We start from the raw sequence: 57671 nt of genomic DNA, 5'->3' as shown, positions 1-57671 counted from the left end.
TGGAATACACAAGCGCTGTCACCTCTCTTAAGCATATCGAAGGTGGCTTTATCGAGCTCATCAATTTTATTGATATCGAAATCTGGATTTTTCTTATGAATAAGATCTACTGTATGCTTAATTAAAGTAAGAGTCTTTAGCCCTAAGAAGTCCATCTTTACAAGACCACACTCTTCAATTTGGTCCATAGTATATTGAGTTGCTACTGAGTGTGACTTTGGATCATAGCTAAGCGGTACATAGTCTATTAATGGAGTTTTACCAATAACTACACCTGCAGCATGGAGAGAGGTATGTCTATTTCCACCCTCTAATACCTCAGCAACGTTAAATAGCTCCTCATATACACCGCCTCTTTCCTTAATCGCTTGTAGTTTTGGCTCTGCATCGAGTGCTTTTTTAATTGTCATCTTAGGCTCATCTGGGATGAGCTTACAAATCTGGTTACTCTCATCATATGGAATATCTAGAGCTCTAGCACAGTCCTTTACTACAGCCTTAGCCTTAAGAGTTCCGAATGTACATATTTGGCCTACACGATCCTTACCATAGTGCTCTGTTACATATTGAATTACTTCACCTCTTCTTTCGAAGCAGAAGTCGATATCAAAGTCAGGCATTGATACTCTTTCTGGGTTTAAGAATCTTTCAAAGAGTAGGTTATATTTTATAGGGTCTACATCTGTAATTGTAATAGAGTAGGCAACAAGTGAGCCTGCTCCTGAGCCACGACCTGGACCAACTGGGATATCATGCATCTTAGCCCAGTGGATGTAATCGCGAACAATTAGGAAGTATCCCTGGAAGTCCATTGTAAGAATAATATTTAATTCGTAATCGAGTCTTTCCTTTAAGGCTGGAGTAACTTCACCATATCTTTTCTTACATCCATCATAGCTTAACCATACTAAATACTCCTTAGTATCCTTAAAGCCCTCTGGAATTTCATACTCAGGGAGTAGTGGACCAGGGAATTTAATGTTGATATCAACTCTATCAGCTAGCTTACGTGTGTTTTCAAGAGCCTCAGGACACCAGCTAAAGAGCTCTGCCATCTCTTCTTCACTCTTAAAGTAGAATTGGTCATTAGGGAACCTCATTCTCTTCTCATCCTGGACCTTTGAGCCTGTACCAATACAAAGTAATACATCCTGTGCGATTGCATCACTTTTATTTATATAGTGAATATCATTAGTACAAACTACAGGTATATCTAGCTCCTTTGATAGCTTATAGAGCATTGGGTTAGTCTTCTTTTGCTCAGGAAGACCATGGTCCTGCATTTCAAGATAAAATCTATCTCCAAATAAATCCTTAAACCAAAGAGCACGCTCCTTAGCTAAATCATATTGGTCCTTTAATAGAAGCTGTAGAATTTCACCAGCAAGACATGCTGAAAGACAAATTAAATCCTCGCTATGGCTCTTAAGTACCTCATCGTCGATTCTTGGCTTATAGTAGTAGCCCTCTGTGAATGCAATAGTATTAAGCTCCATCAAATGGTGGTAGCCTCTATCATTCATTGCTAGTAAAACTAGGTGATAATATCTATTACCCTCGCTACTTGGACGTTGGTCTCTTCTATCCTTTGGATTAACGTAAAATTCGCAGCCAATTATTGGCTTTATTCCTGCAGCCTTACAGGCCTTGTAAAATCTAAGTGCACCATACATATTTCCGTGATCGGTAATTGCAAGTGCATCCATACCCTCTGCTTGGGCCTTAGCGACATATTTTGCGATAGGAGCTGCACCATCTAATAGTGAATAGTCTGTATGATTATGTAGGTGTACAAAAGATGATTTCTTAACCTGTTCTACGTTGTTTATTGCTTCTTCCATATTATAAAGATAATAACATATTAAAATATCCCTTGTCACAGGTCACTTAAGTAAAATGAGTTTAATGCAAAATACCCTAAAAAGAAGCATTTTGAATAACTTAAAAAATGAAAAGTAGAATTAAAAAAAACACTTAAAATAGGGATAAAATTAACAAATAATGGATGTTTTTTGGATTTATCCTACGTTTTTTTGTTATTAAAGCTTAGATATTCGCAAAAAATGCAAATAAATTAATTTTTTTACACAAAATGAGAGTAGCGGGTATTTTGTATACAATTATACTGAAAACATAAAAACATTAACTGATTTGGAGGTTTTAAATTATGAAAAAACTAGGTTTATTCCTTATCGTTTTAGCAATTATTGCACTTCCAGTATTTGCTAACGGACAAAGCGAACAGAAAGCTACAGGTCCTAGAACCTTAAGCGTATTGCTTTCTGAAGAGCCATCTTCAGGTGATGCTCTTTCTCTCATTCTCGATAAATGGGCAGCAGAGACTGGCAATAAAGTAGAACGCCTTGTTATTCCTTATGATGATCAGATTACAAAGTTCCCTCTTATGGCTAAGAACAAGGACCTTCCTGATCTCGTAGCTACAACACGTCTTACAAGACTTTATCCAGATGAATTCCTCGATCTCTCAACTGTTATCAACATGGCAATCTTCGAGCCACAGGCAGTTGCAATCATCGGTCAGGATTACACATCTAACAAGAACCTCTGTCTCCCACAGCAGTTCACAATCACAAACGTATACTACAATGCTGATGCTTTCAAGAAAGCTGGTATTGAAGTTCCTACAGTAGATGATCCATGGACTCTTGATGAGCTCTATGCTAACGCAAAGCTTCTCCAGGAGAAGGGTGGTGTTAAGTATGGTATGGCAATGGATGCTTCACGTGCTCGTTATGATAACATGATCTACATGAACGGTGGTTCTATCACAGTTAAGAATGGTAATTCTTTCGCAGTTAACGTAAATAGCAAGGCTAACGTTGAAGCTCTTGAGAAGTTCATTGAATGGAACAACACAGTAATGCCAAAGGCAATCTGGGCAGGTGGTACAAACGATAACCCAGCTGACTACTTCAAGAATGGTGATGTAGGTATCTACTTCTCTGGTTCATGGCAGTACAATGGTTTCTACCAGGATATCAAGGCTTTCAATTGGGGTGTTATGCCATCACCAGTAGGAGCTAAGGGCCCAAGTGCAATCATGGGTGGTTCTGGTCTCGCAGTACCAGCTAATGCAGATGGTAAGGATCTCGCTATTGAATTCCTCAAGTGGTTCTATGAAGATTCTGCTAACTTCCAGGAATACCTCAACAACGATAAGGGTCTTTCATCTCTCAAGGATGTAACATACTCACCAGCTGATCCAAAGGTAGTTGCTGACTATAAGGTACTCCAGTCTGAAGTTGCTAAGGTTTCTGATGCATTCAATGTTGATGAACAGTCTAACTGGAGAAACTACTACGACAACGAATATAGAGATGCTCTTAGACAGGCAGTTTACGGTTCTGTAAGCGCTAAGGATTCTCTCGATGACTTCGCTAATAAGCTTTCTAAGAAGTCTGGCTGGCCTCTTGCAAAATAAGAGATAAATTCTTAACTCAAAAACACTCAGCCATCCGAAAAAACGGATGGCTGATTTAAAGGAGGATAATAAATGGCAGCAATTAGACGCAAGAGTAATGGTATGAAACATACATTAGCCTTTTGGATGTTCGTGCTCCCAAGCCTTGCACTATTTACAGTATTCTTTTTAATACCGCTAGTATTAAGTATTGCATATTCATTTACTGATTATGATGGTTGGAAGACTATGAATTTCGTTGGATTAACGAACTTCATCGAACTTTTCCAAGATAAGAGTTTCTATTCTTCTCTTGGTAGAACTTTCGTTTATACACTCTTCTCGCTACCATTTAAGGTTATTATTCCACTACTTATAGCAGCACTTGTTTGTTCTGATAGAGTAGCCTTCAAGAGCTTCTCAAGAACACTCATCTATATTCCAGTACTCCTTTCTGCATTGGTTGTAGGTATCACAATCAACTGGATGTTCAGTACTGAATATGGTTTAGTAAACTATATTATTACATGTTTTAATGGAAAGCCTCTTGATTGGGCTCTTAACCAGTACCTTGCAACATTCGTAATTAGCTTTGCTTCTAACTGGGCATCAACTGGTTTCTATATGATCATCTTTATTGGTGGTATTAAGGGAATTAGTAATGACCTTTATGAGGCAGCAGCAATCGATGGATGTAATACAACACAGACCTTCTTTAAGATAACTGTACCAATGCTTGCTCCAACAACATTCTTAGCAGTATTACTAAGTACAGTAAACCTCTTAAAGGAATATGCACTCGTTCAAGGTATTACACAGGGTGGTCCTGGTGATAAGACTACATTTATCATCCAGTACATCTTTGGTCAGGGCTTCAACCAGATGAGATATGGTTATGCAAGTGCTATCTCATTTATTGTAATGATCATCTTTGCATTAATTGCATTTGTTCAGTTCAAGATGAGTAATGAAGGAGGAGAAAACTGATGAAAGTCGAAAAGAAAACATCTAAATTGCTCACAGCTCTCTCAATTGTATTGGCTATTGCTATGATTTTCCCAATCTTTTGGTTAATCTGCTCATCTTTCAAGCAGCCAAACGAGCTCTTTAAGTATCCTTTGAAGCTATTCTCAAGTGATCCAACCTTCCAATACTATAAGAGTGTTCTTTCCGGTGGTTTTATGAACTACGTAAAGAACAGCTTATTCTTAGCAGTTGTTGGTACACTTATCACTCTTGCAATCAGTGCAATGTGTGGTTATGCACTAGCTATCTACCGCTTTGAGATTAAGTATACAAACCTTGTATTCGCAGTATTCCTTCTTGGAACACTTATTCCTGGTGAAACACTTACTGTACCTCAGGTATCGGTAATTAGTGCACTCGGTCTTTACAACAATATTTGGGGTGTAATCCTTCCTGTTGTAACAACAACTACAGGTATTTTTATGTTCCGTCAGGCATATATGGCTATTCCACTTTCCTTCGTTGAGGCAGCTCGTATCGATGGATGTCCAGAATGGAAGATCTTTACACATGTTATGATGCCATTAGGCTCATCATCATTTGTAACTCTTGCTATCTTCTCATTCATGTGGAGATGGAACGACTACATCCTTCCAATGCTTATTCTTTCTAACCAGAAGAATTTCACAATTCAGCTCGCTATTAAGAACTTCATTGGTAACACAGGTGTTGACTGGTCAAGTATCTTGTCTGCTTCTGTAATGTCAGTAATTCCTGTTATTGTTGTATTCGTTATCCTACAGAAGTACATCATTGGTGGTGTTTCTGCAGGTGGTGTAAAGGGTTAATAGATGGATATAATCGATCAAAAGCTAGATTTATTAATTAAAGGTTTTTTACCTGTCCTTTGCAGTGACCCAGATTTTGATAATGGAGTTCTTGCATCAGGAATAGCAAACAGAGAAAGGTATAAGTACTGGGAGTGGACACAGGGTGTTGGACTCTTCGGTCTTTGGAAGCTCTATGAAAAAACTGGTAATAAGGAGTATTTAGATATCTTAACTAATTACTACGACCAGAGAATTAAAGAGGGCCTTCCAGGAAAGAACGTTAACACAATGGCTCCTATCTTAGCACTCTCCTTCCTCGCAGAGCATCTTCATCGCCAAGATTATATGGATGTTTGTATTGAATGGACTGAGTGGCTCTTCAATGGTGGGCTTGAGAAGACAAAAGAGGGTGGATATCAGCACAGAACTACAGATGATTTTAACGACCAGGAGCTTTGGGATGATACTCTCATGATGAGTGTACTTCCATTAGCTAACATGGGAAGAATCTTAGGTAGAAAGGATTATATGGATGAGGCTGAGTACCAGCTATTATTACATATTGAACACCTTGCTGATCCTATCACAGGCCTTTGGTACCATGGATATACCTTTAAGGGTAACCACCACTTTGCAGCAGCATTCTGGGGTAGAGGAAATTCTTGGGCAACTATTGCTCTTCCTCTCTTTGTTGAGACTATCCCACTTTCAAATGCTGTTAAGAGATATGTATCAACTGTAATCACAAGACAGGTTGAAGCAATTGCTAAGCTTCAGGATCCAAGTGGTTACTGGCATACTCTACTTGATAAAGAGGATTCATACCTTGAATCAAGCTGTACCTGTGGATTTGGCTATGGTATTTTAAAGTCAATTAAGCTTGGACTTCTTGACGAAAAGTATAGAAGTGTAGCAGAGAAAGCACTTCCTGCTGCTCTTAAGGCTATCGATGAGAATGGTGTTGTTCAAATGTGTTCTGGTGGTACCCCAATGGGTAGAGAAAGCCAAGATTTCTACAGAAACATCCCTGTTCATCCAATGCCATATGGTCAGGCTATGGCAATGCTTTTCCTTATTGAGGAAAAATAATAATTATAAAGGGGACCAAATAGGTTCCCTTTTTTAGGGCGGTCAAAATGATTAGCGATCACGAGTTTAAGAAGATAACAGATAAGATGCTTCAAATGGAAGCAACATATACAGATTTAATCTTTAAAGAGGTTGAGAGTTTAGATTGTTCTTTATTTGAAACAACTGATAACCTTTATAGTGCTATCCCGGAATGTTCTACGAGGATTAAAAAGGGTGATAGCTGGGGTGGAAATAAGGTAACTGGATGGTTTAAGTGTAGCTATACAGTTACTCCTTCTACTCAAGGTCAAAAGCTATATCTTTGTGCAGATACAGGTGCTTTAGAGACACTTGTATTTGTAAATGGAAAGCCTCATGGAGTATTAGCTAATAAAGTTGTTATCAGGACAAGGGGAAACCACCATGCTTTAATTATTACAGATGGTGTCAAAGAGGGAACTACCTTTGATTTCGCTTTAGAGGCCTATTGCTGGCATAATGAAGTTGGAACACAGCCATTTAAGGATGAGCCAAATGGCCCATTTAATGCTAATCATCCAGTTGTCTTTAATAGTGTAACTATTGCTTTAAGAGATGAAGTAATTAAGGAGTTTGCTTTTTCCTTAAGAGCGGTTAATGAAATAGCACAATTTACTCGTGATGACTATAAAAGAGCAGAAGCCCAAAACTGTTTATATGATATATATAAAACAGTTTCTCAAGTTCCTTTGGAGTCAGGTGTAGATTATCCTGCTCTAAAGAGAGCTTTAGAGAGAATGAATTTAATTCTAAAGAAAAAGAATTTAAGTGATAACTATCCAACAATGTATATCACAGGACATTCTCACTTAGATACAGCATGGCTATGGCCAATAAAAGAGACTATTAGAAAGGCTGCAAGAACCTATTCTAATGCTATTACTATGATGAAGGAGTATCCTGAGTATACCTTCCTCCAGAGCTCTGCATGCCATGCTGATATGATGAAAAAATATTATCCAACTATCTTTGAGGATATTAAGAGGATGGTTGCTGAAGGAAGATGGGAACCTAATGGTGGTGTTTGGATCGAGTGTGACTGTAATGTTACAGGTCCAGAGGCAATGGTTAGACAATTCTTATATGGCCAAAGATTTACAATGAAGGAATTTGGATATAAGAGTGATACCTTCTGGCTTCCTGATACCTTTGGATACTCACAGTCTCTTCCTCAGATAATGAAGCATAGTGGAGTAAAGAATTTCTGTACTACTAAGATGAGCTGGAATGATACTAATGTTTTCCCATGGGATACCTTTAATTGGCAGGGTATCGATGGAACAGCTGTTTTAGCAAACCTAATTGATATTCAAATGGGTCCAACTCCAAAGTGGGCATATACAGCACTATATGAAAAGAAGAGGGGTACTCGTATTTCTAATTTAAGATATAACTCCTACGGCTATGGTGATGGTGGTGCAGGCCCAAGCTATGATTTAATTGAGCTCGGTAGAATTACTGAGGATATAGAGGGAGTTCCAAGAGTAAAATACTCTTCCATCTCCTCATATATGGATAGGCTTAGAATGGAAGCTTATGAGATTCCTAACTATAGAGGGGAGATTTATCTTGAGCTTCATAGAGGTACCTTAACAAGCCAAAGTGAGATTAAAAAGGGTAATCGTAAGGCTGAGGAGGCTTTACATACTCTTGATGCTATTCTTGCAACAGATATGGTAAATTCTAAGTGCCATAAGGTTGATATGGAGACTCTTTGGAAGAGGTTGTTAATTAATCAATTCCATGATATCTTACCTGGTACTTGTATTAGTGATGTCAATCTTAAAGCAGTTAAAGATTTAAAAGAATTAAAGAGTGATGTTGAAAAAGAGATAGCTAAAGCATTAAACGGTAATGGCGAGCTGTGTGTTTATAATTCATCACCTTTTACAATGACAGATTGTATTTTAGATAGGGAAATAGAGGGCCTTGAGAGTATTACAACTTTGGAAGGTAAGAAGAGCTATATCCCTAATGCGAATATTAATTCTTACTCTTCAAAGGCTATTTCTGCCTTTGAAAGTGTTAACACTGAAATGATGCTTGTCGATGGACTAAGGGTTGAGACTCCAACTTTAATAATCCGCTTCTCACCTAATGGTTATATCGAGAGCTTATTTGATAAAGAGGAACAAAGAGAGGTTGCAAGGTCTTTAGGACTCGATCGAATCTTTTTAAATGAAGATGTTCCACAAGCTTGGGACAACTGGGATGTTGATAAGGATTTAATCGAGAACCTAAAACCATTTGCAGGAGAAGCTAAGATATCTCTCAAGGAGGTTACTAAATCAACTGTGACCTTCGAAACAGTGATGACTCTTTCAGAAAAAAGTACCTTAACAAAGCTAACTAGAATCTATAGTGGTAAGAAGCAAATTGACTTTGAGACCTCTATTGATTGGCATGAGAAGCATAAGCTATTAAAGGCGGGCTTTGATTTAGATATAAATGCAACAGGCTTAAGAAGTGAGATTCAATTTGGCTCTATTGTAAGACCTGTATGGAAGACAAACTCCTTTGAGGAGGCTAAATTTGAGGTCTCTAACCAGCGTTGGAGTGACTATAGTGAGCCTGGCTATGGCGCTGCAATTCTAAATGATTCAAAGTATGGAATTAATGCTTTAGGTAATTTAGTTACTCTTACATTACAAAAGAGTGGAACCCACCCAGATCCAAGGGCAGATGAGGGGGTACATAGCTTTAAGTATTCACTACTTTTACACTCTGCATTTAGTAGCGATAGCGTAATTAGTAAGGCTTATAGCTTCAACACAGAGCCAAGAGTTTATAGAGGAAAGCTAATTGAAGCACCTGTTAAGGTAAGCTCATCACATGTTGTTATTGAAAGCCTTAAGATTGCAGAGGATGATGACGGATTAATAATACGCTTATATGAGTGTGAAGGAACTGGCTGTCACTGCTCTCTAAAAGCCAGCTTTGATGCAAAAGCCGAGATCGTAAACTTCCTAGAAGAGCCTCAAGGAGGATGTGATCTTAACGACTTATACTTTAAAGCATTCGAGATTAAAACAATTAGATTATATCGTGTAGGGAAATAATATGAAGAATAAAAAGCTATATTTTACATGTGCACTCTTAATGATACTTCTTGGAACAAGTGATGCACTTAGAGGTATATTCTCACCTCTATTTTTAAAGGAATTTGGACTATCAATGTCACAAATTAGTATCATAGTTTCAGCAAGCTATCTTGGTAACCTTGTATGTCTTTTATTTGGTGGTGTTATCTTAGATAAGGTTGGTAGTAAAAAGGCTATGGTAGGATTTATTATCCTACTAATATGCTCTGAGCTCTTACTACTTCTTGGAGCAAAATATGCATTCTTACTTCTTGGCTTTTTCTTCTCTCTTGGGCTTTCAACACTGCTTAATACTACAATGATTTTCCTTTCAAGAGAGTTTTCTGCAAAGAATCCACTATTCTACTTAAATGTGCTTTTCTTCCTGCAGGGAATTGGTACCTCATTAAGCCAGCTAGTTTTAACTAGATTCTCATCCTCCTTAGCTGTCTGGAATGGTGTAATTGTAGCCCTTGCTGTATTACTAATTCCTGTAGGCTTTATCCTACTAACCTCTAAGTTTTCAAGTGAAAAGCAGGAGGAAAATAAGAGTAATGAGGGCTCTAAAGCTAAGGTAAATAAAGGTGCTATTGCGCTTTTAGCACTTTCTCTTGCGTTCTATTTGATAGCAGAGCATGGAGTAACAAACTACATCGTACTTTATGGAACTGAGTTCTTAAGAATGGATGCGGGTAAGGTTGGACTAATGCTATCACTATTCTCATTTGGAATTTTAAGTGGAAGATTAATCCTCGCAACAGTTAGTGATAAGCTTGGTGGCGCTAAAATGGTATTTATCTGTCTGTTAAGTGCTTTAATTTGTTACTCAATAGTATTTGCATTTAATGCTTTACCACTACTTTTTCTATGTGGCTTTGCTGTATCAATTGTATATCCTACCTTAACAGATCTATCAAAGAGCTATGTACCAAGCTCTATGAGTGCAAGAGCAACCACAATAGTAGTCTCTCTTGCATCAATTTTAGATATTGGCTTTAACTTTGTATTTGGCTCGGTAATTGAGAGCATTGGATATGCAAAGTCTATGGCAATACTCCCAATATCACTTTTATTATCAACAATTATTATGTTGTCTCTTCTACTTGTTGGCCGCAAAAAGTCTTCCTAATAAAGGCTAAATCCTCTTTTAGGGAATCAACAGGGAGTTCTTCTCGGATCAAAGGAATGTCTACAGTCAATACTCTTGCAATATGAGGGTATATTTTAGCCATTACACCAGTTCCAAGAGGAACTCTTTCGCCTTCTATAATATCCTTTACATGCATTGCTACAAACTTATTTTCATATTTACTTATATATTCCTCAAAGAAGCTGAAGGTATTATTTGCTAAATCATCTCTTAATAGATTTACAGGGTCAAAGAGAAGCTTTAGATACTCATCATTATTTAATCTCTCAAGTAAGCGTGAAACCATATCTGGAGTATTAATTGTATGTCTAATTACTGGCTCGATCGCGATTGGAACATCATATTTCTTTGCAATTGGTAGTAGGTGCTCAAGAGCTGCAACAACTCTTTCAAATTGAACCTCTCTGTCTTCATCTGTACAGTCACTAGTTTCAGTAGCTACACACTTAGCACCAAGCTCCTTAGCTATTCTTAGGGCTGCCTCGAATTGAGTTAATTGGTTATTCCATTTGCTATCATTTTGAGCTGCAATATCGATATAGCATCCTAAAACAGAGATATCAAAGTTTTGATTCTTAATATCCTCAATATCCTCATATGTAACCTCTAAATAGGATCTCATATATGGAAAGCTCTTATGTAATGCTAGCTGAATAGTCTCTGCATTATATTCTTTTAGCTTTGCTTTTAAATTCATTGGGATCGTTGAGCCAAAGTCATGAGCTCTAACACCTACTTTCATATTTCCTCCTTGATATGTCTTTTTGATACCCTTAATACTTAATCTTGGAGGGAATGCTGCTGGAGCAACCTCCTCCTTTTCAGGGTCCATAACACCTATTAATACATTCTTTTTAACTGTATGACTCTTTCTATAGTCACTTGGACTAATGCCACAGAATTTATGAAATACTCTATTAAATTGGCTTGTGCTAGTAAAGCCACATTTTTCGATTATTTCAGAAACTGTATTATTTGAGTATGCTAGCATTTGAAGAGCATTTCTAATTCTAACAGTTTGTACATAGCTAACAAAGTTAATGCCTGCTATATCCTTAAAAATGTGTGAAAGATAAAATGGACTAATTGCGTGTTGGTCTGCAACATTCTCTAAGGAAACATTTTCGCTATAGTGGTGGTTGATATAGTCCATTACGTAATAAATCTTCTGAGCATTTGAATCGATAGCTCTATCTTGGTTGTAGCAATTTAAATTAATGTTTTTGTTAATTAGCCAAAGCAGCTCTATAAACTCTGCATAATATGCAATTTGCCATCTATCATGCTTTTGCTTTCCAATTTGAAAAATATCATTAATTTTTTGCACAATTTCAGTCATGATATTGGCTGGAAATCTGATGATAGGTAACTCTAAGGAAAAGATATCAAGTAGCTTTTTTAATTCATACTCTAAGCCAGGAATACCCTCTCCAAGATTAAAGTTTATTATAATACGCTTTTGAGGCATATTGACCTTAGGATATACACTTTTATGGAGTAGGCCAGGCTTTAATAGTACCATATCATAAGAATTTAGCTGATTATATTCTCCATCTATTAGGTGCCCTGTAGAGGTCTCTAAGGGAATAAATATCTCATAAAAATTATGGAAATGTTGGATATTCATATTCACAGGATATGAGCGAATATCGTAATCAAATAAAATAAATAGAGGGTCTGTATCTCTATTAAATTTGATTTTAAATCCTTGTTTAAAAAATAGAGAATTTTTCGAGTCGTTCATAATTAAAGTTATATGGTATTTCGCAAAAAATGCAATACAAAGAGCTATTGTTAGCAAGAATAAAGATGAATTTTTTTCTGACGGTTATATACTGAGGACGATTGGAGGTATTATGAATTATCAGGAATTCGCACTAGATCATGGTTATATAACAAGATGGCTTGTTTCTGAGGTTAGAAAACAGGAGGTACATGCAGCTCCTGTAACTATTGATCAGGAACAGAATGTATGGATTGGCTCTGTTGGCGCCGCTGACCATGTAAATCCTATAAGAAAAGCATTTTTAGATGATATTAAAAAGAATGGTTTAGAGGATCCTATTTTTGAGGATTTCCAACCAGGTGGAAGCGTAAAGTTTCTTGGTTCAGATTTAAAGTTATCATATAGAGTACCTTTCGGTGACCCTGTTATTGGTAATTCATTTTTCTATTCTACACCACTTTGGATTTCTCTTGCTGCTGGAACTATTATTTCTTCACCAGATGATAGATGTATTAAGGTTCTTTGCTCTGTAAAGGGTGGTATGTCAATTTATTTAGATGGAAAAGAGGAGATTTCATTCCGTCCTTATGAGAGAAATAACCAGGTTGATAAGATTTTCACTCTTAACCTTAAGAAGGGTAATAATGAGCTTCATGCAATAATCGATGAATTCGCTGAAAGAGATACTGAGTGTACAATTTCTTTAAGAATAGTAGAGGGTGCAGAGGGCTTAACTCAAATCCTTCCAATGGGCGATAGAGATACAGCTTTAATTGATAAGGTTGAGGAAGCTATTAGAACCTTAGCTTTTGATAGAAATAACTTTACTGAGGGTGTTGTAAAGATGGTTTGTGCTAATCCTTTTAAGGATAAGCCATTTAGTGTACACCTTAAGGGCGCAACAGAGGAAAATACCTTCCTACAGCTTTATCATGAGTGTGATGCTATTTTCGAGGGTGGTAAGAATGAAGCAATTCTTGGTCCTGTTGAATCATTCCCAGTTGGTTTCTTAAGATTTAATGTAACAGTAGAGGTTGAAAACCTTGTTATCCACACAATTAGAACCTTTGAAAACTTCCCATATTCCTTCTGTGATAAAGCCGCTAACAGCGTAAAGGAAAGAAAGACTCAGGCTTGGAAATATCTTGCTAAATATGGTGAGCAGAATGCTAATAGAGCTATGGCTCTCTTATTTACAGCAGGTGATAAGAAAGAAATTGATACTATCCTTCGCAGACAGATTGATTTTATCAATAAGAGAAGTGACTGTTCAGACTTCTACCTCTCATATTTCCCATTCATGATTAGAAACTTCTCTGATTCAGGATTAATCAGTGAGGAAGTTCTTCAGATGATGAAGGAATGTATCATTAACTTCCGCTATTGGCACGATGAACCAGGTGATGATGCAATGTGGTTCTACAGTGAAAACCATGCTCTTATGTTCCATGTTTGTCAGTTAATTGCTGGTGAGCTATATCCTGATATGATATTTACAAATAGTGGAATGACAGGTGTTCAGATGCAGGAAAAGGCTCTTGGAATGCTAAAGCCTTGGTTTGAGACCTTCTTTAAGTGCGGCTTCACAGAGTGGAACAGCCCTCCATATCTTCCTATCGATGCTCTTGGCTTTGCTTCCTTATACGCTCAAACACAAAATGCAGAGATGAAGGAAAATGCAAGAAAGGCTCTTGATTACATCTTTAAGCTTTTAGCTATTACCTCATTTGATGGTGTATTTAGCACAACTAGTGGAAGAACCTATCTTAAGGAGCTATTTGGTAACCACAGTAACTGTCCTTCATTCATTAACTGGATTGGTTATGGTATTGGTAACCAGAGCCATGCTGGTAAGGGTGTTGTACCATTTATGTTCAGTGATTATGAACCAGCTGAAGATAACCTTTCTCTTCATAAGGTAGAAGAGGGTAAGGCTCTTTCTTGGAAGAGTACTCATGGCTACAATGGATATGCAGATATAACTGTATATAAGACAGCTTCATATCTTCTTTCTGCAGCAAATGATTTCGAAGCTGGTAGAAGAGGCTTCCAAGAAGATGTTGTTCATGCAGTATTTAGTGCAGATGAGCATGTATTTATTAACCACCCTGGTGAGTTTGCGCTCTTTGGCCATGCTAGACCATCATACTGGGCTGGTAGTGGTACTCTTCCTAGAGTTAACCAATATAAGGGCTTTGCATCAACATTCTATAAGCTTGATGAGAACCACCCTGTAGACTTCACTCATGCTTACTTCCCAGTTAAGGAGTTTGAGAAGGTTTTAGCTAAGGGTAATTGGTACTTTGCTCAGTCAAAGAAGGGTGGTTTAATTGCTATCTATGCATCAAATGGTATAACCTTAACAACTGAAGGTCCTAATAGTGATAGAGAGCTTATTAGTAATGGTAGAACATGTCTATGGCTCATGAGATGCTCATCACTTTATAAGGAAGGCTCTTTAGAGGCATTTGCAGATAAGATTTGTAAGCTTGAAGTAGCTATTGATGGTGATGAATGGAAATTCAATGATCCTGAATATGGCGTACTTGCTGGAGGCTTTGGCCATACATTATCTGTTAATGGTGTTGATGAGGTCTATAAGGGCTTTGACCCTGTTGGTCAGTACACATTCATTGCTGAATGATTAATATAGATTAAAACAAGGCTGGTACCTAAATTTTGGGTATCAGCTTTTTTTTAATATAAAATAAGCCCCACAAATTAGTGAGGCTAAAGAAGGTAACTTCTAAATACTTTATATTATTTCTTAAGATTCTTTACAGCAGCAAGATACTCATCTACTGTAAGGTTTAAACTCATAGCGGCTTGCTCAACACTAAGTAAATGGATATTAACTAGGTGCTCTGATTGTTCTAACTTACCTATATTGATTCCTTTATCATATCCACTATTAAAGCTCTCTTCTTTCATTTGTTTTACAGCTGGCCACATCTTTATCTTGCCTCCTTCTCTTTTAAATTTAGTATCTAAAGACGATGTTTTATTAAGTATCTTGAAGGTTAAATCCTCAAGTGAGTTAAACATCTCTTCTTGTTCCATATACTCTTCAAGCCTTTTCTTATTGTTTGAATACTTTAGACAGTTTAATAATAATTCTAAATCAGTCTTCAGTAAACCTTTTGGAATTTCACTATCCTCTTTAACATCTAATAGTACATATGCCCGTATTTCAAAGTTTAACACTAGAATAATTTAAACCACTAAGAAATTATTTATTTACATATTTTTAATAACCTCTTTTGTTCTAAGGAATAAATTAGGTTATTTTTGTTTATTTGTTTATTTACAATATTATTTTAATATGTTATTATTTCTAGTGTTAAAGGTGCTATTGATTTAGGAGGCTTTTATGCGTTATTTTCTTAAGAAAACTAATATCAAAAAAGGAGAGTATTTACAGATTTATATCAGTGAATACAAGAGAGATGTTGGCTCAAGAAATAGATGTTTTAAATCCATTGGTTATATATCTGAAATTAAAGATAAAGGTATAAAAGATCCTGTTGCTTATTATCAAGCACAAGTAAAAAAGATGAATGAAGAGCTTGAGGAAAAAGAAAGTAGTGAAAAAGCAAAAAAGATAGGAAACCAATCACCTAAAAGATATGCAGGATACATTGTACTTAAAGGGATAGCTAATTCATTAACCTTTTTTGAAAAAGCTGTTAGAGCATTGAGTAATGAAAGGCAATTCCAATATGACGTATATAACCTAATGATGGCATTAGTATATGCGAGGGCAACATTTCCAGCCTCAAAGAAGAAGACGCATGAAGATATCATTCCTTTACTTTTTGAAAAAGTAGATGAATCATCATATAGCCAAATTTTATCATGCTGCGAGTATATAGGTTCTGAATACGATAAGTTTATTAGCTACCTTACTACCTCTATTAAGAAAACATATGGAATAAATAGTAGTGAAACATATTTTGACTGCACTAACTTTTATTTTGAAATTGATAAGGAAGATGAATTTAAAAAGAAAGGACCAAGTAAAGAAAACCGAAATGATCCTATTGTTGGAATGGGCTTATTATTAGATAAAAATCAAATACCTATTGGTATGAAACTATATCCTGGCAATGAATCTGAAAAGCCAAAGATAAGAGAAGTAATTTCAAGCTTAAAGAAAGAAAACAATATTACAGGCAGAACCATACAAGTTGCAGATAAAGGTTTAAACTGTGCAAGAAATATTTATGAAGCAATAAATAAAGGCGATGGCTATATTTTTTCTAAGTCCTTAAAGAAAATGTCTGATAGAGATATAGAATGGTTTAAAGGGTTAGATATAAGCAATTGGGATATTGTTTATGAAAAAGATAGCAATGGTAAGAATATAGAAAAGTATCGTTATTACACATTCACTAAAGGTTTTAATTATTCTTTTAAAAATGATTTAGGTTTAAATGTTACCTTTACAGCTAATGAAAAAAGAATTATTACTTACAATCCTAAGTTAAGGATGAAGAAGATTCTTGAGATTAACAAAATGGTTGATAAAGCAAGGAATCTTTGTCTTTACCAAGCTAAGAAAGATGAATTTGGTGAATCTTCTAAATTTGTTAATTTCGTTACAGATTCAGGTAAGAAAGCAAGAGTTGAAATTGATGAAGAGGCTATTGCTGAAGCAAGAATGTTTGCTGGATATAATATGCTTGTTACATCGGAAACTCAACTTTCTGATAGAACTGTTTATAATATATACCACAACCTTTGGAGAATTGAACAAACCTTTAAGATGATGAAGTCTTACCTAGATGCAAGACCTGTTTTTGTATCATCATTAAATACAATTAAAGGGCACTTCTTGATTTGCTATATTGGTGTTGTTTTAGAACGTTTACTTGAATTCAATGTTCTTGGTAGTAGTAGTTTTAGTTTTGAAAAAATTATGGATTTTATTCATGATTTTTCATTAGTTAGAATGGACTCAAAAAACTATATAAACCTACTTACTTCTAATGATGAAGTTGGCGAATTTCTAGAAAAACATTTATCTCCAGAAATCACTAATTACATCATTACTCCTGCTAATATTTCTAATTTCTTAAAGCTGAAATTGAATAAAAGACTTGATGGATTTGAGAGTGTTTAACACTAGATTTTCCTAGAAACTTTAAAAGTCAGGTTTAATAATAATTCTAAATCAGTCTTCAGTAAACCTTTTGGAATTTCACTATCCTCTTTAACATCTAATAGTACATATGAGACGTCATCAATAAGATAGCCAAACTTGTCTAAGTATTCTTTCTCAAACATTGACTTTAACGTTACTGGACTTTTCCATTTATCTCCAGTTAAGTTAAGCACTATAATAATAACAGGTTTAAGAGGTTTAACCTTTTCTCTTAATTGATAGGTATAAAGTAATGCTTTAGCTTTCATTGCTCTAACTACCATGGTTTCATCATGGTAGCCTTGAGACTCTAAGCCAATCATTACATAGATATTCCTATCATCTTCTTTTAATGATAATTCCTTTAGGTTATCAATTAAAACCTCATAGGAGTTATCAGGACCAAAGACCTCTGATCGTACGGGATCAAGCTCTTTGAAGTCACTTGGTTTTGTTACCTCTCTACCTTGGTAAAGAGTATAGTTGACTAAGTCACTAAATCTATCGGGTTGGTCAAAATACTCTTTACATATTCTATCTTCTTCTCGTGCCATTAGGCCTCCTTTAGAAGTTAGAAGTACCTTCTATTAATAATAGAGAAAAAAGTTAAAATTTTTACAAATTGGGGTTTATAGGTACAAAAAAGGGTGTAATTCACTGAATATTCTTACATTATCATGGTGCTAAAGTTGATAAAAGTGGTGCTGATGTGTGAGTATACTCAATTAATATTTGAGCACCACCCAATTCATGCTTCAGCACCTCAATCGATGATATGGTGTAAAAAGTAAGATGATCACGGAAAATCAAATATTTATCGTTGTTATGTGGATTAAAAAGTAAGATAATCACGAAAAATAAATTATTTTACGTTGTTATGTGGTTAAAAAATTGAGATAATCACGGAAAATAATCAATATTGACAAGTTTACTTGGCAATTATACTATTAATGCAAAGTTTACTTGGCAAAGTGAGGATTATATGACAAAAGAAGAAATATTAGAAATGAGTAGAAGAGAAAATAAGGGGAAAGATATTGCAGATATTGAAAGCTCAAAGCGTGGAGTTTGGGCTGGTTGGATAGTAGTAATATCCCTTTCAATATTATTATCTTTGTATGACTATTTTAGTGGAGCAAAAATTCCTTTTGAGATGTTAAGTGCTCTTTCTACTGGTTTAGCTGTTGTATTTTTTATAAAATTTTCAATGCTAAAGAAAATACATGAATTAATAGTTGCATTAATTTATAGCTCTTTAGCAGTACTATTATTCATTCTTTGGATTACCTTATGATCGATGAACTTATATTAAAAAATAGAATAAAGGAAGCTCGTGCTGAGAAGGGACTATCTCAAGCAGAGCTTGCTAAATTAGTTGGAGTTTCTAGAAATACAATATCCTCGATAGAGACAGGGCAATTCAATCCAACAGCAAAGCTAGCATTAGTATTAGCTATTGCGCTAAATAAGAAGTTTGAAGAGCTATTCTATTTTTAATTAAACAGAAAGGCTCTTCTGGTTTAGTTCATTTATCATTTCAGAGAGCATACCCTTTAGTCTTACTTCCTGAAGCTGATCTATTTCTCCTAGGTTCTCTCTAATATATGTAATTATATAGGAAAAGAAGGATGATAGGTGACCTTCATCACAAGGGAACTGTAGAGATGAGAAGATATTATCGATATCACGACTCTGACAGAAGCCCTTATTTGGGATTGTAATAATCATCTTTCCTGTTGAAATACTACTCTGTTCCATTTTAGCCACAGCAGCAAGACTTACAGATGTGTTAGCTTCTCTTAGAGGAGAGCCTGCAGCATTAAAGTATTGGTAATCAAATTGCTGAATTGGAATTCTAATTCTAGATAAAAGGGCATTTGGAAGAAGTGCTAGTCCTCCATTTTTATCGTAAATTCTTGAAATTCCAAGCCACTTAGAGTGCATTCTCTTCTTTAGATATCTTACTTCAACGTTGGCATCTAATAGCATTAAGGTTGAAGCTAATGGAGTTCTAAAGGATGGTGTACATAAACAGCCGCCAATAGTAATTCTATTTCTTATAGTTGTTGTTGCAGTCTTATCTATAGTTTTTATAAGTACCTTTGGAAGGAGGAGTGCACCTACAGATTGAATCTTGCTAAGAGAAACCATACTACCAAATTCAGCAAATCTATCATTTCTCTGAAAGTGCTTTAGCTCTTCAATATTTTGTAGGGAGATAATCTCAACATTAGCTGATTTAGAAGGATAGAAATCCTTCTGACTCATAATGTAGGTACCTCCAGCCCAAAGAGAAGTAGCATTATCCTTATAGCTAATTATAGTATTTGTAAATTCAGCTAAATTGTGTGGCTCATGGACATTTGGACTTCTAAGCTCTGCGTACATTTCTCTTCCTCCTAATGATGAGTGCTGCATTAACTACCTCAAGGAAGCTCGATGGATCAATACAATGACAATGAATTAATGTACTTTCCTGTAGTATTTCAGAATTATTAATTGGGAATTCATTATTCTCATATCGTCTTAGAATATCTTCAATTAAAAGAGTTTGTGAGGCATAGCAATTTTTACATGGTGTAATACCTGTATTTAAATAAGCTCTTTCGATATCTCTAAAGTCTCTAGATCGAGAGAAGGAATCGAAGGTAATAATATTACTATCCTTTATTAAAAATGCTGGAATTAAGCATGATAAAACAGCCTTTCCATTTAATAGCACCATGCATTTACCACAGTGGTTACCGCCACAGTGTGTCTTCAAAGAGTCGATATCGAGACTTTCCATCAGAATTAATGATAGCGGCTTTGTTGAGTCTACTGTTAATGAAAGTGCTTTTCCGTCAACATTACATTCTATTCTCATATCTACTTCCTTATTATTGCATTCTGAATCATTGATGCAGAGATAGGTAAGGTCACATTTTTCAGTCTTGGAACACATTGTATGACTGAAGAACCAAAAGCGGCTTTAACACATCCTGCTACAGCCGCAGGGATACTTGCAATATTATATGTGTTATCGCTTTCAAGACTAATATTAAATTTAAATGGTTTTACTGGGTCAATAGATAAGACAGCTCCTGAAGATTTTAATGCTTCAATAGCTGAATTAGCTATCCTCGATTTTACTTCCTTAGGGTCATATATGGTTCCAAGGCGTGCATTAATCCACACCTCTTGTACAATAGGGCAGAAGGTGATGTTATCAACCTTTGTCTCAATGATTACCCCAACAGTTCCACAGCTTTCAAACTCACAAGGGTTAAGCTTATCATCGATATCAACATTAACAGATACAGGTAACTGACCTCTCTTTGCCTTCATAGAGAGCTTTCTTAATGCAGGTATTAGCTGCTTAGTAAGCTGTCCTAAGGACCTAGATAATACATCAGGACCACTATCTATTGCAGAGGTTGAGTAGTCGAAGATTCTAACATCGCTTTCCTGGAAATATGGTTCGTCATTAATTAGCTTCTTAATTATTTCATTTACATTTCCCTTTATTGGAAGTGATGTATATAGCTCAACTCTATTATTTAAATTACAAACTAGCTGTGCCTTGTAATCTGTCTTCTTTGCAAAGGTTGTTGAAAATCCAGAAATTCCAAAGCCTGTAGCAATACCAATTCCTCTAGTAAATGGGATAAGAGACATTGAACCTCTTTGAGATTCATAAGAGGACCACTTCCTAGAGAAGTTACTATCATTAATTATCTTTTCTGCAAGCCTTATTTGCGGTGTTAAATCGAGAGATGGAAGATAATCTGTGAATTTTCTCTTAGAGCCTTCAAATCCCTTCTTCCAGGCTGTTGGTGTTATGCCAATTGTTGAACATATTTTTGTCATTTGAAGCTCTGTAGAGGCGAGTGCATCACAAAAGCCCATATTACCAAAGAATATGGCAGGTGGGTTGTTGCTATGAACAATCTTTACACTAGCTCTAAAATATCCAACTGGATATGATGGAATTAATCCAGTTAGTGCTTGACGTTTAAACTCACCAGCTTCAAAGAGGAATGCACCTTCATCGGCTATATATGATACCTCCTCTCCAACAGGCTTCCCTTCCTCTGTTAAGAAGGTTGTATGCTTAATAGTTACAGATGGTGTTGCGGCCCATATATTAGCTCTAATCTCTACATTTGCTTTTAGCTTAACAGCAGCATTAGCAACTATACATGAAAGTAAGATAGGGATGATTAAAAATTCATCCTCATCAGCTGCATATGGAATTGGATGTATTATTACATTATCGGCCTGGTTAGAAATTGATGAAATAACATTATCCTTTAGAACCTTAGTCCACTGAGTAGGTACACTAATATGAAGTGTTTCATTTTCAAACCAAGCAGAGACCTTAACAAGTGTATCATTGTTAGTGAGTGTATAATTACTTTGATATGTGGACTCAACCTGTGTTAAGGAGCTTAAATCAAGCTCCTCCTTATCACCCCAAAGAAGTGTTTCCTCTTCATCCTTGATGTTATCAAATAGTGTTGATTCACTTTTAAGCTCCTCATATTCGATAACAGTTTCTCTTGCAGCTAGGTTTACAGATTCGTAATCAGGTCCAAAAATAGCGAGTATTGGCTGACCCTTGTATAAGACCTCTCCCTTAGCTAATATCGGCATTGTATCGGAAAAGAGTGTAAAAACATTATCTCCAAATAAATCACCTGCACTAATAGTTGTGAATCTATTATCTAATTCAGGTAATTCGATACGACTAATTCTAGCCCTATCAACATTGCTTGTTATTAAAGTACCAAAGAATATACTACTGATGTTTTGTCTGTTCTTTACTCGCTCTGCCATAGAAATAGAATATCACAAAACACAAGCAATTCACACGTGCTTTGTTGTTGAGGCCTCTATTTTTTTGTAAGATTAAAATATGGAAATAAAAAAGAGAATTGAAGAACTAACAAATGATTTACTTCGCTATCAAGAGGCCTATTATGTACAAGGTAAGAGCTTAATTAGTGATAGCGAATATGATGGCTTATTTGATGAGCTAGCAAGACTTGAAAGGGAGCATCCTGAGTATGCCTCACCAAATAGTCCTACCGTGAGAGTTGGATCTGATTTAACCTCAGACTTTCCAGAGGTAAAGCATACAATACCTGTATTATCACTCGATAAAGCATATTCTGTTGAAGAGGTTCTATCCTTTATGACTAAGTGCGAGGAGAAGGGTAAGGAAAACCTTTCCTTCGTCGAGGAAGAGAAGATAGATGGTATTTCAATGGTACTTTATTATGAGGATGGGTTACTTGTTAGAGGTGTTACTCGTGGTAATGGCTCAGTTGGTAACGATGTAACTCCAAACATTAAAACTATTAGCCAAATTCCATTAAGGCTTAAAGAGAATATAGATTTAGTTGTTAGAGGTGAAGTTTATATTGCAAAGGAAGACTTTCTAAAGTTCAAGGACCTTGATGGTGCTGCAAATCCAAGGAATCTAGCCTCAGGAAGTGTTAGAAGACAAAAGAGTAGTGAAACAGCAGCTATTCCTTTGCAGATATTCGTATATGAGGGCTTTTGGGCAGATGAAACTATAGCTCCAAAGGATCATATTTCTATTTTAGCAAAGCTTAAGGAGCTTGGCTTTAGGATTAATCCTCATATAGCACTATTCTCATCCTCAAAGCAGAAGAGTCAGAATATGCTAGATAGTGCTAAGCTGGAGGGTAAGGCTTATGCCTTTGATGATCTTGAGAGCTATATAAAGGATGTGACTGCAAAAAGAGCTTCTCTAGAGTATGAAATAGATGGAATGGTCACAAAGATTAATGAGCTTAATGTTCGCGATGAGCTTGGTTATACAGAGCACCATCCTAGATGGGCTATTGCATATAAATTTGAATCACCTCAAGCTGAAACTGTAATTGAGGGAATTACTATGCAGGTTGGTAGAACTGGTAGAATTACTCCAGTTGCAGAGCTTACTCCTGTAGCCCTCGGTGGTTCTACAGTAAAAAGGGCAACTCTACATAACCAAGAGTATATTAATGACTTAGAGATTGCTATTGGAGATAGAGTATCTGTTGTAAAGAGGGGTGATGTCATACCTGCAGTAGAAGAGGTACTTGAGAAGAATGATGTAGGAAATACTACATTTAAAATTCCATTAACATGTCCTTGCTGTAATACTCCTTTAGTAGAAAGGGGTGCTCATCTATTTTGTCCAAATACAGATTGCCCTGACCAGGTGTTAGGTCGTATTACCTTTTTTACCTCTCGTGATTGCATGGATATGGAAAGCCTTGGTCCAAAGTCAGTTGAGATATTAATCAAGCATAACTTTATTAAGGATATTCCTGATTTATATACCTTTGATTTTAATAAGATCCTTGATGAGAATATTAGAGGGCTTGGCGAAAAGAGTGTAAATCAATTTAAGGCTGCTGTAGAGGAAAGTAAAAAGAGACCTTTTAGAACTGTATTAACCTCTCTTGGAATACCGGAGGTTGGTAAAAAGGGTGCAGAGGTTCTAATTAAGGGGGGCTTTGATAATATAGATAAACTAATTGAAGCAAGCCAAAAGAATGATGTAGATGCTTTTATTAAGATTCCTCAGGTTGGAATTCAGACTGCAAATACAATCATTAATGCATTTAATGACAAAGTTTTACTTGAGCGTATTGAAAAACTAAAGTCAGCTGGGCTACAATTCGAGGAAAATTATGAAGAGAACTCTCTTGATCAGATTTTCTCTGGACAGGTTTGGTGCATAACTGGTTCCTTTGTAAACTATAATCCTAGAGGATTAGCTCTTGCTGAGATAGAAAAAAGAGGTGGTCGAACTACTAGCTCTGTAACAAGCAAGACTACTCACCTGCTTCTTGGTAAAGGAGGAGGCAGTAAGAGGGCAAATGCTGAAAGCCTAGGGGTTAAGATAGTTACTGAAGAAGAGTTTATCAGCATGATTAACAAAGGGAAGGTAATTCCAAAGAGCGAACCAGAAAATGGTCAGCTTTCACTCTTTTAGTTGCCGGAGGGTTTTGTATGAATGAACTTGCAAAACAATTAAATGACACATTATCTTCATGTGTAGTTTCAGCATTTTTATCTGAAAAGGGAAAGAACCTATTCTTTCCAAAGGGTATCGTTGCTCAGTCTCAGGAGGCTGGCGAAAAAGCAAAGCAGTATAATGCAACTGTTGGTTTAGCTAAAAGTCATGGTATGCCAATGCATCTTAGCGATATCCAGAATTTATTCAAGGAAAATACCCTTAAACCTTCTGATATCTTTAGCTATGCTCCAGGTGGCGGTAATAAGGAGTTAAGAGCTATTTGGAAAAAGGAGATGGTAAAGAAGAATCCATCTCTTGAAGGAAAGCTTATCTCAGATCCTCTAGTAACAGCGGGCTTAACACATACAATTAGTATGGTTGCTACAATGTTCTTTGATAAGGGAGATGAACTAATCCTTCCTGATTTATATTGGGATAACTATGAGCTTATCTTTAAGGATTCTATTGGCTGTGAAATTAAAGAGTTTAAGTTCTTTAAAGATGGTGCAATGAATATTGATGGACTCAAGAAAGCACTCTTAGAGAGTAAGGGTGATACAGCACGCGTTTTGTTAAACTTCCCAAATAACCCAACTGGTTATACTCCTAGTGAGAGTGAGATGGAGAAGCTTGCCAATACCTTTAAGGAAGTTGCTTCTACAGGTAAGAAAATCCTTGTAATTTCAGATGATGCATACTTTGGACTTTTCTTTGAAGCTGATACTGCTAGAGAATCATTATTCTCTCGTCTTGTTGATTTAGATGATAACATCTTTGCTATCAAGGGTGATGCAGCTACTAAGGAAGAGATGGTATGGGGCTTTAGGATTGGCTTTATAACATATGGTGGTAAGAGCTTAAAGGCTGAACACTTAGATGCTTTAACAAAAAAGACTCTTGGTGCAATTAGATGCTCTGTTTCAAACTGCGATATGCCTGGACAGTCAATGCTTTTAAAGGCTATTAAGGAAGGTGAAAATTACGTAAAAGATAAAGAAAAAACCTTCTTTGTTATGAAAGAGCGCTATAATGTAATTAAAGATGTCCTTAAGAACTATGAAGGCTCAAGCCTATTAAAGCCATATCCTTTTAACTCAGGATATTTCATGGCCTTCGATACTCTTGGACATAGCGCTGAGGCTCTTAGAGTCTACCTTCTTGATAAATATCAAGTTGGAACAATTAATATTCAGGACAGGACTCTTAGAGTTGCTTATTGTTCTGTTGAAAAGGAACAGCTTGCAGATCTAGTGTCTATTGTCTATAAGGCAGCAGAGGAGATATGGAACTAAAAACAAAGATCTACTTACTAGATGATGAAGGTGAGAAGTTTATGGGCATAGGGGTTCTATGGCTATTAAATGAGGTTGCAAAGACTCAGTCATTACATAAAGCGGCTAGCAATTTAAGTATCTCTTATTCCAAGGCCTTTAACATGGTCAAAAACCTTGAAAAGACAATTGGTAAGGAAGTCCTAGCTAGAAAGAAGGGTGGTGCTTCAAGAGAGGGTGCAACACTGACAGAGTTTGGTAAGAGCTTTGTTACTCTTTATGATGAGTTTCAAAAGAAGGCTAAAGAGAGTACATTAATACCATATCAAGAATTTAAAGATAAACTATGTGTCCTAATGGAGGAAAAAGACCATGAGTAACAAAATGTTTGATTTTGATATTGAAACATTGGGAGAGGCTAAGATCAGTTCACCAATTAGAATGAGTAGAAATAATGGTGATGGTATGGCTGATTACGTATCTGATGAGGATAGAATCCTTTATAGTGTTCAAACCCATGAGGAAGATGGCGTAAGAAAGCCTCTATTAGATGATACTATGGAAGAAGCAGGTCCAAGAGAGAAGATTTACTTTAACCCATCTCATGTTCATGCAGCAATTTGTACCTGTGGTGGTATTTGTCCAGGTCTAAATAACGTAATTAGAGCAGTTGTTAGATGCTTTTGGTACCGCTATGGTGTAAGACGTATCTCAGGTATTCAATATGGTTACTTAGGATTACTTGAAAACTCTTCATGGCCACTAATTCCACTCGATCCAGATGTAGTTGATGATATCCAGGAAAAGGGTGGTACAATCCTTGGTTCTGCAAGAGGTGGTGGAAAGCAGGTAGAGGAAATTGTTGATTCTCTCGAAAGATTAAATATCAACATCTTAATTACTATTGGTGGTGATGGAACTCTTCGTGGTGCTTATGATATTGGTGAGGAAATTAAAAGAAGAGGCTTAAAGATTGCAGTTGTAGGGGTTCCTAAGACTATCGATAACGACTTAAGCTTTATCGACTCCTCATTTGGCTTCGATACAGCTGTTGCTTCAGCAGTACCATCTGTAAGAGGTGCACATGTTGAGGCTAAAAACTCAATCAATGGTATTGGTCTTGTTAAGGTTATGGGTAGAGAGTCTGGATATATCGCAGCTCATACATCTCTTGCTCAAAGTGATGTAAACTTCTGTCTTATTCCTGAATCTCCATTTGACCTTGATGGTCCAAATGGCTTACTTGAGCATGTTAAGAGAAGAATCCTTGAGAGAGGACATGCTGTAATCCTAGTTGCAGAGGGCGCAGGTCAGGAATTTGCTCCACCAACAGGTGAAACAGATGCATCTGGTAACATTAAGTACCATGATATCGGTATTTTCCTTAAGGAAAAGCTTAAGTCCTACTTTAAGGATGAGGGTATTCCAACCTCTATTAAATATATCGACCCATCATATATTATTCGTTCAGCTCCTGCTAATAGCTATGACTCAATTTATTGTGCTCGTCTTGGTGCTCACGCAGTTCATGCTGCTATGGCAGGAAAGACACAGTGCTTAGTAAGTAGAGTAAACAACCAATTCGTTTACCTTCCAATTAAACAGGCTGTTTCAAAGAGAAGTCATGTTGATATCGAAGGAACCCTTTGGAGAGACGTACTTGAAAATACACGTCAGCCATTCTCAATGAAAAACTGATAGCTATAAAGCCTTCTAATTGAAAATAATCAGTTAGAAGGTTTTTTTGTGATTATTCAAATCTTTCATACTATTTCTTAGTTAATGATGGAAAAAAGTATGATAGATGATAATTTAATTTTTAATACCTTAAGTAAAAACACCTGTAAAGTATATATAGTCAATGATAGACATAAGCCTAATTGGAATTGTGTTGTTGCTTCTCCCAAAAAGTTCTTACTATATAGCACAACATAACATTACAAATTTTGTAATGTTGCGTAATGTTAAAAAAATAATATGCTAAAAAATAGACGATATGGCTAAGAATAAAGAAAATTAATTAATCTATATTTGCATAGTGTTGGTAAGAATCATCGATTTAGTACTCTATTTGCAGACTTTTTCTATAATTAAGGTTTTTTCAATTTGTATATGCATAAGATAAAGGTGAACTTACGGAGCTTTTGCTACCTGTCATTTGATCGTAAGTAAATTTAGTGGTGCTTTTCTCAGAAATAAGTGTTATGAGCAGATTGAAAAGAATCTAGATATACTCCTATATCTCATATCAAAAGGTAGATATAAAGGGCCCTTGAAATAGCATTTTGCTGTGTTAGAATTAGTATTTAGAGGAGATGTTATGTTTACTACGATTTCTAATAAACCATCTAAAGTTCTTTCACCAATGCCTAATAAAATAGTAGATAAGAAAGGTGAGTTTACCTTTTCACAAGATACAATGATATATGTTGAGCCTCAATTTTCTCAGGAAGCTGAAACCTTTATAGATTTACTTTTAGAGGATCTTCCTTATAAAGAAAAGGGAAGTGGAGAAAATGAGCTTTATATTAAAAAATCTAAGGTTAAGGGAAAGTATCATCTAGAAATATTAGAGGATAAAATTACTATTTCTGCAGAGAATAATGAGTTAGTATTTATGGCGCTAGAGACTCTACGTTCTCTATTATTAACCTATGGTCATACAATTCCTTGCTGTAATATTACCGATTGGCCTAAGTGTGAATATAGAGGCTTTATGCTTGATACAGCAAGACACTTTGTAACAGCAAATGAGATCAAAAGATTACTTAAGGCTGCTTCCTCAATACATTTGAATTATTTTCATTGGCATTTAACAGATGATCAGGGCTGGCGTTTCCCACTTTCCTTTGATGAAAAGGTAAATAAGGAGTCTTCAATTCGTAAAGCAATTGATTACCAGGAAGAGCGCTTTGAGGGCGGGCTATATACAGAAGAAGAAATAAAGGATGTTATAAATTACGCTACAAAGCTACACATTACGATAATTCCTGAGATAGAAACTCCGGGACATGCTATGGCACTGCTTCATGCTCACCCAGAATTTGGATGTGTTGGAGGAGAATATGAAATTCCAACCACAGGAGGTATTTTTAAGGATGTACTTTGTGTTGGAAATGATGAAGTAATAGAATACTTTAAAAAGGTCTTTGCTGATGTTGCTCGTATTTTCCCTGGAAAATATATACATATTGGTGGAGATGAGTGCCCTCATGAAAGGTATGAGACATGTCCAAAGTGCCAAAAGAGAATGGAGGAAAATAATCTTAAAAGTGCAGCAGAGCTTCAAAGCTGGATGACTGTTCAAATAGCTAAGATAGTAACCTCTCTTGGTAAGATCCCTGTCGGTTGGGATGAGGTATTAGATAACACACAAACTCTTGGTCTTCCTAAGGAGGTTATAGTAATGAGCTGGAGAGGAAGCCAGGGAGGAATTGAGGCTGCAAAAAGAGGCCACAAGGTAATAATGTCTCCATCTATTGAGGGTGTTTACTATGACTATCGTTATGATAAGAGTAATGATGATGAGCATGGCCAATATTGGGGAGAATCAACGATAAAGATGAGCTATGATTTTGAACCAATAAAGAAAGAGATGGGAGATGATGCTCACCTTGTTTTAGGTGGTCAGGGTAATCTCTGGACAGAACGGGTTGATTTTGGTCGTGATACAGAAGCTCTTTACTTTCCTCGTCTTGTTGCCTTAGCAGAAAGCCTATGGACAGAAAAAAAGAATTGGGAGGCCTTTAAGGCTAAACGTGGTGCGATAGAAAAGAGGTTAGCTTCTCAGGATATTATGTTCTGGAGTGGAAACTGGAGTTAATAATTTTTAAAGGTACTAAAGCAAAACTTTGGTACCTTTTTTAGTCGAGATTTTTAACCAAATTTTACTAAATATGTTAAACGATTGTTATAAATTTTTCTTGTTTTGTAAACAAAATTTGGATTAATATGAAATTTATGTAAAATTTAAATTTGTATACAAATTTTATTGTCATAATAATTGCTTTAAATATAAGAAATTATAAAAATAAAAAATTAAATTAAAAATTTTTTTAAAAATTTGTATACATTTTTTTAAAAAGTATATTGACTGTTTTTAGATAAAGGAATATCTTTAAGCCATCAATAAGGGAAAAACAAAATCCCTTATAAAAAATTTACCTCCTTTTGTTCCCCTCAGAGCGGTTTACCTCCTTTTCTCCGCAGAGGGGTTTTTTATTACCTACCGATAAAGATCTTCAATTGTAAGCACTTTATAATTAGAATCATCAATGATTAATTCTTCCACCTTTGTGGTGACACCACTCTTAGAAAAAATAATAAAGCTTTTATTTTCTTTATTTATACAAAGTGCTGACTGCTCTAAATCTTTAAGCTGCTTAAGATCAAACTTTTCATTAGTGTATTTACATTCACAAATTATTGCATTCTCATCGTCTAATGCAAGAATATCGATTTCTTCCTGTTTCTTTAATATCGGGTTGTTACCCCACCAACGGCCAATTTCTTGTGGATAAAATGGCATTTTCCCAAGATAAAATTGTTGTTTTAGATACGCTTTACAAATGTCCTCAAAGCGCTTTCCTATGAATGCATTTAATTTCTCATTTGTTATTTCTTTTTCATAAAATATCTCTGGAGAAATAAAACCATTTAGAATATTGCGGTGCTTAAATATGAATGCAAAATAGAAAGCAAAATAATTATCCGATATTGAATACAATGTATTTCTAATTCTATCTTTTTCTCCACATGGAATTTCTTTTTTTATATAGCCCAAATTAATTAATACAGAAATATATTTTGATATTTTAGCAGAATCTTCTCCAACTTTATCTCTAATAGTATTTAGATTCGAAGCTCCTGAATTAATTGCTAACATTATATTTTTATAAAACGAAGTCTCTTTTAGTTCCATGCGTAATAAATTTTCTACTTCGTTAAAAAGATAACCTGTGGTAGATAGACAATTCTTAATTATATTTTCTCTTATTGATAAGCCATCATCAAATAGAGAAAGATATAAAGGAGTTCCTCCGAGAATTGAATATACTGTTAAAGCCTCCTCATTTGAGTATTTAGGGAAAAACTCTTTTGCTTCCAAGTATGAAAAAGGTTCTAATTTAAGTTCTGCTGTTTTTCTACCATATAAGGGTTTTGTAGAATCATCAATAATATCTTCAATAGTTGAAACCTCTGAACCGCAAAGTATTAGAAATATATTTTTTTGCTTCAATACTCTGTCAATTGCATTTTGGAGTATGGAATCGAAAGCAGGATTTGAGCTATGAAGATAAGTAAATTCATCAATTATTATAACTAACCTTTGTTTTAACTCTATATCCTTAAAAAAGGAAAAAACATCCTTCCAGGTTTCGAATGAATTAAGAAAAGTACCAAACTTTAATACATTATTAAGTTCTTCACAAAAGCTTTTTACATTTGATTTTTCAGCTGATTTATCAGCAGTAAAGAATACTGTATTATTTTGATACTTTTTTGAAAAATGATTGAGAAGGTATGATTTACCTACTTTTATTCTTCCACGAAGAATGAGCATTTCAAATTTCTGAGAATTGTATAATTCCTCTAGTAGCTTGAGCTCTTTTTTTCTACCTATGAAGATATTATTCTGCACTATTAACTCCTTGGTAAGTAACTTTCGAATAACTAACTTTGGAGTTAATAATGTAAAATTATCTTGTTAGTCAACAAAAGATATACTATTCATCCTTCTCTTCTTGTTTATTTGCTTTTGCTTTAAACTTTTGTGAGGCTTCCTGCATTTTCAACCTACCTTGTCGTTTCAGTTCTGCTTCTGTTATCGGTTGAATCTTGTCTATAGGACGACCTGAGGTAAATTGTCTTATCATGCAATCTGTTTCCTCTGCGCCTACTGCCTTTGGATAATTTATAAAGCCATGTACTGTACCTTTTATTTCAATGTAGTTAGCATTTGAGCCCGATACATTTAATGCATTAGCAAAAAGTCTTCCATCATCTTTAAGAGGATCAAATTCGGCACCAATTATTAAAGTATCTGGAAGTCTAGAAAGATCTTGAGCTAAAAGAGGTGAAAATAGTGGTGATAAAATATCCTTTGGCTCTCTTTGGTAGCAGCTAATATAAAACTTCATCATTTTATCTGTTAAGGTAGGGCTATCACCATATTTTTGAAAGCTCTCTGTGCGTAATCTTCCATCTGTAACTGGATATATTAAAATCTGTCCTATTGGTAGCTGAATCTTTCTATCTCTTGCAAGTAAGGATAGACCCGCTGCGATAGCACCACCTGCGCTATCACCCATAAAATAGATGCTATCAGGATCAACCTTCCAATATTTAATACCCTGTAAAGCCCATAGATATGCATCGTAGCAATCTTCAATAGCAGTTGGAAACTTATATTGTGGTGCTAAACGATAATCTAATAGTAGAACACTAGAGTTAGTTACAGCTGCAATATGAGCACAGTAAAGGCCATATAAATCCATGTTACCAAGGACCCAGCCACCTCCATGTATATATATTATTAAAGGCTTAAGGCTTGTTCGAGCTAAGTCATCTGAGCTTGAGAAGAAGTGGCCTGTAATAGCCCCTTCTGTAACAGGTATTACATATGTAGTTTGAGATATATGTGGAGCAGGCTTGTTAAATAGCTTTCTAACAAACCTAGAGCTTGGAATTGTTTTTTTATTTAGGTTTTCTATTACCTCAGGAGTGAGTTTATCTACATCTCTCTCTGTAAACATATTAGAGAGTGCGATGAGCTTCTTCATCTTCTTCGATAGAGGATATTTCTCGTCCATAGAGTCATTTTACGTTTACTTATTTAATTAATGCAAGTTCAAAGAAAGGTAATTATGAAAAATTAGAGCTCTAAAATAGAAGTTGAAATTTGATGATTTTCAAGATTGTTATAATAGAAATGAGGAAAACTGGCTATTTATTTATCATGTATTTGTAATAAGTTTGAATTATTATGCATTATATATTGGTGTAATTATGGGTATAATGGGTAATAAATAATAATTAATTGGTAACTTATGGTTATATTTATATAATATCACATGAAAAAAGTTATAATAAGTCAAATTTATGGATGAAGTATGTATAAGCTATGATTAAACAAAAATTTGGAGGCAGATTATATGAAGAAATTTTTAGTAGCTGTATTAATCGTTATCACAGCTCTTGGCTCAGTATTTGCACAAGGTGCTAGTGAAACAAAGGGTAATGTTGAGATTGAATTCCTTCAGTGGTGGGATCCTGAACTTCCAGAAGGTTTCCTTAGATCATTACTTGATGAGTTCGAAGCTCAGAATCCTGGAATTAAAGTTAAGCTCGTTTCTGTTCCAAGCGCAAGCTATTATGAGCAGATTGTATCAGGTGCTGCAACAGGTACATTAAGCGATGTTGTTGGTGTTGATGGTAAGTGGATTTATGATGTAAGTAAGATGGGCGCTCTTGGTAGCATTCAGAAATATCTAGATGCTTCTTCAGTAAAATCAGAGCTTACAAATATTTATTCTGTAGATAATGATGCTAAATCAGTACCAGTAGTATCATTTGTTTACCCATTATTTGTAAACATGGATCTCTTAAATGCAGCTGGTTACACAGAACCACCTAAGACAAGATCAGAATTTGCAGAAATGGCAAAAGCTTGTACAGATGCTTCAAAGAGCCAGTATGGATGGGTTCTTCCAATGCCTATTCAGAGTTCAACTGGTGTAAGAATTGAGACTATGACACTTTATTGGGGAAGTGGATACAAGATGATTGAGAATGGTCAGCCTAATCTCACAAATCCTAATTTTATTAAGACTCTAGAATTCGAAAAAGACTTACTTGATGCAGGTGCTATTTCTCCTGGAGCATTATCCAAGAAAGAACAGGATAAAGTTGAAGAATTTGCAAACAATAGAGCAGCATTTATGTTCAACTCTCTAGCATGTATCAATACTCTTACAAATAGAGCACCAAACCTAAACTATGTAATCACAGATGTTCCTGCCGAGGATGGGTATGAAGGAACTAGAGGTATCAGAAATGCTGACTGGGCTATCGGTATTAGCGCAAATACAAAGCACCCTGAAGAAGCATTCAAGCTCATCGAGTTCTTAGTAACAAAGGCAAATAACCAGAAGCTTTCTAGCACAGCTAATGGCTTCCCTGGTAATAAGAATGCAACTCCTGACTGGGTAAATAACTCTAACCCAAGATATGCTGAAGCATTCGAAATCTTCCAGAGAAGTGCTTTAACAAATGAATTTAATGCTATCCCTAACTCAGATAACATTGGTGAAAGAATTGCTACTCAGGTTCAGAAGATTTTCACAGGTGAATTAACTCCTCAGCAGGCTGCAGCCGAGGCTCAAAAGTCCGTAATGGAAGTTTGGCAGTAATTAGTAAAAATCACAAATCAGGGAGGGGATTTTCCCCTTCCTAGCTTTAATAAAAGATATTTGGAGGAATTATGTCTTTAGTAAGAATGGATTATGTTCTAAAAAAGGCTCAAAAGGGCGGTTATGCTGTTGGAGCTTTTAACTTTCCGGATTTATCAAGTATCCAGGGTATTATGCAAGGAGCTGCGGCTAAAAACAGTCCTGTAATTATTAGCCCTCCTGTATTTACAATGGATGAAATGGGTGAGGAGATGTGTATTAGATGTATCGAAACCTTAACTCATGAATATCCTGAGATTGATGTTGTTTGCCATCTTGATCACTGCAGTGATTTTGAAAGAATTAAGCGTTGTATCGATTATGGCTTTACCTCAGTAATGGTTGATGGCTCTGCATTACCTTATGACCAAAATGTTGAATTAACATGTAAGGTTGTAGATTATGCATCGAGATTTGGCGTATCTGTTGAAGCAGAGCTTGGTCATATCGGAGGCGTTGAAGAGGATATTGTTGTTGATGAGAGAAAGGCTCTATTTACTCAGCCAAAGCAGGCTCTCGAATTCGTTAAAGCAACAGGTATTGACGCTTTAGCAATTGCAGTAGGTACTGCACATGGATTCTATAAGCAAAAGCCTAAATTGGATTTTGAGAGAATTGCTGAAATTAGAGCTATTACAGATTGCTGCTTAGTATTACATGGTGGCTCTGGTGTACCTGATGAGGATTTCAAGAAGGCTATTTCTCTTGGTATCACAAAGATTAATGTTGGTACAGAGCTTAAGATCACAGGTAACTTTGATGTTCAGAAGGCACTCTTTGCAGAAGCAACACATGGTGATGTAAGAAAGATTCAGCACCAAGTAAGAATCAAGACACAAGAAATTGTTGAGCACAAGATTGATGTATTTGGTTCTGCTGGAAAAATGGCTCAGTGATGACTTTTGCTGGAATTGATATTGGTTCAACAAATACAAAGATATTAGCAATGAACGAACATGGTGACATCGTAATGATGTCATCATGTCCAACTCCAAAGCTCACAATAGATGGGCTTTTATATTTTGACCTTGAAAAATTAAATAATTTAATAGATGAGATGCTTACTTCGTCAAAAGCAAATGCAGTTGCATTTTCTTCTGTCGGAGAGAGCGTAGTTCCAATAAAAAATGGGAAAGCTATTTTAAATCCTATATTTTGGGACCAAAGGGGTGCCTCTGCAACATTAAAGGAGAGAGCAATACTTAATGAAAATACCTCATATTCTTCCTTAGGAATTATCCCTAATGGGCTTCTAGCTATTGAAAAAATTCTCTGGTACAACAGGCAATTACCAGAGAGGCCAGACTTCTATCTTCCCATTTGTCACTATCAAGTATTTAGAAAGACAGGAGCTGCCTTTTATGACCCTTCTCAGGCAAGTAGAAGTGGAGCCTATAATGTCTTTTCTAAATCCTGGATTGATAAATTATACGATAAATTATCAATACAACCCTTTGCTCCTATAAAGCCTATAGGCTCCTATTCTTCATATAATAATAAAGTAACCTATGCAGTCGGTGGTCATGACCATATTTTAGGCCTATATGGTGTTTCTAAGATATTTAATAATGACGAAATAATATATGACTCTATGGGTACTAGCAGTACAATATCTCTCTTAACTAAATTTAATTCCTCTTTAGAGGGGAACAACACATATGATAGCAGAGGGGGTGGTATTGTTAATGGCTTTGAAAATGAAGAGTTTATTGTATTTAGAGGTTTAAATAGATATGGCTCACTATTAACCTACTTTATGAAAACTATTGGTTGTGATGATATCTACCAAATTAATAGTAAAATAAAGAGCAAAAAGGAATTTAATCTTGCATTTGACTTGGAGGTTGGAGGAAATTTCACATCAGCAAATATTCCCTTTGGCCTATGTAATATAACAAACCTAAATATTATGGCTAACGAATGTGATTTAATAATGAGTATTTATCACTACCTAGCTAAGCAAAGTATGCTAGTTTATAAAAACCTACTTGGCTTTGCTCAAGCTAAGCCTTTGTATGTTGCTGGGGGACTAGCTATAAAAAATGATATATTGATGAATCTTAAGGCAAACTACCTTAAACATGAAATAGTTCCATTTAAAATTACAGAGGTGAGTGCCTTTGGAGCACTATGTGCAGCTATTAATGGAAGTGGAAATGAGAGTGTATTTAATGACTTAGCTAAGCTATTAGCCAACTAATTGTTTAAATTGTATTTCTTTTGATATTGTTTTGGGCTTAAGCCAACGTGCTTTTTAAAGGTCCTTGAAAAGTGTGAGTAGTTATTAAAGCCAACCTCTCCACAAACCTCTTCTGTAGTAATCTTTGTTTTTAATAAATCTTGAGCGATAGTTAGCCTGTAATTAATTAAAAATTGAATTGGAGAGCAGCCTAGATTCTCGGCAAAGAGACTACACAAATTATTTTTACTAATTCTAAACTTTATTGAAAGACTATCTAGAGTGATTTCATCCCAGTAGTCACTTCTGATGTAATCAATTATTTTTTGAAGAGTTTCTGAAAGTGTTAGATTTGATTTAGATAATATAGTAGAGGATTTATTAAATATTATATTTATTCGAAGTAAGCATTCTGTAAATAGAAGCTTTTTATAAAGAGAGGAGCCATATTCATCACTATCTGTTAAGCTTTCTAGCTTTGAAAACAAGGAGAGAAGGAGCAATGACTCCTCCTCACTTGGACAAATAAATATTTCATTTGCGTATTTCTTCTCTAAGAAGCACTTCATTAAATTAGTGTTATCGTCCGATGCTATCATAATGCTATCTACACTACATGAAAGCTCAAAGCGATCTAATTTTTCACTAAATTTCATTTGTAATGAATCATTTTGATCCATTAAAAGTATTGCATACTTTGGAAATTGAACCACCTTATGATTAAAAATAACACTAACTTCACCTCCTATATTAAATAGGATACGAAATCTTTTACCCTTTAGGTGTAGTGGCATCAGCTCCGATGTGGTTAGATGAGCAATTGAAAACATAGCACTATACCACAATTATCGATACATTCTTATCCTTCATTTTGTTACTAATATTCTCTGGTAAATTTTCATCTGTAATAAGATAGTCTATAGAATCATAGCTACAAAAGCTGAAGGCGGCTCTCTTTTCCCATTTACTATGGTCAGCTAATAGGAAAACCTTTTTTGCATGTACAGCAATATTTTTCTTTATCTCTGCCTCTAAATAAATATTAGTTGCAAGACCTTCCTCCATAATACTAGTAGTTCCCATAAATACTATATCAAAGGACATATCCTGCATAGCATCTATTACTGTATTTCCGATGAAGGATGTACTAGATTGTTGGTATATTCCTCCTATTCCAATTAAATTTAAGCTATCATATTTCGCTGCTTCTGCCATAATAGTGAGGCTATGGGTAATTATTGTAATATTCTTCTTTAAAGCTAAATAAGGAATCATCAAAGCTGTAGTAGAACCAGAGTCGACAAAGATAGTTGAGTTATCCTCTACAAAGGTAGAAGCATATTTAGCAATACGCTCCTTTTGTTCTAAATTTCTCATCCTTCTTTCTGAAACCGTTGTTAATGTGCTTTGTGGTGATTGCTCCTTAATAGCTGATACACCCCCATATACTTTCTTTAATTTACCATTTGATAGAAGCTCTGAAACATCTCTCCTAATAGTGTTTAGTGAGATACCAAACTCCTTTGAAAGATTATCTAGTGAAACAAATCCATTCTTGACTATATATTCCTCCATCTTATCAATTCGTTCACTTCTAATCATTATTCAACACTCCTTAAAACCTGAATTCAAAGTTACTAATATGATAATACATTTTTTTATTTTATTGATATTAAAAAACACAATTTTTTTTAAATATACTATAATATACTCATAATATAACAAAAAGTTACCAAATATACGGAGCGTAAAATGATAATTAAGCTAGATAACCCTAGAGCGTGGAGAACTTATTGTGGTGGAAAGAAACTTGATGAACTAGAGGGCAAAGAAAATCCTAAGATATCACATTTCCCAGAGGAATGGATAATATCTTGTGTAACTGCTAATAATGGCTCTCATTCATTAGGACCTGAGGAGGGTCTTTCTCATGCTTTAGAAAGTGGTATTACTTTAAAATCAATTATTGAAGAAGATCCAAGAAGAATGCTAGGAAGTACACATTATAAGAAATATGGTAGTACTCCTGGAGTTTTAATAAAGCTTATTGATTCAGCTGAGCGACTATCTGTTCAGGTTCATCCAAATAAGGAGAAGGCTAGAAGCCTATTTAATTCACAATTTGGTAAAACAGAGTGCTGGCATATCCTTGGTGGAGATGATCCAAATATCTACATTGGTTTTAAGGAAGGGGTAACTAGAGATGAGTGGAAAAACTACTTTGATGTTCAAGATATTTCAGGAATGCTTTCCTGCTTACACCATGTAAAGGCAAAGATAGGAGATACATTTTTAATAAGAGGAGGTGTTCCTCATGCTATTGGTAAGGATACCTTCCTAATGGAAATCCAGGAGCCAACTGATTACACAATAAGAGTTGAGAGAACAACTCCTAGTGGTCTTGTAATTGATGATATTCTCTGCCATCAGGGACTTGGCTTTTATAAGATGTTTGATTGCTTTGATTACAATGGTACATCGGAGGAGGAGCTATTTAAAACAGCTCTTTGTGTGAAAAATATTATATCTAGCAATATTGGATATGAGCTATCATCTCTTATCTCTTATGATATGACCGATTGCTTTTCAATGGAATCTTTAAAGCTAAAGAAGGGTTATCAATATAAGCTTTCTTCAGCTAAATCCTTTATAGGATTATATATAATGAATGGAAAGGGATTTATTGATGATGAGTCCTATAAGGGTGGAGAGCAACTATTTATTTCTGCTTCAAATGATGAAGCTCTAATAAGTGCTAAGGAAGATAGTTTAATTTATATATTTCACGGACCTAAGGTATGAAAAAGGAGAAACATATGGAATTAATTAGTCAGAAAATGAGAAAGCTTTCTCCTGAGCTTGATCCTTTGAGGATTGGCTCTGGGTGGAAAAAAGAGGACTTAAGTAAACCACAGATATTCATAGAGAGTACCTATGGTGATAGCCATCCTGGTAGTGCTCATTTAAATAGATTAGTTGAGCAGGTAAGGAAGGGAATAATGGATGAGGGTGGCTTTGGTGCTAGATACTTTTGTACAGATATGTGCGATGGAGAGAGCCAAGGTACAGATGGAATAAATTATTCACTCTCTTCCCGAGAGATGATCGCAAATATGATAGAAATTCAAGCTCAAGCAACTCCATTTGATGGCGGTGTTTTTATCTCATCATGTGATAAGGGGCTTCCTGGTAATTTGATGGGATTAGCTAGGGTTAATATTCCTTCAATAGTAGTTCCAGGTGGAACAATGAATGCTGGTCCTGATATGCTCACCCTTGAGCAATTAGGTATGTATAGTGCAATGTATTCAAGAGGTGAAATTGACTCCTCTAAGCTCGATTGGGCAAAGCACAATGCTTGTCCATCGTGTGGTGCTTGTTCCTTTATTGGTACAGCATCAACAATGCAAATAATGGCAGAGTCCTTAGGCTTAGCTCTACCTGGCTCAGCTTTAATGCCATCAATCTCAAGTAGCCTTGAGAAGGTTGCTTACAATGCTGGTAGACAGGTTGTAAGGAATACATTAAAGGGTGGCTTAAGACCTTCTGATATAGTAACTGCAAAGAGCTTTGAAAATGCAATTTTAGTTCATGCTGCTATATCTGGTAGTACAAACTGTTTACTTCATATCCCTGCAATAGCTCATGAGCTAGGAATAACAATAACTGGTGATGATTTCGATCGCCTTCATCGTAATGCGCGCTATCTATTAGATATTAGACCAGCGGGAAGATGGCCTGCAGAAACCTTCTACTATGCGGGTGGTGTTCCAAGAATCATGGAGGAAATAAAGAGTCATCTGAATCTTGATGTACTTACTGTAACTGGAAAGACTCTTGGTGAAAATCTAGAGGAGCTTGAGAAGTCACATTATTTTGAAGAATGTGAGGAACATCTACATGCTTTTAATCAAAGATATGGTGTGAATATTAAGAGAGAGGATATTATTAGACCATATGATAAGCCAATTGGAACAGGTGGTAGTATTGCTATATTAAGAGGTAATCTTGCACCTGAGGGTGCTGTAATTAAGCATACTGCATGTCCAAAGGAGATGTTTAAAGCAGTACTTAGAGCTCGCCCATTTGATAGTGAGGAGGAGTGCTTAGCTGCTGTATTAGAGCATAGAGTAGAAAAGGGTGATGCTGTATTTATTAGGTATGAGGGTCCTAAGGGAAGTGGAATGCCTGAGATGTTCTATACTAGTGAGGCTATTAGTAGTGATAAGGAGCTAGGAAGAAGCATTGCTCTTATTACAGATGGTCGCTTTTCTGGTGCATCTACAGGTCCTGTAATTGGGCACTGTAGTCCTGAAGCTATCGACGGCGGTCCTATAGCTCTAGTAGAAGAGGGAGACTTAATCGAAATTGATGTTGATGAAAGAAAGCTAAATATTGTAGGCATTAAGGGCGAAAGAAAATCTCTTGAGGAAATTGATAAAATTCTTGCAGAAAGAAAGGCAAAGTATATTCCTAAAAAGCCTAGATATGATAAAGGTGCTCTTGGTATTTTCTCTCGATTCGCAGCCAGCCCAATGAAGGGTGCATATATAGATTTATAAGATAATAAGGGGCAGAAATGCCCCTTATAAACTATTATTTAGTAAAATAAGCTTCCATATCTTTTTCAAACTTTTTAACAGTAATATTAAGCTTATTAGCAGCAGTTTCTTTTGTAATTATTCCATCACGAGTTAACTCATATAGTATTTTAACTTCGCCCTCAAGGATCCCCTCAAGCTTTCCATCATTTTTATATCTTCAATTGCCTTACACATGTTATAACCTCCATCATTTGGAATATCTACCTTCATTATTGTTTCTAATAATTCATATGATGTGACCGTAATCAAGTGGTAATTTAAATTATTTTCATCTCTTATATATTCCCTTGTATTAATACACATATCTAAGAAGCTAAGTCCATCTTGTTAGGCTATCCAGTTTTTCAGCTTTTGACCACTTTCATATTCATGGATTGGTTACCGTAGGCCAATGGTCCGCTTACTGCCCGCTCTGTTTTTGCCCAAGAGTCATGTCTGTGGCATGTCTTATAATTATTTCGAGGATGGCAAGATCTTGACTGTCGTTAACCCACCAAGAAGGACTCAGCTAAATACCATTATTAAATAACCTGTTGTACAGTTTCCCTTATCTCACCCCTTGATTCCATATGTTCAGTCATCATTCCCCAGATGAAACAAGCGAGCTCACGAGCACATGCTGCCTTTGCAACATTGGCGTTCTTGCCATACTCTACAAGGTTGAAGTACTTACTCTTGATCCTTGTTGATCCCCTGTCTGCATATGAAATGATATCTGGAGATATTCCTTTTTGCCTTTCAAGTAGCCTCTTGGATTTTTTGTATGGATTTGTACGTGCAATTGAATTTGCACTTTCACATAGTAGCTTTCTACAGTGACTGTTGCCTGCTTTTGTTATTCCACCTTTTTGAGTGCTTTTACCACTTGAATGTTCTCCTGGACATAATCCTAGGTAAGAAGAAAAAGCTTCTGCCGATGTAAACCTATTATAGTCACCAATCTCTGTAATCATGACCATGGCTACGTGCGTATCTATTCCTGCAAAGCATCTAAGCTTATCAACCTTATCTTTGTATCTGTCTTCTCTTGAAAATTCCTCTATCTTGGCATCAAGTAGCACAATGGCATCATTCAGCCTTGTGACCTCATTCAGGTATTCCTGGATTGTAAGCTTATCTATTGGACTCTCAAATTCTTGCTTCTTGAGCCAAGAGAGATGCTTCTGTGTCCAAGGATTTCCACTATACTTTCTGCCTTTTCTCAAGAGAAATGACAAAAGGTTCTGCTTTGCTTTCTTAAGTGCTTCCTTCCTGTCATCACGCATTCTGATGTAATCCCTATAGGATTCATCTTCTTCAGATAGAGGAACGACTTCAGAGTAAGAGCCCCAATAGACAGCCTTCGCAAGAGTTCTTGCATCCTTTGCATCAGTCTTTACCTTTACACCTGCAGCAGGGCGATAGATACTTGTTGGCGCCATTACGTGACATGTGTATCCTGCTTTTTCAAGATCTCTCTTGAGTCCAAAACCTGTTGGACCAGCCTCATATCCTATTTCAATTGTTACAGGCACTGCTATTTCTTTCTTTAACCTCTTGAGATAGGTAATGACACTCTTCGAGTCTGCTGCAACTGTAGTTTCTGCACTAAAGTTAGTTGTTTGCGGATCAAATGCAGAAATTGAGTATGAATCCTTATGGACGTCGATTCCGATTGCTCTTATAATTTGATTGTTGTTAATCATTGAAGTGATCTCCTTTGTATGAGGTAATGCATATCTTTTGTATTATATACCTTGGATATGCTAAATCCACGATTCTACAAATCCGAGGTCACTTCATATTGTTTTTGCTGTTTTATAATCAAGGTTCTTAAAGGCCTCTTCACTATTAATATAATTTAAAAATAAGGTAAAATCATGGAAATTTAAGCTTTTATATGTTATTTCTTTTAAATAAACAAATTAAAAATTTTTTATTAATTTTTAGAAGGTACAAAAAATCCTTCCTGGAAAACCCAAGAAGGATAGAGAATATTTTAGTATAGTGTTTTATCAACTTGTTTTCTTACTACTTGTTTAAATCATCTGCACGTTGCTTTAAGAAGCCTGCAACAAAGGTATCTCCAAGTCCTATAGTTGTTACCTTATCTTGAGTAACCTCATATGCAGGTACGCAAATTGCAACGTCTTTACTAAATAGCTTATTAAACTCTAAAGCAAAAGGACCACCCTCAGGATCATCCTTTAGCTTAGCAGTTTCATCTAAATCAGATGGAGAAATATTATCTCCTAAGCGGAATCTGGTAGTTGCAAGCTTTGTAGCCTCTAATAAAGCATCATGATAATTTGAAGCATCCTTTGCATAGCAAATAGCCCAATATCTTGAGTGAATTACATAGCGTTTAGCTGGGATAAGCTCAGCAAGCTCCTTTATAGCCAATAATACCTCGTTAGGGTCCAGAAGATTTATTTTCCTTCCAATATGCTCCTGAAGCTCATCCTCATTCATTCCAAAAACATCTACCTTTGCAGCTATTTTTGTCCAAACCTTTATTAGCTCAGGTCTTATTCCATGAGGAGGACATGAGTCCTCATAGTAGATTTCACAATCCTTATCGACGAACTTTTCGATAAGTGTAAATACTTCATCTGCTTTTACTAACGATTTTTCTATATCAGGAATTGTAGTAAAGCCGCCAATTAATAAAACCTTACTTTTGCCACCCTCCTTAAAGAAATCATATGAGAGAGGCATTGTTTGTAAATCTGGATCATGTAGGTACATTGCTCTATTTGCACGAGGAGATTTTATCTGCCAATCATTCCCAGTTATTACAGCATTTTTAGGAAATTGGATTATTAAATGAGGGTAGAATGTATCTTGTGTGTTGCCACAATAATATTTAACACCTTTTGGAAGCAATTCCCTTGTTTCCTTATTTATACTTACTAAATGAAGGTAAGAGAGTATATCTAGCTTAGACAATACTATTGCAGCTCTACTACCAGCTCCACCAATTGTAGTTCTATATTTAAAGTGAGATGAGAACTCAAGGTTGTATTTAATGTCTGTAACGTGGACTGAGGTGCCTTCTCCCTTCATCACCTGATAGCATATTGAGGTTAGTAAATCTCTCAATGAAGATACTACAGTTACTTTTTTTATTTCTTCAAAAGCTAAACCTACCTCTTGAACTAAAGTACTTACTCCTTTATCGTCCCATTCAATTTCAAAATCAATACCATTATTCATGCCTAATGCAATAGATGGACTACTCATTTTATACCTCCAATTTTAAACATGTTTTAGTACTTATATGGAGATTATAAAATAACTTTTGAGTAATATTCAAGAAAAATGATAATATCATGGTTAACTTATTATCAAATATATATAATAACGCAAGAAAAATATTATAAATAATCATATTTTATATTTAAGAACAATTAGTCTTAATGTGAGAAGGATATTGGTTAAAATCTAATTCAATTTTTAGGAGGTATTATGTCAGAAAATGTTAATACATCTCTGATTAAAAGAAAAAAGATAAGCTTTGTACCATATTGGTTCATTCTGCCTGCAGTAATTCTTTTAATAGTATTAATGCTTTATCCTATTATTACAGTTATTTACTACTCATTTATGGATAAGGTAATAACAGTAAAGGAATCACATTTTGTAGGATTTAAAAATTACAAAACAATCCTTGCTGATCCAGTATTTTGGATATCTGTAAAGAATACACTCGTTTATACAATAATCTCTGTATTCTTCCATATGATTATTGGACTCGCTTTTGCACTTCTTCTAAATACAGATTTAATTCCTAGCTTCTTAAAGGGATTATTAAGAGTATGCTTTATTATGCCATGGGTATTAACTGTAACTATTGTAGCTATTTTATGGAGGTTAATCCTCAACCCTGATGGAATATTAAACTACATATTATCAAATATGGGCCTTATGAGTACCAAGATTGCATGGCTAAGTGAAGTAAAAACTGCGATGCCTTCACTTATTTTTATCAACATTTGGTCAGGATACCCATATTTTATGGTAACAATACTCGCTGCCTTACAGGGTATTCCAAAGGATTACTATGAAGCAGCTACTATCGATGGGTGTAATGGCTTTGAAAAGTTTATTTATATTACATTACCTCAGCTAAAGCCTGTAATGCTTAGTATTATCATGCTCGACTTAATTTGGACAATGAGAGTATTTGCACTTGTTTGGTCAACTACTGGAGGTGGTCCAATTACAGCTACAGAGGTATTAGGCTCCTATATTTATAAAAAGGCATATAACATTTTAGACTTCTCAACAGCTTCCGCAGCTTCAGTAATTATTTTGTTGATGTCAATAGTATTGTCAATTTTCTATGTTAAAGCACAGAAGGTAAGGGAGGACTAATATGGCAGGCTCACTTCATTCTATAAAGAAAACTAAAAGGATGCTTAGAGTCCTTCTATTAATACTTGTAATAATTTCTCTAATTTATGTAATGTTCCCAATAGTATGGATGTTCGTTACATCTATAAAGAGTAATAGTGAAATCTTTGCTGTACCTCAGACCTTTATACCACGACAGGGTACAACAGAAGCCTATAATACTGTATTTCACTCATCTACAAGATTAAGATTCTTCCTAAATAGCTTTATTGTTTCATCCGCTGTAACAATTGCTACCCTAGTAGTATCTATCTTAGCTGGCTATGCCTTTAGTAGATATGAGTTTCCAGGCAAGAAGCTTGTTAACATGTTTGTAATTAATACTCAGGCAGTACCACCTATCGCACTTATGATTCCATTCTTTGGAATGATAGTTGCATTAAAGATTTATGATACTTTGTGGGCTCTAATTTTAACCTCAATGGTATTTACCTTACCTTATGGTATTTTGATGATGACTGGATATTTTAACTCAATACCAAAGGCTCTTGATGAGGCTGTTAAGGTTGATGGCGGTGGTCCATTTAGAATTTGTTGGCAATTTTTGGTTCCTATTTCACTCCCAGGTATCGTAGCAACAGGTGTTTATACCTTTATTATGACTTGGAATGAATACTTATATGCACTCACTCTTACAAAGAGCACAGAGATGAGAACTGTACCAGTAGGTATACAGCTCCTAATGGGTGAGCATGCATATGTTTGGAATGAGATGATGGCAATGAGTGTATTGGGCTCTATTCCAGTATTACTTATTTTCTTGTGCTGTCAAAAGTACTTCCTAGCAGGAATGACTGCAGGTGCAGTTAAGAGTTGATTATTATTAAGGAGAAAATATTATGTGGGAAATCACAAATAACAGAAGAGTAATATTTGGTGAGGATAGCGTAAAACAGCTTCCTGATATTTTAAAATGGCAGGGTGTAAAGAAAGTCTTCTTTGTTACCTTTAGTGCTTCAGCAGCTCCTACTAGCAATATAAAGGAGCTATTACAGGACGCAGGTATTAGCTATGTAATATACGATAAGGTTGTTGCTGAGCCTGATTCTGTAGTAATTGATGGTGGTAGAGATTTATTCCTTCAAGAGGGCTGTGACTGTACAGTTGCTCTTGGTGGTGGTAGCGTTATCGATACAGCAAAATCTATCAACATGCTAAGTACAAATGGTGGTTCTGTTGAGGAATATCAGATGGGTGAAAAGCAGGTAACTAAGGAATCTCCTTTCTATGTAGCTATCCCAACAACCTCTGGTACTGGCGCAGAAGGAACTAAAACAGCTGTAGTAAAGAATGTTCATAATGGTTTAAAGAAGAGTCTTTACCATGTATCAATGATTGCAGACGTAGTTATCCTTGATCCAAAGATGACACTAACACTTCCAAAGGCAATAACAGCTGCAACAGGTATGGATGCTCTTTCTCATGCTATCGAGTCTTATGTTTCTAAGAATGCAACTCCAATTACTGAGATGTATGGATTAAAGGCTATTTCATTAATTTCACAATCTCTTGAGAAGGCATGCAATGATCCATCAGATATCGAAGCTCGTGGTAATATGGCATTAGCAAGCTACTTTGGTGGTATGGCTATTACAGCTGGAATTGGTATTGCACATATCTGTGCTCAACCAATTGGAGGTGAATTCCACGTTCCACATGGTGATGCATGTGCTATCTTCCTCCCAGCTTCAATGGAGTTCAATTTAGACTTTGCTGAGAAGAAATATGCTGATATCGCTAGAGCTCTTGGAGTATATGATAGAAATGCAACACAACGTGAAAATGCTGAGAATGCTATTAAGGAGGTTAAGAGAATTAGAAGTGCAGTAGGTGCTCCAGATTCTCTAAGAAAGTATCTTCCTGCAGAGCTTCCTAGTGAGGATTATGTTGCAGATGTAATATTCCGTACATGTGGTCATATCACATGTAATCCTGCTCCTGTAGATAAAGAGGTATATAAGAAATTCTATAGAGAAGCACTTTAATAATTAATTATCTTCCTTGCAAAAAGCCTCATTTAGCACGTTTAAATGAGGCTTTTAATTTATTTAGATGGACCCTTTTTAAGTATCTTTTTGAAGTTAATACTTAAAAGAGTAATTGCTGTAAGAGCAGATGTTATATCACTTATTGGTTCTGCTAGGAATACACCCTTTACACCAATAATTGATGATAGGATTAATACAAGAGGGATAAGCAATATTACCTTTCTCAGTAGTGCCAAAAATAGTGATAGCTTTGTTTGTCCTAGCCCTAGGAAGGTTTGCTGACATGCCATTTGAGAGCCAAATATTCCAATTCCAAAGAAATAGATTCTAGTAAATGGAATAGCATACTCCTTTAATGCTTGGTCACTAGTGAATGCTGATAAAAATACATTAGGAAATAATTCAATTAAAGCAGTGCAGGTACATGCATATGCTATAGCTGTAATTAACATAATCTTAAAAGCAGAGGTTACTCTTTTATTATTTCTTGCTCCAAAATTGAAGCTAATAACAGGCTGAGCCCCCATCGCAAAGCCTTGTAATGGCATCCAAATGAATGACATTATGGAGGTAATTATAGTCATCGTTCCAACTGCTATATCGCCACCTGTTCTTTGAAGTGTTGAGTTAAATACAATGTTAATAGCTGCTTCTGTTGCTGCCATAATAAATGGTGATACTCCTAAAGCAAATACAGGAAGAATTATTTCCTTTGTAATCTTAAACTTCTTTCTATCAAGGTGAAGTATAGTCTTTTTGCCTCTTAAAAATGAGATAACCCATACCATTGATACTCCTTGAGAGATAATAGTTGCTAATGCAGCTCCTCTAGCACCCATATTAAAGACAAAGATAAATATTGGGTCTAAAGCAATATTTAAGGCAGCTCCTATCAAGGTTGTTATCATTGCAAAGGATGAATATCCTTGAGCAGTAATAAAGGTATTCATACCAAGACATACCTGCACAAAGATAGTTCCTATTAGATAGGTTGTAATATATTCATTTGCATACTGGTATGTTATATCTGATGCCCCAAATATATAAAGTAGAGGCTTTTTAAAGGTTAAAAAGAATATTGTTAAAAAAATCGATAGAACAATTAAACAGGTAAAGCCTTGATTTAATATATCCTCTGCCTTCTCTTTATTGCCTCCTCCTAGCTGAATTGCTGCTAGAGGTGCACCACCTGCACCAATTAAATTTGAGAAAGCTGTTATTAGCATTAAAATAGGGAAGGTAATACCAACTCCTGTTAATACTAGTCCACCAGTACCTGGGATATGTCCTAAATATATTCTATCAACTATGTTGTATAGAGCATTAATTAATTGAGCTGTAATAGTAGGTATCGCAAGCTTTAATATTAAGCGTCCTATTGGCGCTTTAGCCATCATTTCATTTCTATCCATAAAAGCTATTGTAGCTTTATTTAAACTTTAAACAAGGGTCTACCTACAGAGGTAATATAAATCCCAAGATGGGATACATATACTCTTTCTTAGAGCATAGGAGTAGCTTGAGTTGATGCGGTCTAAAACAGTAGGAAGATGAAATATATCATCAATTTTATGGTATGCAGATAGTAATATTTTTGGCTTAAATGTCTTAATCGTATTACTAGCTCCTAGTAATCCCTTTTCCTCCTCACCTTCGATATCATATTTAATAAAAGAAGCTTTTTGACCTGAGAGTATAGAGTCAATTGAGCGCTGACAAATTGTATCAGAGCCACCCTTTGAATTACCTCTTCCCTTTCCAAAGGTAAAGCTTGAAAGACCATCACAATTTGAAAGTGCTGCATTTATTAGAGTTACATTTTTTAAATTCTCACAGGCTATAACAAGCTTTTTAAATGTTTTAGGATCTGGTTCTACTGCATATATATGGTTATAGTTCTTACAAAGTGATAAGAAGCGTTTTACTGTATCTCCATTATATGCACCTGCATCGAAGAATATTTCGTTATCTGAAAGCTTTAATAGGCTCCAGTTTTCTTCATCATTTGACCATGAGGTCTCAATATCCTCTAGTCTACCAAATAGACGATGCTTAATATTAGCTTGAAAGACTTCCTTACTTCTCTCATCCTCTAATCTGTTATAAATATTTTCAATTTCTTTTAAATGCTTATCTAAATAGGAGAGTGTAAAGGGCTCTCCATTCTCATCTGTCATTAAATCGGGTATGTAGAGGTCACATTTTGTTGAGATCTCTTTTACATAGGAAATAACATTTAAATCCTTTGTTCCAAATACCATTAGAACGATCATATCATTTCCAAAGCGTGCTAAGCATTCCTCAAAGGAGGTGACAGGGAGACCTAAAAAGGTTCTATTTCTTACAAATCCAGGAGACGCAAATACTCCATCTACCTTTTTATTAAAGCTAGATAGTATTTTTGCCATCATATCTCCACCATTTCCTGTTCCGTAGAAAACGATTGGCCTATTAGTTGTTCTTAATAGTGTCCAAATATCCATAAGCTAATGATACAAAAACTCTAAGGAGAAATTCAATTTTAAAGTAATTGACAAAATAAATAGTAGGACACAATATTTTCCCATGCAAAGTATAGTAATTCGAGCAATTTCCTTTCTATTAATGGTATCGATAGCTTTTACATTAAAGAAGTTAGGTATACTTAAAAAGGAAGATGGTTATGCACTTTCACGTGTAATGATGAATATTACACTTCCATGTGTAATTATAAATAGTTTTGGTACAACTACCTTTTCTGGAAAGCTACTTATATTTATCTTAGTTGGATTAGCAGCTAACTTTATTCTTTTATTAATAAGCTTTTTATTTACTCGAAATGCAAGTAGAGAGGATAAGATTTACTATACGCTCTGTCTTCCAGCTTATAATATAGGCTGCTTTACATTCCCTTTTGCATCCTCTATGTTAGGTCCTCAGGGTGCGTTAACTGTTTGTCTAGTCGATTCAGGTAACTCATTTCAATGCTTAGGCCTTGATTACGCAATAACCAAAGCGATGGTCGATAATAAGAGAGTAAATGTACTATCGATGTTAAAGCCTCTATTAAGAGTTCCATCCTTTGTTTGCTATATTATTTTTATTCCAATTGCTCTAGTTGGAATAAAGCTTCCATCTGAAATATTTACTTTTACTTCCTTAGTTGCTAATGCTAATGGTCCAATTGCAATGTTTATGATAGGGCTATTGCTTGAGCCAACCTTTGATAAAAATGTAACTAAAAAGGTATTAAATGTAATTTTAATCAGATATGGCTTAGCAGCTATTTTAGGATTAATTATTTTTAATACATTCCCATTTTCATATGAGATAAGAAAGGCTGCAGTGATAGTTCTTTTCTCTCCAATATCATCTGCATCCCCTTCATTTACTCTGGACTTAAATGGAAATACTTCCCTTGCTAGTACAGTAAATAGTATCTCAATAATGGTAAGTATTATTTTAATTCCTTTACTTGTTATTATGCTTTAGAGGTCTTTATTGTAGCTGCATAGATGCTATTAATAAGACCTAAGATAGCAGAGAGTGAGAATAGAGTTTCTATACCTGTTACTTGCCAAATCCAACCACCAAATAGAGCAATTAGGATAGAAATAAGATGGTTAACTGAAATTCCTGTAGTAATAGTAGCTCTTACTTCCTCTTCGTTATCTGAAATATCCTGTACATATACATTACTAGCCATTGATGCAAGTGAGATTACTGAATCTAAAAGGTAATTAATACAGCAAACTATAAATGCAATATTCATCGGAAGGAAGTGGTGTGCAAAGCCATAGAAGAAGCATACAACGATTAAGATAAGAGTATCTGATACCATTACTATTTTATATCCAATCTTATCGATTAGCTTTCCAACTATTGGAGAGAGAAAGAAGCAGCATATAGCACTAATTGCAAATAGCATGCTTATTACTGATGCATCTGCTTTGTAAAATAGTATTAATACATATGGTCCAAAGGTGAAGAATATTTGTTTTCTTGCGCCATAAAATATCTCAAGCATGTAGTATTTATTAAACTTTTTTCTGAAGTAAAATCGACTACTGTTCTTTCTAGCTTTTCCATCACTTTTAAGGGCTTGGTTAATTACACAGCTTAAAAGAAGTATGATTAATGATGTTATAAATATTGTTTTAAATGCTGTTATACTTGAAAGAAGAGCAAAGATAATAGCAACAATAATATATCCACCGATATTTCCAAAGTTTGAAATAGCATTTTGAATGCCCATAGAAATACCGCCACACCCTTTATTTGCATAGTTAATAGAGAGCGTGTTCTTCATACCAAGCTGTATGTGCTCTCCTGTTGAATAGACACAAATTGCAATGATTACTAAAACCTTAGAGGGTGGAAGCGCAGCGATTAAAGCAAGTCCTATAAGCATTATAAAGGCACCAAGCTTATATGTGTTTTCAACAGAGACTTCAACTAAAAAGGCTAGAATGAATATTAATAAAAATCCTGGAAGCTCTCTAAAGAATTCTGTAACACCTCTATCAAATTCTCCCATTTTAACAACCTGAGCTAGGTAGTTGTCGAGAATACCTTTATATAGCCCATAGGAGACACCTACACATAAAAGAGAAAGCAGAAATGCTTTATATGATGAATCATTTTTGTAAATATCTTTTAACTTATGCATGGTGTGAGAATATGAATTTAATGCGTTATTTTCAAGTTTTTTTACTTTTTTTTTAAATCTATACATGTTTTAATAAAAATGTAAAAAGGAAGGGAAAAAGGTATATGAAAAAAATATTATTTGTTGCCTCCGAATGTGTACCATTTGTTAAGACTGGTGGACTTGCAGATGTTGTAGGAGCGCTACCTAAGAGTTTCGATAAAAAAGAATATGATGTACGTGTAATGCTTCCAAACTATAGAGCTATTGCTCCAAAGTATAGAGAGAATGCAAAGTGTATCTACTATTTCCAAATGGATAATAGAGTATATGTTGGTGTTCATCAGCTAGAGCTCGATGGTATTACATATTACTTTATTGATAATGAACAATATTTTGGTGGTATGGTTCCATACTATGATTTATATCAGGATCTTGAGAGATTTGCTTATTTTTCAAAGGCTTGTTTATCAGCACTCCCATTAATTGGCTTTAGACCAGATATCATCCACTGTCATGACTGGCAGTCAGCATTAGTACCTGTTTACTTAAATACAGTATTCCAGGGAGATGAATTCTTTAGAGGTATTAGAACAATAATGACTATCCACAACCTAAGATTCCAGGGTACTTGGGATGTTGGTCACATTAAGTGGGTATCAAAGCTTCCAGATGAATGCTTTGTTCCAGGTCGTTTAGTAAGTCCTTTCCAAGATACATCTATTCCACAAAATAGCTGGAACTGTTCTATGATGAGAGGTGCTCTTACCTATTGTGATTACATCACAACAGTAAGTAATACATATGCTCAAGAGATTCAAACTCCAGCCTTTGGTGATGGCTTAGATGATATCCTTGCTTGGAGAAGAGAGAGACTTTGGGGAATTATCAATGGTATCGACTATGATATTTGGAATCCTTCAAAGGATGATAAGCTTGTAGCTAATTACAATACAAAGACCCTAAAGAAGGGTAGAGCTGCTAATAAGAAAGCACTTCAGAAAGAGCTCGGCCTTAAGGAAGATGAGAATGTATTTACAATCGGTCTTGTTTCACGTCTCACAGACCAAAAGGGCTTAGATTTAATCGATAACATTATGGATCGCCTTTGTAATATGAATATCAACATAGTTGTTCTTGGTACTGGTGCTAGAAACTATGAGGATATGTTTAGATATTATGAAGGTAAGTACTATAACAAGGTTAGAGCAAAGATTTGCTACTCAGATGCTCTTGCTCACAAAATCTATGCAGGCTGTGATGCTCTCTTAGTTCCATCTGCATTTGAGCCATGTGGCTTAACACAGTTAATCTCACTTAGATATGGTACAATTCCAATAGTACACGAGGTAGGTGGTCTTAAGGATACTGTTAAGCCATATAATGAATTCGATGGAACAGGTACAGGATTTTCATTTAGAAACTACTTCTCTGGTGAGCTTTTAGATAGAATTAATGCAGCTTATAATCTCTACACAAACAATAGAAAGGAGTGGGAGAATATGCAAAAGCGTGGCATGAAGGAAGATTGGTCTTGGACTAATTCTTCAAAGATTTATATGGATCTTTACAATAGAATGTAAGAGTTAAAAGAGTCCTCATTAATTTGGGGACTCTAACTAATTAGGGGAAATTTTTCATCTAATTTCCCTTATTCTAAATCTAGATATAATCAATTATTCTTTTATTACTCTTATTGCCGCAAAGGTTGGGATATTTAATTCGTGTAGATGTCCATCTCCATTAGTGTCTTCAAAGATATTTGTTAGCTTAAAGCCTGCATTTAAGAGTGCAGTTAAATGTTCGCCTAGGGTATGAGAGAACTGAATGCCAGCATCATCTTTCATCAGCTCCTCCATAAGCAAAGGATTCTCAAGTGGATTAAATGGAAGAGAATGTGTAATTTCTCTTTCATCTATATCCTTTACTATGTAGTTAATTCCATTATCAACACCTGTTAGTAAGATCCCATCCTTTGAAAGGATTCTATAGCACTCCTTCCAAAGAGGTTCAATTTTCTCAATATAGCATGTTGATACAGGGTTAAATATTAAATCAAAGGAGGAGTCATCAAAGGGAAGAGGCTTTGACATATCAGCTTTTACAAGCTTAATTTCATATCCCTCTCTTATTGCAACTTCCTTTTCTCTTTCAAGCTGCATATCTGAGTAATCTAGGACTGTAACATCTGCACCAAGAGCTTTAAAAATAGGACCTTGTTGACCACCACCAGATGCAAGAGCTAATACTCGTTTTCCATTTAATGGACCAAACCACTCATGTGGTACGCTTTTTGTAGGAGTAAGAACGATATCATATTCTCCTTCCTTTGCTTTTAAATATGCTTCATGAGAAACTGGAATTGACCAAAGCCAACCATTCTTTACCCAGGAATCAACAACCTTTGAATTCTCATTTGTATAGTTTTCTCTATTGATCATATAACCCACTTTTTTATTCCATAAGCAACACCATCCTCATCACAGGAGAGTGTAATGTGCTCTGCTAAGGCTTTTATTTTATCAACTGCATTAGCCATTGCTATAGGGTGCCTACAAACCTTGAACATCGCAATATCGTTATCAAAGTCACCAAAGCAATATGTATTTTCTATATCACAGTTTAGATGTGCACAAATATCCTTAACTGCAGAACCTTTATCACATTGAGGTGTATTTACTTCAACATATCTTGATGAGGAAGGAACTATCATAAGCTCAGGTAGTAGCTTTTTAGCTCTTTGGATAAAAACTTTATTTTTCTCACTATCACCTACAGTTAAATATTTATGTATTTTTTTAGACTTAGCATACTCTAAAATGTTCATTTGTATTCCAGGGCGTTTAACAATACTAAGCTCATCCTTATACTCTTCATCATCACTATTAGCTCCCCAGCTACCTTCAGGAAAGTATAATAAGCCAACCCCACATTCCTTTCTTAGCTCTTCAAGCTTTTCTAGAGTTTCATATTCAAAGTAATGCTCATTAATAACATTGCCATTATTATCAAGAATATATGCCCCATTTAAGGTTGCTAAATATGGTTTAAAGGGGAGATTATCTGTTATTTCTAAAAGACCATCACGAGCTCTTCCTGAGCAAAGAGTAATAATAACTCCTTTATCGTGAGCTTCCTTTAGAGCTACTTTAGTATTTTCAGTTAATATATGCGCTCTATTTAGTAGTGTTCCATCTATATCAAGAAATAGTGTTTTTATCATTTTTTCAAAACTCCAGTAAGATATTATCATAATTTGTGCTAATATCGAGTAGTTATGACACCAAAAGAAATATTAGAAAAGAGAGATATGCTCTCTTATACAGATTTGATTGATCAAATCGAAAGAGGAATTGGTAAGGTAATCTATTGTGGTATGGATGGAATTGTCACAGTAGTTGATGATTATTGTGGTTTTATCGCTCCCTTTGATAGTGATGTAAGACCATTTATAGAGCTTTTACCAAGATCTGTAGAATTAATTTCAATCCATAGAGAGCATGTATCGACAGTAATGAAGGAGTATGGCTATCGCTTAAAAACTCCATGCTCACTCTATGTTTATACAAAGGATGAGGATGTAGCTGTTAGAAAGCAGGATATAAGAGTTCTTGATACATCATATAAAGATGTTATGCACGAGCATTATCATCTTATCGACGATATCGATTACATTGTAGACCGTTTAGAAAAAGGGGTTGTAAGGGGTATTTTTGTCGATAATAATTTAGCGGGCTTTATGGCCGAGCATAGTGAGGGTGCTATGGGACTTCTTGAGATTTTTCCTGAATATCAGCATAGGGGACTTGCATATGATTTAGAGGGCTCATATATCAATGAAATGAGAAAAGACCATAGAATGTATTGCAATGTTGTTAATGGAAATATAGCTTCAGAAAACCTTCAATTAAAGCTTGGTCTTGTAAAAGCAGATAAAGCCTCTGATTGGTATTCAATATATTAGTAAATTAATGATTTTGAAGTATAGGGAATATAAATGTTTATGTATTAATCCTTTATGATGAGAGATCAAAAGAAGCTCAACATAAAAGTTTAGTAGCCGCTTTAAGTTATCAACCGTATGAAAAATAGAACAAATAGAGTGATTAAATATTTATAATTAAAGCCTATTTGCAATAATATTGACAAAAATAGCTAAGTTCTGTAGTTTATTGTGCATAAAACAAAGGCGTTTTTCCGTAGGGGAAGAACGCCTTTCTTCGTTTTTAGGGGAGGATAGGATTATGTGTGGTTTCGTTGGAATGTTTGACATTGCAAAGGATGCATCTCAATATAGAGATTGTGTTAAAGAGATGTCTAGAAAGATACGTCACCGTGGACCAGATTGGTCTGGAATTTTTACAGGCCCTGATTGTGTAATCTCACATGAGAGACTTTCAATCGTTGACCCATTATCTGGTAAGCAGCCATTATATAGTAAGGATGGAAAATTAGTACTTGCTGCTAATGGTGAAATATACAACCACCAAGAAATAAGAGAGCGATATAAGGATAAATATGAATTCCTAACCAAATCAGACTGTGAAGTAATCCTAGCTCTTTATCAGGATAAGGGCTGTGACTTCCTTGAAGACTTAAATGGTATATTTGCTTTCTGCTTATATGATAGCGAAAAGGATACCTACATGGTCGCTCGTGACCATATCGGTATTATTCCTCTTTATCAGGGATGGGATAGTGATGGTCACTACTATGTTGCTTCTGAATTAAAGGCTTTGGAAGGTAAGTGTGCTACTATCACAGAGTTTATGCCAGGAACTTACTTTTCATCAGAGACTGGAAAAACTGTTCAGTGGTATAAGAGAGATTGGGAAAGCTATGATAATGTAAAGGATAATGATGCCTCTGTTGATGCTCTTAGAACTGCTCTTGAGGAAGCTGTAAAAAGACAGATGATGAGTGATGTACCTTATGGCGTATTACTTTCTGGTGGTCTTGATAGCTCTATTATTGCTGCAGTTACTGCAAAGTTTGCTAAGAACAGAATTGAGAGTGGGGATGCAGAAGCTGCTTGGTGGCCACGCTTACACTCCTTCGCAATTGGTCTTGAGGGTTCTCCTGATTTAATAGCAGCTAAAAAGGCCGCTGATTTCATTGGAACTGTACACCATGAGGTTCACTTTACAATACAGGAAGCTCTTGATGCTATTGATGATGTTATTTACCACCTTGAAACATATGATATTACTACAGTAAGAGCTTCTACACCTATGTTCCTCTTGGCAAGAGTAATTAAGAGTATGGGTATTAAGATGGTACTCTCTGGAGAGGGCTCAGATGAGCTATTTGGTGGATACTTATATTTCCATAAGGCTCCAAATGCAAAGGAGTTCCATGAGGAAACAGTTAGAAAGCTCTCAAAACTACATCTCTATGACTGCTTAAGAGCAAACAAAGCACTTGCAGCTTGGGGTGTTGAGGGAAGAGTTCCATTCCTTGATAAGGAATTTATGGATACAGCTATGCGCATAAACCCAAAGGCAAAGATGGCTGTAGATGAAAATGGAAAGCACAGAATTGAAAAGTGGATTTTAAGAGAAGCCTTTAAAGACTATTTGCCAGAGGAAATTGTTTGGAGACAAAAAGAGCAGTTTAGTGATGGTGTAGGATACTCTTGGATTGATACCTTAAAGAAGCTTACTAGCGAAGAGGTAAGTGATGCTCAGTTTGCACTTGCAGATAAGAGATTCCC

Annotated in this window: 46 protein-coding genes (2 of these 46 cut by a window edge); 27 read left to right on the top strand and 19 right to left on the bottom strand. The window is 35.4% G+C overall.

Translation table 11 applies throughout. The features are described 5' to 3' along the window. Positions 1-1841, bottom strand: partial view of a DNA polymerase III subunit alpha gene (dnaE, locus tag FYJ80_RS03660; RefSeq protein ID WP_154424775.1) — the 5' portion only. The gene continues 1612 nt to the left of window position 1, outside the view; 1841 of the gene's 3453 nt are visible here — the first part of the coding sequence; its start codon is at positions 1839-1841; the stop codon falls past the left edge of the window. A gap of 326 nt (positions 1842-2167) precedes the next feature. On the opposite strand from dnaE, the gene FYJ80_RS03655 reads away from it, so the two are divergent. The 6 genes from FYJ80_RS03655 (at position 2168) to FYJ80_RS03630 (ending at position 10536) form a co-directional block, all read left to right on the top strand. Continuing rightward, positions 2168-3442 (top strand): ABC transporter substrate-binding protein, encoded by a 1275-nt coding sequence (locus FYJ80_RS03655; RefSeq protein ID WP_154424774.1) that lies wholly within the window; start codon positions 2168-2170, stop codon positions 3440-3442. 72 nt (positions 3443-3514) lie between these two features. Beyond that, the gene (locus FYJ80_RS03650; protein WP_154424773.1) at positions 3515-4408 is read left to right on the top strand and encodes a carbohydrate ABC transporter permease; all 894 of its coding nucleotides are present in this window, start codon (positions 3515-3517) and stop codon (positions 4406-4408) included. Beyond that, entirely contained in the window at positions 4408-5235 is an 828-nt protein-coding gene (locus tag FYJ80_RS03645; protein WP_206360947.1) for a carbohydrate ABC transporter permease, read from the top strand. Before FYJ80_RS03650 ends, FYJ80_RS03645 begins: the two co-directional genes overlap by 1 nt. Positions 5236-5238: 3 nt before the next feature. Next, positions 5239-6306, top strand: coding sequence for a beta-galactosidase BglB (bglB, locus tag FYJ80_RS03640; RefSeq protein WP_154424771.1), 1068 nt, complete (start codon positions 5239-5241; stop codon positions 6304-6306). A 47-nt stretch (positions 6307-6353) separates the two neighbouring features. Then, on the top strand, positions 6354-9386 hold the full coding sequence (locus tag FYJ80_RS03635; protein WP_154424770.1) for an alpha-mannosidase: 3033 nt from the start codon (positions 6354-6356) through the stop codon (positions 9384-9386). A gap of 1 nt (position 9387) precedes the next feature. Beyond that, a complete protein-coding gene (locus tag FYJ80_RS03630; RefSeq protein ID WP_154424769.1) occupies positions 9388-10536 on the top strand; it encodes an MFS transporter in 1149 nt (382 codons plus the stop codon). Here the strand turns inward: FYJ80_RS03630 and FYJ80_RS03625 are convergent. Next, the gene (locus FYJ80_RS03625; RefSeq protein ID WP_206360945.1) at positions 10493-12184 is read right to left on the bottom strand and encodes a TIM barrel protein; all 1692 of its coding nucleotides are present in this window, start codon (positions 12182-12184) and stop codon (positions 10493-10495) included. The genes FYJ80_RS03630 and FYJ80_RS03625 overlap by 44 nt on opposite strands. A gap of 229 nt (positions 12185-12413) precedes the next feature. Here FYJ80_RS03625 and FYJ80_RS03620 point away from each other — a divergent pair, with 229 nt between their 5' ends. Continuing rightward, entirely contained in the window at positions 12414-14927 is a 2514-nt protein-coding gene (locus tag FYJ80_RS03620; RefSeq protein ID WP_154424767.1) for a hypothetical protein, read from the top strand. Between the two features lie 116 nt (positions 14928-15043). Here the strand turns inward: FYJ80_RS03620 and FYJ80_RS03615 are convergent, their stop codons facing one another. Further along, complete coding sequence (locus FYJ80_RS03615) at positions 15044-15487, bottom strand: hypothetical protein (RefSeq protein WP_154424766.1); 444 nt, start codon at positions 15485-15487, stop codon at positions 15044-15046. A 166-nt stretch (positions 15488-15653) separates the two neighbouring features. Here FYJ80_RS03615 and FYJ80_RS03610 point away from each other — a divergent pair, with 166 nt between their 5' ends. Then, positions 15654-17405, top strand: coding sequence for an IS1634 family transposase (locus FYJ80_RS03610; RefSeq protein ID WP_154424765.1), 1752 nt, complete (start codon positions 15654-15656; stop codon positions 17403-17405). A 2-nt stretch (positions 17406-17407) separates the two neighbouring features. On the opposite strand, the gene FYJ80_RS03605 is transcribed toward FYJ80_RS03610, so the two are convergent. Then, the gene (locus tag FYJ80_RS03605) at positions 17408-17980 is read right to left on the bottom strand and encodes an Rpn family recombination-promoting nuclease/putative transposase (RefSeq protein WP_154424764.1); all 573 of its coding nucleotides are present in this window, start codon (positions 17978-17980) and stop codon (positions 17408-17410) included. Between the two features lie 428 nt (positions 17981-18408). Between FYJ80_RS03605 and FYJ80_RS03600 the strand changes: the two genes are divergently transcribed. Continuing rightward, positions 18409-18720, top strand: a complete 312-nt coding sequence (locus FYJ80_RS03600; protein ID WP_154424763.1) for a DUF6442 family protein — start codon at positions 18409-18411, stop codon at positions 18718-18720. Next, positions 18717-18923: a helix-turn-helix transcriptional regulator gene (locus FYJ80_RS03595; RefSeq protein WP_154424762.1), complete on the top strand. Its 207-nt coding sequence runs from the start codon at positions 18717-18719 to the stop codon at positions 18921-18923. Before FYJ80_RS03600 ends, FYJ80_RS03595 begins: the two co-directional genes overlap by 4 nt. Here FYJ80_RS03595 and FYJ80_RS03590 read toward each other — a convergent pair whose 3' ends face one another. Genes FYJ80_RS03590 through FYJ80_RS03580 form a run of 3 tightly spaced genes read right to left on the bottom strand, consistent with a single transcriptional unit; the run spans position 18924 to position 22244 of the window. After that, the gene (locus FYJ80_RS03590; protein ID WP_206360944.1) at positions 18924-19814 is read right to left on the bottom strand and encodes an FAD binding domain-containing protein; all 891 of its coding nucleotides are present in this window, start codon (positions 19812-19814) and stop codon (positions 18924-18926) included. Continuing rightward, on the bottom strand, positions 19798-20292 hold the full coding sequence (locus tag FYJ80_RS03585; RefSeq protein ID WP_154424760.1) for a (2Fe-2S)-binding protein: 495 nt from the start codon (positions 20290-20292) through the stop codon (positions 19798-19800). The genes FYJ80_RS03590 and FYJ80_RS03585 overlap by 17 nt, the downstream gene beginning before the upstream one ends. Positions 20293-20294: 2 nt before the next feature. Then, a complete protein-coding gene (locus FYJ80_RS03580; RefSeq protein ID WP_154424759.1) occupies positions 20295-22244 on the bottom strand; it encodes a molybdopterin-dependent oxidoreductase in 1950 nt (649 codons plus the stop codon). 79 nt (positions 22245-22323) lie between these two features. On the opposite strand from FYJ80_RS03580, the gene ligA reads away from it, so the two are divergent. The 5 genes from ligA (at position 22324) to FYJ80_RS03555 (ending at position 29538) form a co-directional block, all read left to right on the top strand. Continuing rightward, positions 22324-24420, top strand: a complete 2097-nt coding sequence (gene ligA, locus FYJ80_RS03575; protein WP_154424758.1) for an NAD-dependent DNA ligase LigA — start codon at positions 22324-22326, stop codon at positions 24418-24420. Positions 24421-24437: 17 nt separating this feature from the next. Then, positions 24438-25736 (top strand): aminotransferase class I/II-fold pyridoxal phosphate-dependent enzyme, encoded by a 1299-nt coding sequence (locus FYJ80_RS03570; protein ID WP_154424757.1) that lies wholly within the window; start codon positions 24438-24440, stop codon positions 25734-25736. Beyond that, positions 25727-26095 carry a winged helix-turn-helix domain-containing protein gene (locus tag FYJ80_RS03565; RefSeq protein WP_154424756.1) on the top strand — a complete coding sequence of 123 codons (369 nt, stop codon included), beginning with the start codon at positions 25727-25729 and terminating at the stop codon, positions 26093-26095. Before FYJ80_RS03570 ends, FYJ80_RS03565 begins: the two co-directional genes overlap by 10 nt. After that, positions 26088-27413: an ATP-dependent 6-phosphofructokinase gene (locus FYJ80_RS03560; protein ID WP_154424755.1), complete on the top strand. Its 1326-nt coding sequence runs from the start codon at positions 26088-26090 to the stop codon at positions 27411-27413. The genes FYJ80_RS03565 and FYJ80_RS03560 overlap by 8 nt, the downstream gene beginning before the upstream one ends. A gap of 622 nt (positions 27414-28035) precedes the next feature. After that, positions 28036-29538: a beta-N-acetylhexosaminidase gene (locus FYJ80_RS03555; protein WP_154424754.1), complete on the top strand. Its 1503-nt coding sequence runs from the start codon at positions 28036-28038 to the stop codon at positions 29536-29538. 402 nt (positions 29539-29940) lie between these two features. Here FYJ80_RS03555 and FYJ80_RS12145 read toward each other — a convergent pair whose 3' ends face one another. Beyond that, the gene (locus tag FYJ80_RS12145) at positions 29941-31356 is read right to left on the bottom strand and encodes an ATP-binding protein (RefSeq protein ID WP_206360943.1); all 1416 of its coding nucleotides are present in this window, start codon (positions 31354-31356) and stop codon (positions 29941-29943) included. A gap of 85 nt (positions 31357-31441) precedes the next feature. Then, positions 31442-32527 carry an alpha/beta hydrolase gene (locus FYJ80_RS03545; protein ID WP_154424753.1) on the bottom strand — a complete coding sequence of 362 codons (1086 nt, stop codon included), beginning with the start codon at positions 32525-32527 and terminating at the stop codon, positions 31442-31444. 342 nt (positions 32528-32869) lie between these two features. Here FYJ80_RS03545 and FYJ80_RS03540 point away from each other — a divergent pair, with 342 nt between their 5' ends. The 3 genes from FYJ80_RS03540 (at position 32870) to FYJ80_RS03530 (ending at position 36365) form a co-directional block, all read left to right on the top strand. Further along, positions 32870-34126: an ABC transporter substrate-binding protein gene (locus tag FYJ80_RS03540; RefSeq protein WP_154424752.1), complete on the top strand. Its 1257-nt coding sequence runs from the start codon at positions 32870-32872 to the stop codon at positions 34124-34126. Between the two features lie 71 nt (positions 34127-34197). After that, positions 34198-35061 carry a class II fructose-bisphosphate aldolase gene (locus tag FYJ80_RS03535; RefSeq protein WP_154424751.1) on the top strand — a complete coding sequence of 288 codons (864 nt, stop codon included), beginning with the start codon at positions 34198-34200 and terminating at the stop codon, positions 35059-35061. Beyond that, positions 35061-36365, top strand: coding sequence for an FGGY family carbohydrate kinase (locus FYJ80_RS03530; protein ID WP_154424750.1), 1305 nt, complete (start codon positions 35061-35063; stop codon positions 36363-36365). Before FYJ80_RS03535 ends, FYJ80_RS03530 begins: the two co-directional genes overlap by 1 nt. Here the strand turns inward: FYJ80_RS03530 and FYJ80_RS03525 are convergent. Both FYJ80_RS03525 and FYJ80_RS03520 read right to left on the bottom strand, forming a co-directional pair. After that, positions 36362-37174, bottom strand: a complete 813-nt coding sequence (locus FYJ80_RS03525; protein WP_154424749.1) for a helix-turn-helix domain-containing protein — start codon at positions 37172-37174, stop codon at positions 36362-36364. The two genes, FYJ80_RS03530 and FYJ80_RS03525, sit on opposite strands and share 4 nt — an antisense overlap. 4 nt (positions 37175-37178) lie before the next feature. Further along, entirely contained in the window at positions 37179-37946 is a 768-nt protein-coding gene (locus FYJ80_RS03520) for a DeoR/GlpR family DNA-binding transcription regulator (protein ID WP_154424748.1), read from the bottom strand. Positions 37947-38096: 150 nt separating this feature from the next. Between FYJ80_RS03520 and FYJ80_RS03515 the strand changes: the two genes are divergently transcribed. Together FYJ80_RS03515 and ilvD are read left to right on the top strand one after the other, a co-directional pair. Further along, complete coding sequence (locus tag FYJ80_RS03515; RefSeq protein ID WP_154424747.1) at positions 38097-39146, top strand: type I phosphomannose isomerase catalytic subunit; 1050 nt, start codon at positions 38097-38099, stop codon at positions 39144-39146. A gap of 14 nt (positions 39147-39160) precedes the next feature. Next, the gene (ilvD, locus tag FYJ80_RS03510; protein ID WP_154424746.1) at positions 39161-40906 is read left to right on the top strand and encodes a dihydroxy-acid dehydratase; all 1746 of its coding nucleotides are present in this window, start codon (positions 39161-39163) and stop codon (positions 40904-40906) included. 132 nt (positions 40907-41038) lie between these two features. Here ilvD and FYJ80_RS03505 read toward each other — a convergent pair whose 3' ends face one another. The 3 genes from FYJ80_RS03505 to FYJ80_RS03495 form a co-directional block, all read right to left on the bottom strand. After that, positions 41039-41251 carry a hypothetical protein gene (locus FYJ80_RS03505; RefSeq protein ID WP_154424745.1) on the bottom strand — a complete coding sequence of 71 codons (213 nt, stop codon included), beginning with the start codon at positions 41249-41251 and terminating at the stop codon, positions 41039-41041. 218 nt (positions 41252-41469) lie between these two features. After that, entirely contained in the window at positions 41470-42633 is a 1164-nt protein-coding gene (locus tag FYJ80_RS03500; protein ID WP_154424744.1) for an IS110 family RNA-guided transposase, read from the bottom strand. Between the two features lie 325 nt (positions 42634-42958). Beyond that, entirely contained in the window at positions 42959-44170 is a 1212-nt protein-coding gene (locus FYJ80_RS03495; RefSeq protein WP_154424743.1) for an ADP-dependent glucokinase/phosphofructokinase, read from the bottom strand. Between the two features lie 225 nt (positions 44171-44395). Here FYJ80_RS03495 and FYJ80_RS03490 point away from each other — a divergent pair, with 225 nt between their 5' ends. From FYJ80_RS03490 to FYJ80_RS03480, 3 genes are read left to right on the top strand one after another with little or no spacing between them, the layout of a single operon-like run. Beyond that, positions 44396-45304 (top strand): carbohydrate ABC transporter permease, encoded by a 909-nt coding sequence (locus FYJ80_RS03490; protein ID WP_154424742.1) that lies wholly within the window; start codon positions 44396-44398, stop codon positions 45302-45304. Between the two features lies 1 nt (position 45305). Further along, the gene (locus FYJ80_RS03485; protein WP_154424741.1) at positions 45306-46160 is read left to right on the top strand and encodes a carbohydrate ABC transporter permease; all 855 of its coding nucleotides are present in this window, start codon (positions 45306-45308) and stop codon (positions 46158-46160) included. Between the two features lie 22 nt (positions 46161-46182). Next, positions 46183-47328 (top strand): iron-containing alcohol dehydrogenase family protein, encoded by a 1146-nt coding sequence (locus tag FYJ80_RS03480; RefSeq protein WP_154424740.1) that lies wholly within the window; start codon positions 46183-46185, stop codon positions 47326-47328. Between the two features lie 59 nt (positions 47329-47387). Here FYJ80_RS03480 and FYJ80_RS03475 read toward each other — a convergent pair whose 3' ends face one another. Both FYJ80_RS03475 and FYJ80_RS03470 read right to left on the bottom strand, forming a co-directional pair. Next, complete coding sequence (locus FYJ80_RS03475; protein ID WP_154424739.1) at positions 47388-48743, bottom strand: MATE family efflux transporter; 1356 nt, start codon at positions 48741-48743, stop codon at positions 47388-47390. Between the two features lie 39 nt (positions 48744-48782). Next, on the bottom strand, positions 48783-49814 hold the full coding sequence (locus FYJ80_RS03470; RefSeq protein ID WP_154424738.1) for an FkbM family methyltransferase: 1032 nt from the start codon (positions 49812-49814) through the stop codon (positions 48783-48785). 82 nt (positions 49815-49896) lie between these two features. Here FYJ80_RS03470 and FYJ80_RS03465 point away from each other — a divergent pair, with 82 nt between their 5' ends. Beyond that, the gene (locus FYJ80_RS03465) at positions 49897-50802 is read left to right on the top strand and encodes an AEC family transporter (RefSeq protein WP_154424737.1); all 906 of its coding nucleotides are present in this window, start codon (positions 49897-49899) and stop codon (positions 50800-50802) included. Here the strand turns inward: FYJ80_RS03465 and FYJ80_RS03460 are convergent. After that, positions 50792-51979 carry an MFS transporter gene (locus FYJ80_RS03460; protein ID WP_154424736.1) on the bottom strand — a complete coding sequence of 396 codons (1188 nt, stop codon included), beginning with the start codon at positions 51977-51979 and terminating at the stop codon, positions 50792-50794. The two genes, FYJ80_RS03465 and FYJ80_RS03460, sit on opposite strands and share 11 nt — an antisense overlap. Before the next feature lie 104 nt (positions 51980-52083). Here FYJ80_RS03460 and FYJ80_RS03455 point away from each other — a divergent pair, with 104 nt between their 5' ends. Continuing rightward, the gene (locus FYJ80_RS03455) at positions 52084-53541 is read left to right on the top strand and encodes a glycogen synthase (RefSeq protein WP_154424735.1); all 1458 of its coding nucleotides are present in this window, start codon (positions 52084-52086) and stop codon (positions 53539-53541) included. 93 nt (positions 53542-53634) lie between these two features. Here FYJ80_RS03455 and FYJ80_RS03450 read toward each other — a convergent pair whose 3' ends face one another. Together FYJ80_RS03450 and FYJ80_RS03445 are read right to left on the bottom strand one after the other, a co-directional pair. Then, positions 53635-54399, bottom strand: a complete 765-nt coding sequence (locus tag FYJ80_RS03450) for a class I SAM-dependent methyltransferase (RefSeq protein WP_154424734.1) — start codon at positions 54397-54399, stop codon at positions 53635-53637. Beyond that, a complete protein-coding gene (locus tag FYJ80_RS03445) occupies positions 54396-55181 on the bottom strand; it encodes a Cof-type HAD-IIB family hydrolase (RefSeq protein WP_206360942.1) in 786 nt (261 codons plus the stop codon). The genes FYJ80_RS03450 and FYJ80_RS03445 overlap by 4 nt, the downstream gene beginning before the upstream one ends. A gap of 54 nt (positions 55182-55235) precedes the next feature. Here FYJ80_RS03445 and FYJ80_RS03440 point away from each other — a divergent pair, with 54 nt between their 5' ends. Together FYJ80_RS03440 and asnB are read left to right on the top strand one after the other, a co-directional pair. Next, entirely contained in the window at positions 55236-55922 is a 687-nt protein-coding gene (locus tag FYJ80_RS03440; RefSeq protein ID WP_154424732.1) for a GNAT family protein, read from the top strand. A 280-nt stretch (positions 55923-56202) separates the two neighbouring features. Beyond that, positions 56203-57671, top strand: partial view of an asparagine synthase B gene (gene asnB / locus FYJ80_RS03435; RefSeq protein ID WP_154424731.1) — the 5' portion only. Its footprint extends 208 nt past the window's final position; only the first 1469 of its 1677 coding nucleotides appear in the window; it begins with the start codon at positions 56203-56205; the stop codon falls past the right edge of the window.

The sequence above is a fragment of the Bullifex porci genome, assembly GCF_009695635.1.
In the GTDB taxonomy this organism is placed as follows: Bacteria; Spirochaetota; Spirochaetia; order Sphaerochaetales; family Sphaerochaetaceae; genus Bullifex; species Bullifex porci.
Note: the sequence above shows the minus strand (reverse complement) of the source record. Positions and strands in the feature narration are given on the sequence as shown.

What these genes read in the sequence shown, in the direction of transcription:
- FYJ80_RS03655 (WP_154424774.1), top strand. Translation starts at nt 2,168, where the DNA reads ATGAAAAAACTAGGTTTATTCCTTATCGTTTTAGCAATTATTGCACTT.
- FYJ80_RS03650 (WP_154424773.1), top strand. Translation starts at nt 3,515, where the DNA reads ATGGCAGCAATTAGACGCAAGAGTAATGGTATGAAACATACATTAGCC.
- FYJ80_RS03645 (WP_206360947.1), top strand. Translation starts at nt 4,408, where the DNA reads ATGAAAGTCGAAAAGAAAACATCTAAATTGCTCACAGCTCTCTCAATT.
- bglB (WP_154424771.1), top strand. Translation starts at nt 5,239, where the DNA reads ATGGATATAATCGATCAAAAGCTAGATTTATTAATTAAAGGTTTTTTA.
- FYJ80_RS03635 (WP_154424770.1), top strand. Translation starts at nt 6,354, where the DNA reads ATGATTAGCGATCACGAGTTTAAGAAGATAACAGATAAGATGCTTCAA.
- FYJ80_RS03630 (WP_154424769.1), top strand. Translation starts at nt 9,388, where the DNA reads ATGAAGAATAAAAAGCTATATTTTACATGTGCACTCTTAATGATACTT.
- FYJ80_RS03625 (WP_206360945.1), bottom strand. Translation starts at nt 12,184, where the DNA reads ATGAATATCCAACATTTCCATAATTTTTATGAGATATTTATTCCCTTA.
- FYJ80_RS03620 (WP_154424767.1), top strand. Translation starts at nt 12,414, where the DNA reads ATGAATTATCAGGAATTCGCACTAGATCATGGTTATATAACAAGATGG.
- FYJ80_RS03610 (WP_154424765.1), top strand. Translation starts at nt 15,654, where the DNA reads ATGCGTTATTTTCTTAAGAAAACTAATATCAAAAAAGGAGAGTATTTA.
- FYJ80_RS03605 (WP_154424764.1), bottom strand. Translation starts at nt 17,980, where the DNA reads ATGGCACGAGAAGAAGATAGAATATGTAAAGAGTATTTTGACCAACCC.
- FYJ80_RS03600 (WP_154424763.1), top strand. Translation starts at nt 18,409, where the DNA reads ATGACAAAAGAAGAAATATTAGAAATGAGTAGAAGAGAAAATAAGGGG.
- FYJ80_RS03595 (WP_154424762.1), top strand. Translation starts at nt 18,717, where the DNA reads ATGATCGATGAACTTATATTAAAAAATAGAATAAAGGAAGCTCGTGCT.
- FYJ80_RS03590 (WP_206360944.1), bottom strand. Translation starts at nt 19,814, where the DNA reads ATGTACGCAGAGCTTAGAAGTCCAAATGTCCATGAGCCACACAATTTA.
- FYJ80_RS03585 (WP_154424760.1), bottom strand. Translation starts at nt 20,292, where the DNA reads ATGAGAATAGAATGTAATGTTGACGGAAAAGCACTTTCATTAACAGTA.
- FYJ80_RS03580 (WP_154424759.1), bottom strand. Translation starts at nt 22,244, where the DNA reads ATGGCAGAGCGAGTAAAGAACAGACAAAACATCAGTAGTATATTCTTT.
- ligA (WP_154424758.1), top strand. Translation starts at nt 22,324, where the DNA reads ATGGAAATAAAAAAGAGAATTGAAGAACTAACAAATGATTTACTTCGC.
- FYJ80_RS03570 (WP_154424757.1), top strand. Translation starts at nt 24,438, where the DNA reads ATGAATGAACTTGCAAAACAATTAAATGACACATTATCTTCATGTGTA.
- FYJ80_RS03565 (WP_154424756.1), top strand. Translation starts at nt 25,727, where the DNA reads ATGGAACTAAAAACAAAGATCTACTTACTAGATGATGAAGGTGAGAAG.
- FYJ80_RS03560 (WP_154424755.1), top strand. Translation starts at nt 26,088, where the DNA reads ATGAGTAACAAAATGTTTGATTTTGATATTGAAACATTGGGAGAGGCT.
- FYJ80_RS03555 (WP_154424754.1), top strand. Translation starts at nt 28,036, where the DNA reads ATGTTTACTACGATTTCTAATAAACCATCTAAAGTTCTTTCACCAATG.
- FYJ80_RS03545 (WP_154424753.1), bottom strand. Translation starts at nt 32,527, where the DNA reads ATGGACGAGAAATATCCTCTATCGAAGAAGATGAAGAAGCTCATCGCA.
- FYJ80_RS03540 (WP_154424752.1), top strand. Translation starts at nt 32,870, where the DNA reads ATGAAGAAATTTTTAGTAGCTGTATTAATCGTTATCACAGCTCTTGGC.
- FYJ80_RS03535 (WP_154424751.1), top strand. Translation starts at nt 34,198, where the DNA reads ATGTCTTTAGTAAGAATGGATTATGTTCTAAAAAAGGCTCAAAAGGGC.
- FYJ80_RS03530 (WP_154424750.1), top strand. Translation starts at nt 35,061, where the DNA reads ATGACTTTTGCTGGAATTGATATTGGTTCAACAAATACAAAGATATTA.
- FYJ80_RS03525 (WP_154424749.1), bottom strand. Translation starts at nt 37,174, where the DNA reads ATGTTTTCAATTGCTCATCTAACCACATCGGAGCTGATGCCACTACAC.
- FYJ80_RS03520 (WP_154424748.1), bottom strand. Translation starts at nt 37,946, where the DNA reads ATGATTAGAAGTGAACGAATTGATAAGATGGAGGAATATATAGTCAAG.
- FYJ80_RS03515 (WP_154424747.1), top strand. Translation starts at nt 38,097, where the DNA reads ATGATAATTAAGCTAGATAACCCTAGAGCGTGGAGAACTTATTGTGGT.
- ilvD (WP_154424746.1), top strand. Translation starts at nt 39,161, where the DNA reads ATGGAATTAATTAGTCAGAAAATGAGAAAGCTTTCTCCTGAGCTTGAT.
- FYJ80_RS03505 (WP_154424745.1), bottom strand. Translation starts at nt 41,251, where the DNA reads ATGTGTATTAATACAAGGGAATATATAAGAGATGAAAATAATTTAAAT.
- FYJ80_RS03500 (WP_154424744.1), bottom strand. Translation starts at nt 42,633, where the DNA reads ATGATTAACAACAATCAAATTATAAGAGCAATCGGAATCGACGTCCAT.
- FYJ80_RS03495 (WP_154424743.1), bottom strand. Translation starts at nt 44,170, where the DNA reads ATGAGTAGTCCATCTATTGCATTAGGCATGAATAATGGTATTGATTTT.
- FYJ80_RS03490 (WP_154424742.1), top strand. Translation starts at nt 44,396, where the DNA reads ATGTCAGAAAATGTTAATACATCTCTGATTAAAAGAAAAAAGATAAGC.
- FYJ80_RS03485 (WP_154424741.1), top strand. Translation starts at nt 45,306, where the DNA reads ATGGCAGGCTCACTTCATTCTATAAAGAAAACTAAAAGGATGCTTAGA.
- FYJ80_RS03480 (WP_154424740.1), top strand. Translation starts at nt 46,183, where the DNA reads ATGTGGGAAATCACAAATAACAGAAGAGTAATATTTGGTGAGGATAGC.
- FYJ80_RS03475 (WP_154424739.1), bottom strand. Translation starts at nt 48,743, where the DNA reads ATGGATAGAAATGAAATGATGGCTAAAGCGCCAATAGGACGCTTAATA.
- FYJ80_RS03470 (WP_154424738.1), bottom strand. Translation starts at nt 49,814, where the DNA reads ATGGATATTTGGACACTATTAAGAACAACTAATAGGCCAATCGTTTTC.
- FYJ80_RS03465 (WP_154424737.1), top strand. Translation starts at nt 49,897, where the DNA reads ATGCAAAGTATAGTAATTCGAGCAATTTCCTTTCTATTAATGGTATCG.
- FYJ80_RS03460 (WP_154424736.1), bottom strand. Translation starts at nt 51,979, where the DNA reads ATGCATAAGTTAAAAGATATTTACAAAAATGATTCATCATATAAAGCA.
- FYJ80_RS03455 (WP_154424735.1), top strand. Translation starts at nt 52,084, where the DNA reads ATGAAAAAAATATTATTTGTTGCCTCCGAATGTGTACCATTTGTTAAG.
- FYJ80_RS03450 (WP_154424734.1), bottom strand. Translation starts at nt 54,399, where the DNA reads ATGATCAATAGAGAAAACTATACAAATGAGAATTCAAAGGTTGTTGAT.
- FYJ80_RS03445 (WP_206360942.1), bottom strand. Translation starts at nt 55,181, where the DNA reads ATGATAAAAACACTATTTCTTGATATAGATGGAACACTACTAAATAGA.
- FYJ80_RS03440 (WP_154424732.1), top strand. Translation starts at nt 55,236, where the DNA reads ATGACACCAAAAGAAATATTAGAAAAGAGAGATATGCTCTCTTATACA.